Genomic DNA, 57,671 nt, shown 5'->3' on the forward strand with positions numbered 1-57,671 from the left:
AGCAAAAGCTGACGCTGCTGCCAAAGCTGATGCGCAGGCCAAAGCCAAAGCGGATGCTGCTGAAAAAGCCAAAGCCGATGCCGATGCCAGAGACCGGGCTGAGGCTGAAGCGAAAGCATCAGCTGCAAAAAAAGCAGCTGAAGAAGCGGCTGATAAAAAAGCTGAAGCTAAAAAAATTGCTTCATCTGCCAAACGTGATTTTGAAAATAAAATTAAACGTGCTTGGGATATACCTAATGGCTCTTCTGGTAACAAGGCAACAGCACGTGTAACTTTAAGTGATAGTGGAGCTGTTCTCTCAGTGGTAGTGAATTCAAGTGACCCAGATATGAAAGCCAGTGTAGAAGCTGCGGTAAGGGCAGCCGCTCCTTATCCAATGCCATCTGATGCCGATGCACGACGTGAAGCACGTACCTTTACCTCTACATTTACTGCTAAATAAAAAAACCACCCTCTTTTGAGGGTGTTTAAATAAATTGACCGAGTTTTATTTTTTATCGATAGGATTGGGTTATTTTGATTTTAATATCAATATATTAATTTTACTCTTTATAATTTTCTGAAACCTATAACTTGGGGTATCTATTTCTTTAGTTATAAGATGGTTCTGACTTCTCACGAGATAGTCATATTTACATGCTTTAAATAGATTTAAATTATGTCATCATGTTACAAATTAGCATTCCCATACCCCAGAATCATGGAATTGAGCGCCCTGCGATTATGAATATGACGCGTAAAACTCTTTTAGCCTTTGCCTTAACAGCTGTTTTTAGTCCGGCCATCACCACTACAGCTTTTGCCCAGTTACACCTTGAAATTGCAAAGGCTCCTGAAGAAGCTCCTAAAATAGCAATAGTACCCTTTGCAAATGATCAGTCTATTTATCCAATAGTTGAAAGTGACTTGAATCGTTCAGGGCGCTTTACTAGTTCATCAAAAAATCTTCCGGCTAGCGCTGCACTCAATAATATTAATGCGCAAAGCTGGCAAGCGACTAAAATCCCTTATGTAGTGACAGGTAGTATCAAGTCTGTCGCAGGTGATTCGTATGAAGTGCATTACCAGCTTTATGATGTCGAGAAGCAGACCTATCTGTTAAATGAACTTTTAACTGTACCCGCTTCACGTATACGTCAGGCTGGCCATATGATCAGTGATGCAATCTATCAGGCACTGACAGGTATTCCTGGTGATCTTAGTGGCCGTATTGCTTATGTACTGCGCAATCCGGCAACCCCAGAACAGCGTTATACCTTACAGATCGCTGACACTGATGGTGAACAGCCGCGTACTGTCCTTTCTTCACGTGACCCGATTCTGTCTCCAGCCTGGACACCAGATGCAAAAAAACTGGCTTATGTCTCGTTTGAAACCAAGCGCCCTGCGATTTATGTGCAAGATCTGGCTACTGGGCAACGTGAAGTACTGGCCAGTTTCCGTGGTCTTAATGGTGCACCAAGTTTCTCTCCAGACGGACAGTCTATGCTCTTCACAGCGTCTATGCATGGAAACCCTGAAGTTTACCAGATGGATTTGAATACCCGTCAGCTTAAACGTATGACTAATGATTCTGCCATCGATACAGAAGCCCGATATGCACCAGACGGTAAATCTTTTATTTTTACTTCAGATCGTGGCGGTTCAGCACAGATTTACCGTTATAGCTTTGCAGATGGCTCAGTCAAGCGGTTGACTTTTAAAGGTGCATTTAATGCGCGCGGTACCTTAAGTGCAGATGGTAAAAAAGTCGCACTGGTACACCGCCCAGCCGGAAGTAACTATAAAGTTGCCATTCAGGATATTGCTACTGGCATTACCAACATTCTTACCCCAACCAGTCTGGATGAATCTCCAAGTTTTTCTCCAAATGGCCAGATGGTCGTTTATGCTACCCGTGAAGGTAACCGGGGATTACTGGCAATTATGTCAACTGATGGGCGCTTCCGGATGAATCTGCCAAGTGAACAAGGCGAAGTTCGTGAGCCTGCTTGGGCACCCAAATAATTTAACTGGCTATAACAATTTTTTCATGGAGATTAAGATGAACGCAGTAAAATATTTAACTCTTCCCTTACTGGCTGCCAGCCTAGTTATTACTGGTTGTGCCAACCGTAAACCTACTTCAGATGTTACGACCACTACCACTCCAACTACAGCGGGTACGAGTGTTAACACAACCGGTCTAAGTGAAGATGCGGCATTAAATGCACAGAATATGGCTGGTGCTTCAGCTAAAGGTGTTACCGCAGCGAATCGTGCTTATTTAGCAAAACGTGTTGTATACTTTGACTATGATAGCAGTGATCTGAGCAATGAGGATTATCAGACCCTACAGGCTCATGCCCAGTTCCTGATGGCAAATGCCAATTCAAAAGTTGCTCTAACTGGCCATACCGATGAACGTGGTACACGTGAGTACAATATGGCATTGGGTGAACGTCGTGCCAAAGCAGTACAAAGCTATTTAGTGACAAATGGTGTAAACCCCAATCAGCTTGAAGCTGTGAGCTATGGTAAAGAGATGCCAATTAATCCTGGCCATGATGAAGCAGCTTGGAAAGAAAACCGTCGTGTAGAAATCAACTACGAAGCTGTACCGCCATTACTTAAATAATTAAACGCTCAAATTTCCAAGAGCAAAGCGCACAACATCTGTTGGGCGCTTTTTTAATTCTCCGACTTTTTATCTTCTTCATTTTTTTGCATGGCTTCAATCATGTCATGCTTATTAAATTCTTTGTATTCAGGTTTCGCTTCATAACTTTCCCAAACTTCTTTCACTTTTTCAGTTGAGATATTATCCAGCTTAATTGGCTCATTTGGAGTTGGAGTCGCATCAAAATGTTTGGTCGTCATAGATTTACTTCCTTTTTTATGAACATAATTCAACATAGCATGTTCGTGTAGAGTTGCAAGCGCAAAAACAACACATCTCATCACGCAATAAAATTGTTAATTACATTGGTTCTCCTCTAAAATAGCCCAGTTCTTTTTATACATCTATTTTCTCTTTGCTGGAGCTTTTTGGTATGACCAATTACACCTTGTCCCAATATTTACAACAACAAACTGGGAATTTAACGCCTGAGCTGGCTCAAGTTATCAGCACTATTGCCGATACCTGTAAAGTAATAGATCAGACTTTACAAAAGGGTGCACTTGCAGGTGTTTTGGGCAGCGCAGAGCATGAAAATGTACAAGGTGAAACCCAGAAAAAACTTGATGTTATTTCTAATGACTATTTGATTGATGCATTAAAAGTACATCCCCAAGTAGGCGGGCTGGCTTCAGAAGAGCTTGATGAATTTACGCCTGCTCAGGAAAATGGTCAATATCTGGTATTATTTGACCCGTTAGATGGTTCAAGCAATATTGATATCAATATGTGTGTAGGAACTATTTTTTCAATTTTACCTGCAAAAAACCATATAACTCAGGCTGCCGACTTCATGCAGGCAGGGACTCAGCAGGTTGCTGCCGGTTATGTTCTATATGGCCCTTCCACAATGCTGGTACTGACTGTAGGTGCAGGCGTTGTATTCTTCACCTTTAATCCAGACAGCCAGGAATTTGTTTTAACCGCAGAGAATATTCAGGTCGCAGCCGATACCCAGGAATTTGCTATCAATGCCTCAAATCAGCGCCACTGGGAAGAACCGGTTAAGCGTTATATTGATGAACTGCTGGCTGGAAAAACTTCTACACGCGCTAAAGACTTTAATATGCGCTGGGTTGCCTGTATGGTTGGCGATATTCATCGTATTCTCTGCCGTAGCGGGATTTTCCTTTATCCATATGATTTAAAAGATCCTGAAAAAGCGGGCCGTTTACGTCTGATGTATGAAGCAAATCCAATGAGTATGCTTATTGAGCAGGCTGGTGGTGCTTCAACTACAGGTCGCGTACGCATTTTAGAAATTGAGCCGACCGATCTGCATCAGCGCGTGCCAGTGATTATTGGTTCCAAAAATGAAGTTGAGCTGGTTACAGGCTATCACCAATAATTTATTTATACAGAGATGGGTTTAACTACTCATCTCTGTGGACTCTTTACTTATGTCAATTATTTTTCTTGAATCTAAAGACAACCCTAAAATCAAACATTTACGGGGACTCATTGAACAGAACAGTTACCGTAAAAAACAGCGGCAAACTATTCTTGAAGGAACCCATCTCTGTCTGAGCTGGCTCCAGGAAAATAAAAAAATCCATTCACTGTTCAGTACTGAACAGGCATTAAATCATCCAGACTTTAAACAGATCCTTGAGTATTATCAGGGTCATGTATTTGTCTTAAGTGAAGCACTTTATCGTGATTTAAGTACCTTGGGTACAAGTTTGGCTTGTCTCGCAATTATTGATCTGCCGACAAATACCCAACCCCTGCAATATCATCTTGATACACTTATTTTAGAGAATGTACAGGACCCAGGAAATGTAGGCACATTATTGCGTTCTGCTGCCGCCGCTAATATTCAGCAGGTTGTATGTACCCAAGGCTCAGCTTCACTCTGGTCACCACGAGTACTGCGTGCTGGTATGGGAGCTCATTTTTCTTTAAATATTTATGAAAATGTCCAGCTTGAAGACATACTGGAGAAGTTTGAAATTCCTGTATTCGTAACCAGTTCACATCAGTCTGAAAGTATCTATCAGCAGGACCTCACACAACCTTGTGCATGGATTTTAGGAAATGAGGGACAGGGTGCGTCAGCATATGCGTTACAGCATGCAAAAGCTGTCGTGATTCCCCAACCAGGTGGTCAAGAATCATTGAACGTTGCAGTTGCAGGCTCTATCTGTTTTTTTGAAATGGTTCGCCAGCGGCTCTAAAAGGTTAAATTATTTTAATAAAGGGCTAATTGTGGTTAAAAATCCTTTAAACTCTTAAAAAATAATTATCTACTATGTCAACCCAAACATTATTTTTGACGTTATTTAAGTGATGACCAACAAAATAATAAGTGGGTGTCCAATGACGGGATTTTCCATCTCTATGGATTTAGTACCGAAACAGCCTGATGCAGAACATCTCAGCAGTACGCATGCCAGTACGGCTGAGCAGCGTCTGAAGTTTTTTATGCAGGATGTGACGGGTCGTGCTCTGGTCATGATGGAAAGTGCAACACAGGGGCAACAAGGCATAGCTATGGATCTGGTACAGGAAGCATTTATTTCCCTACATAAATCCTATCGTGATAAAAGTACTGAAGAATGGTACCCCCTGTTCTATACAATTTTAAATAACAAATTACAGGACTGGCGTCGTAAGGAAGCACGCCGTGCCCAACCTTTTTCATTTTTTAGAAAAGTCAGTCTGGATTCAGATGAAGAAGAAATGATGGATATCGTGGATGAATCGAGTCCAAACCCTTCTGATTTTCTGGATCAAGCGGTTACTGCAGAAGAAATACAGGCCGCTGTTTCAAAACTTCCAGTTCGACAGCAACAGGCTTTTATGTTGCGGGCATGGGAGGGTTTTGATACCCAAACTACTGCGGAAATTATGGATTGTACCGAGGGCAGTGTAAAAACTCATTACCATCGGGCAATTCAGGGATTAAGAACAGCTTTAGCGCATTTAAATCCACATATGGGAGGATCATCAGATGAATAAAGATGATTTCACAAAAAAAGTGACTTCCAAGCTTGATACACTGGCTACTCATCATAAGGCTAAACCTGTAGTGATGAATCATGTACTCGAAACCATACAGGATCGTCCATCACCACATTACAGCATGTGGCGGATGACAGGTTTTGCTCTTGCTGCAGCCATTACTGGTTTTGTCATATTACCCAACTCTATGGAAATGACAGAGCAGCCACAAAATCAGGTTGCTGTTACTCCAAAACTTTCACCCCAAATGGTGGAAGATTTGGAAATGTTACTGGTTTTAGGTGAGGATAGGGTCGGTCATGGCAGCTAAGAAACTGGCTTTAGCTTTATGTACCTTAAGCTTTTTACAAACCAGCTTTGCAGGGTTCGAACGTTTCTGGATTTTTTCTAAAGATGCCGGGGCCCAGATTAATGAAACTTGGGACACCTTGTCCGATGAAGAACAGCGCGCCCTGATTAAACGTTATCAGACTTTAAAAGAATTACCTGAAGAACAAAGTGCCGCTCTACAGCAACGCATGGACTGGTTTACCCAGCTGCCAGAGCAGGAAAAACAGAAAATGCGTGAAACTTGGCAACAGATGAGCAGTCACGAACGGCATGATCTGAGACAAAGAATGCAAAAAGCAGCTACCTCAGAGCAACGTGCATCAATCCGCCAAGAATATATGAATAAATACATGCCTGCTGCACTTAAGGCAAACTAGATAAAAATCAATCAATTCAATAAAAAAGCCTCTTACGAGGCTTTTTTTAAACGTTACGGCGAAACCGATACATGCTTAAAGCTAATAGGCTTAATATTCCCCATATTCCAAAGCTTCCTCCTCCACCGGCAGTATTAGTATTCTTAGCTGTATTTTCTAGCAAGATAGTTGCCGTACTAGATTCCTCACCTTCAGCATCAAAAATATTATATTCAAACCGATAGTTAAACTGGCTGAAATTATTTTTGGCCTGGATATGGATCTGTCCACCATAGCAGGTCTCTCGAATATAATTACCCGGACATGGACCGGTACGGTCTGCACTGACCGTTACACCTGGAGGAATAACGCTAAAACGTATAGGTAATTCCTGTCCGTCTGCATCGTGAAAGAAGGCTGATTTATTTGTATTGAGCTTTAATTGTGATGTAGGACCATCACCATCATCACTGTCATTTTCTAGCGGATTAATACTGACTTTTAAGTCTGAGCCATACTGTAATGTATATTTATCATCTTTTGCAATTGGAGCAATATTAATAAAATCTGCTTTAACAAGTCCTGTTGAAGACTCACCCGTTTTTGCCTTGATGGTGTAAGCACAATAAGCGCTACCGGTATTAGCAGATAACTGGTCATCTGTCCGATAAATCATAATACGCTTTAACTCAGGCATCCATTCACAAAACAGATGTTCATCTTGCTGTCCATTAAACTTAAAATCTGCACCACTACCAGAAACTGAACCTACACCGTATTTATGCGTTTCGATACTATACTGATCTGTACTGAGTTCTTTTGGACGCAATTCAAGCTTGCCATTTTCGTTGAGAAATTCTTCTTCACTTGGTAAAGCCAGCGTAAAAGGATCAATGTAAATGGTACGATACTTCTGTTTCAACTTGATATTGGCAATTAGACGTTCTAATTCGCTCAACTCTTTTTGATAAATAGCCTGCTCTTCAGTATCTTCTATTTCTTTTATGCCCTCTTTCAAGTTGTCAGCTTCTTTTTGATAGGTATCTAGAACTTGTACAATAGACAGATTCTTTAAATCTGTAATATCAGCTGCTGTTAGGCGCATGCGCTCTACAGAACCGATTTCACAGGTATTTTTCATTTCAGGATTTAAAGTTAAAGTACCATTTGTAATCCGGGCCAGTCCGCGCTGATCAAGTGTACTGCAATCCTGTGTTGCGCCTGTGTTCACCAGATCTGAAGCATTCTGATTGTCCTTAGGATAATAGAGCGGTAGATAGAGATTGTATTTTGAGGGTTGCTGATAATCAGATAGAACGCTTTGACGTGAGATATTGCTCAGGTCTACCGTTGTCTGTATTTTTAATAGTTCTTCAGGCAATACACATTGACCTTCCACATTGCCAAGTTGTAGTGCATTGTATGCCAGAGTTAGCCCCAATGTCTTATTCTGGCTATTACTGTCTTTACGGACAAAGTCACAGGATTTGCCTGTATTGAAAGCTAAAACATTAAAGGCTAAAGCCTTGGTACTGTTTTCATCAAAATAAAATGTACTATTGGCCTGATTTTCTACAATGGTATTACTGATTAAAGCGAGAGATGAGGCGGAGTATAATGGACGGCCTAGCTCAGATACCGCACGAATAATATGGCCATCTACCAGATTTGCTTTATTCCGGGCAATAGTATTGGCACTTAAGGAAACACGTGTTAAGCCGCATAACTCAATCGTACTGCGGTCATTTATCGTACCATTTTGAACCAAGCTACTACGCTCTACACTGATAGCAGGCTGGGTACCCAACAGATTTGCTGAACAGTCCATGGCAAAAGCACTTCCAATTTTTGCCTGATTTCTTTGAATTAGGGTGTTTACTAAAGTCATCTGTTTTTCTAGGTTTTGTGCAATGATATAAACAGCACCACCTGCTTTATCCGACTTAGAATCTTTAATAGCCGTATTTGTCATATTTAGTGGGCCAGCTATGAGTAATGCTCCTCCTTCAGCAGAGGAATAACCATTTTTCAGTTCAATATTTTCAAGAAAGATACTGGCTTGGGTTTCTGAAGTATTGAAAATTCGGGAGGTATGATTTCCGTTGATAACTGTGCTTATAGGCCCACGTGCCGGATACTGGTGTGTTAAAGGATCTTTTGTCTTGTAATCGAACGGTGTTTCTCCATAAATCTTGACCGCACTTTCTGGCCGTAACTCTCTCTTAAGTATATATTCTCCGGCTTGCAATTGAATTCTGTCTAGCTGACCAGTTCCAGTATTTCCTGCTGTACACCCACCATATGCAATATTTTTACGGGCTGCAACCAGAGCTTCACGTAGCGAACACTTATTCAGGTTTTCGCCATCTTCATCTTCAAACGTATTGACATAAATAGTCTTGTCTTCTGCAGCCATCAAAGTCATGGCCGTCAGTATCATCAGGCTCAATAGCCCCTTTTTATAAATTTTCATTATTTGGCCCTAATTATTTTGTATACCGACGTAGCCCGACTAATGCTAAAAGCGTAAATAAACTGAACATTCCGAGTGCCCCACCGGAAGTTTTAATTTTGTCACTTTCCATGTGGTTTTCAGGTTCTTGTCTGACCTGTACATTAATTTCCATATAAGGAATATTCTGGTTAAAGCGCGTAGAAGTAGTTACCAGACGGATCTTAAAAATATCAGTTCCATGCCAGCCACCATTCGGGGTATAGACCAGATTACCTTCCTCATCAATCTTTAATGTCCCCTTAGATTGAGTCACTGTTTGTACAACTTGTATACAGCCAGCCTGCCATGCTTCTCCGGATGGATGAGGGCCTAAGATTGCGTTACATTGTTCTTTAGGAATCAGGTCGCTATCTCCAAGTAAATCGGCAACCGACATTTTGGCCTGACTACCAGTCCGTATATCTTCACCCACCAGACTTACTGTCGTTGGGACAATAATTTCAATTGCTCCACGATCGCAAAATATATTATTTGAATCTCGCGCCTGTTTGCGCTGGTCAGCAGCTTCACAGCCCACTATTTTGATATCAGGATTAAATGAATTTTTACCTTTATTGACTATAGGTGAATCCGCCAGACTGTTATAACTTAGCAGGATACGGGGACGAAAATATCCCAAAAATGTATCTTTAGGCTGACTATAGGGACATAACAGGCTATTAGGGTCCTGCGACATACTCTTGCATGCGCCCTGTAAGGTCTCTCCCGCAATCAGCTGTGTACCGGACCAGTATTCATTAGGATAATGGGTAGCACCTAATCCACATTCCTGACTGACCAGATTATTCTGTAGAATGCTTTGGTCATTTTCGGCAAAAGCACAGTTAGTCTGCTGACCACCAGGATAAGGATTTCCTAAAATGATACTGTTGCCCAAGTATCCTTTACCTAAAGGTGCATCGAATAAAATACCAGCCTGATTACCGACAATGGTCAGATTGTTTAACCCGATCCCGTCACGCAAGTTAATAATATGGCCCTGATTTTTTAAAAAAGTACTACTATTTACCCAAGCCCTAGCTTGAGGAAAATCAGTAATCTTATTTTCTTCTAGACGGCTGGCCGAATAAATATTGCTGGAACCTGTTTGAGTTGTATTATTTTCACGAAATACTGAATTTGAAATCCGGAACTCAGGAGCATGGGTATATAAAATAGCACCTGCCAGAGCTTTATTATTTTCAATAAGGCTTGATTTTATTTCAACTATACTGGCAGCAGTTTCAGCCTCTGGCTGGCCCATATTATATATTGCTCCGCCTTGGGCTGCTGATCCATTATATAAACGGGTGTATTCCAAAGTCAGATATTCATTATTATAAATTAGCCCTCCCTGTTCGGCACATTGACTGGCCCCACATCCCTGCAAAGTAATTTCTCTTAGACTGACTGTCGCTAAAGTTTTTTTACTGTCATCAATGCGGAAAATATTATCAGTACCCAGCATCTGAATTGTGGCGTTATTTAAACCGGGTACATCCTTATCATTAACATCGGTGGTATAACTGGTTCTGATCGACAGGTCAGCCTTGATGTTAATATGATTGCTGAGTTTATAGACTGCTTTTTTTTCAAGCAAAATCGTAGAAGTAGATGATTTCCCACCACATCCATTATAGCCAGCTTCAGGTAAACCCAGATTGATATATTCAATTGCTTCCCGAAGCGAGCATTGTTTATCATTTGCAGAGGATATATCTTCAGTTGTTGTTACCACAATGTCAGCACTATAGGCTTGCCCCGCAATGCATAACATAGCTATGCCTATGCTCTGTTTGAGCATATCCATCTCCTTATACTTTATTTCTATTTTTTATTCTTAAGCTGCAGTTCCGTGCAACATCGAATTATTTTTCTGTACTGTGTCACAGCTTGAGTAATTACTCAAGATTTTTCCGTTTACCGGCCATACTCATCAATTAAGGCAAATATCTGGCGCAAAGTCATATTTGAAAGCCGTGTTCGCTCTCCCTTGAGCAAGGTTTCCAATTGTTCTAAAGTTTGTAAAAGACGTGCTGCCTGATGTGGCCCATGTAATAAAAGATAATCAATAATCTGTTGGTCTAGCTGTACGCCCCTGCGTGCTAGTACTGAATGAACTAGTGCTTGACGATCTGCATAGAGACTACCGTTGGGCACTTTTACACTGACCGCCTGAGTCAGCCGTGACTGTAAATCAGGTAGTTCAAGTTTCAATTCCATTGGTGCAAACCGTGAGGAAAAAATCAGCTGCCCTCCCTCTTCATTATTATAATTAATAAGATGAAAAACGGCACGCTGCCAATGTGGAACACCACTTATAGCTTCGATATCATCCAGTGCAACCAGATCATATTTTTCCAGTGATGTAATTGCTTCAATAGGCGCATCCAAGAGTTCAAGGAGTGAAACTTTAATGGCAGATTTACCTACCTCCATATAGGAATCGCAAATCGCAGATAGAAGATGGCTTTTACCTGAGCCTGCTGCACCATAAATATAAAACCGGTTCATAAGACCAGCATGCAACTGCCGGACTGCATCTACTACAGGCCCCCAGCTTGGCCCGGAAAAATCACTGATTCGAGCATCAAGTTGAAGTTCTATATCCAGTTGCAGCTGACGCATATATTTGGCCATATCCTATCGTTATTTAGTATCAATATGAACTGTCTTTTCAGTATCTTGCGACTTTTCAAGCTCAATATCAAGATTTACCTGTTCGGCATCTATAATGAGACTGTCCGTACCTTTATCTCCCATCAGATTAGGTGGACCATAGAATGTACTGTGTTCATAGCATTCACGTAAATGTCTAAGCAGTACTACAATCACTGCAGCCATTGGCAAAGCAATGAGCATACCGAAGAAACCAGCTAGCTGTGCACCGGCCAACACAGCAAATACAACAGCAACAGGTGATAAACCTATCTTATCACCGAGCAGAAAAGGCTGCAGGATATAGCCTTCTACCGCCTGACCCACCATAAAGACGACACCAACCAGAATTAGCTGGGTCCAGTCCAAACCGAACTGGAACAATGTCGCAATGACTGCGGCAATAATCCCTACAGCAAAACCCAGATAAGGAATAATACTGGCAAGCCCGGCAACCATCCCAATGATCAGCCCGACTTCAAGACCAATCAGCTGTAAACCTACTGCATAAACAATTCCCAGCAGGATCATGACCAAGAATTGCCCTTTAACGAAGGCACCTAATACATTATGGCATTCATGAACTACCTGAATAGTATTTTTTTCATAAGGCCGTGGAATCAGGCGACGCATACTGTTCAGCATCCGGTCCCAGTCCAGCAGAAAGTAAAAAGCAATGATTGGTATCAGAACAATTGTACCGCCAATCTGGATGAAATTTAATCCGGATTGCGCCAGACGTAGCAACATGGTCTGAATGCTATCTGCACTATAATTGGTCTGAATATAATCCATGACTACAGTAGAAATCTGTTCAGTATCAATTTCCATCTGCTCGACATTAAATGTGTTAGAAACCCAAGGCAAAAAGGTCGCGTTTAACCAATGTATACCTGCTGGAATACTGTCACGCGCATAAACCAGTTGCTGCCAGACCAAAGGCACCACATACCAGATTGCCAGTACCAGGAGAATACCAATTCCAATAAAGACAATACTGATCGAGAGCCAGCGCGGTAAATGATATTTGTGGAGCCATGCCACTAGCGGACTAAATAGATAAGCAATCAGAAAGGCCATTAAAAATGGTATGACTACCGGTTTTAGCAGGTAAAGCACCCAAAGTAATAATGCAATCGCCGCAAGAATAAAAATACGACGTAAGGTACGGTCGACCATGGAAACACGCCTTTTATAAGTATCTAATCATTATGAAGAAAGAAATATTTTAGTAAAATAGCATTTTAGAGCATAAATAACATAAGAGTTTCGTATATTCAGGTTATAATCCCCCGCGCGAACGCGGAGACTTCATTATGAGCAACTCAACTTCTACCCCAAATACTGGTTTAAGCTACAAAGATGCAGGTGTCGACATTGAAGCGGGAGACGCATTAGTCGATCGAATCAAATCTGTCGCCAAGCGCACCTCACGTCCTGAAGTGATGGGCGGACTTGGTGGTTTTGGTGCACTTTGTAAAATTCCTAAAGGTTATGAAGAACCTGTTCTCGTATCTGGCACGGATGGTGTGGGTACCAAATTACGTTTAGCACTGAATTTAAACCGTCATGACACGATTGGTCAGGACCTGGTGGCAATGTGCGTAAATGACCTTCTTGTATGTGGTGCAGAGCCATTGTTCTTCCTTGACTATTATGCAACAGGCCACTTAAACGTAGAGGTTGCTGCAAATGTTGTTACAGGAATTGGTGCAGGTTGCGAACTTGCTGGCTGTGCGTTAGTAGGTGGTGAAACTGCTGAAATGCCAGGCATGTATGAAGGTGAAGATTATGATTTGGCAGGTTTCTGCGTAGGTGTAGTTGAGCAAAGCAAAATTATTGATGGTTCTAAAGTTAAAGCCGATGATGTACTGATTGGAATTGCATCTTCAGGTGCGCACTCTAATGGCTACTCTCTGCTTCGTAAAATTTTAGATGTAAAAAATGTTGACTTAACTCAAATCGTTGATGGTCGCCCACTTGCAGATACTGCAATGGAACCTACCCGCATTTACGTCAAGCCAATCCTTGAATTACTCAAACAGGTTGATGTGCACGCAATGGCACACATCACAGGTGGCGGTTTACCGGGTAACTTACCACGCGTACTTCCAAATGGTGCTCAAGCAGTCATTAATGAATCTTCTTGGGAATGGCCAGAATTGTTTAAGCTTCTTCAAAAGGAAGGTGGTGTTGAACAATTTGAAATGTACCGCACATTTAACTGTGGCGTAGGTATGGTATTGGCTGTTGATGCGGCAGATGCTGAGAGAACGGTTAACACGCTAAATAACCTCGGCGAAAAAGCATGGATAATGGGTCACATTGTTGACAATGCTGAATCTGTTGAAGGTGCAGATGAAAAAATTCGTGTGATCTTCGCGTAATTTCATATGATTAAAATTGCTGTACTCGTTTCGGGCAGTGGATCTAACTTGCAGGCCCTGATCGATGCCAAACTATCAGGCCAAATTGTTGGTGTACTGTCCAACCGGCCTGATGCTTATGCTCTAGAACGTGCTAAACAGGCAGGAATTAAGACTGCTCTTGTTGAACATAAACAGTATCCAAGCCGGGAAGCATTTGATGATGTTATGCATCAGCAGCTGCTTGACTGGGGAGTTAATCTGGTCGTGCTAGCAGGCTTCATGCGGATTTTAAGTGAAAAATTTGTCAAAGCCTGGGAAGGGAAAATGCTGAATATTCACCCTTCCCTGTTGCCTTATTATAAAGGTATGCATACTCATCAGCGTGTAATTAATACAGGTGATGTATATCATGGCTGTACAGTTCATTATGTGACAGCTGAATTAGATGCTGGTCAGGCACTAGCGCAGGGAATACTTTCGGTTAAAAGAACTGATACAGTTGAGACTTTGGCAAACCGTGTACATGAGTTAGAACACCTGGTTTACCCTCAGGTGGTTGAATGGATCTGTATTGGCGCCGTTCAGCATCTAGAAGATGGCTCTGTACTTTATAGAAATTCTCTGTTGACTAAACCCATGCAGTTTTGCAAGTTATAATACAATTTATGCCAATAAAAAAGCGCCCACATATAGGCGCTTTTTTATTGGCTCATCATTTATGCATGGATCAGCTGTTTTACCAGTCGGCCCACCTCAACAGGATGTTCTAACGGGAACATATGGCCGCCCTCGGCTATGCTAAAAGAAACACCGATTTTTTTCTTGGCTACGTGTGGAAAACGCCGCTTAAGAAAAACACTTTTATCTCCGACCACAAGATGTACTGGTATTTTCGGTTTTGCCATCGGTAACCACCAGAGCGAAGGATTCTTCCTAAAGATTTCTACTTCATCATTTTTAGGGATAGTCAGAGTTACGCCACCCCTTACCGGATCTTCAGTTAATGCATATTTCAGATAGGCCTGAAAACAGTCTGCATCAAAATCTTTATAGAAACCTTTAGTGCGAAGTAACTCGCCTGCCTGCTCGCGCGACTCCCAATGATCACGTCGCCGCACCGATAACCCTGCTGGAGTCATCTGATCTACCAGTTGGGGTTTAAAGCATTTAGCCATATGGAAAACAAAAGATGCTTTTCCCATAATCAACGGCGGATCTAGCATAATGACCTGTGAAAATAACTCGGGACGTTGATAAGAAGCCATCATCGTGAGAACTGAACCTAGCGAATGTCCAAGCCCGATAACTTTGCGACCATGAGCCTGCCGAACGATGCTGTCGATGATCTGCTCTACCAGATGAGGCCAGTGATTGGTAATTGGATAACGTTTATCTGGGCCAATCAAAGGCACATAAATAATGTCGTATTCATCACGCAACTGTTCAAACAACTTTTCATAAACTTTTGAAGGCACACCATTGGCATGTGCAAAGTGTATTAATGGCTTCGTCATATATCCCTTTATGTTCATTATTGCAGCTTGGTATCCTGCTGAATTTTAAGTTGCTGGGTAACTGATTCACTAAAGCCCTGGCCTATTTCAGAACCTACCCGGCCAAGTACCGATTCAAATGGGCTACGCTGAACTGTATAATCCAGAACATTATCCAGTTTAAGCTCACGTTTAAGACTGTTTATGCTTCCGGTACGATCTGCAACGCCCAGTTTAACCGCCTGCTCACCGCTCCAGAATAATCCTGAAAAAATTGCAGGGTCATTACTCTTCAGGCGCTTGCCACGGCCTTCTTTTACAGCAGCAATAAAGTGACTATGCACATTGTCTAAGACCGTCTGTACATGCTCCCTCTGTGCAGGATTGACTGGTTTAGTCATGCTCAGAATATCTTTATTGTCGCCTGAAGTTAATGTCCGGTCTTCAACACCCAGTTTCTGCGCAAGGCCCATCACCCCATAGTTTGGCATAATCACACCAATTGAGCCGACCAAACTGGATGGATTAACCCAGATTTCATCAGCAGCCGAAGCAATATAATAAGCGCCTGAGGCTCCCATATCACCAATTAGTGCATATACTTTCTTCTCAGGATACTGCTGTTTGTAATAGCGAATTTCCTGCCAGATCTCATCTGACTGGACAGGTGACCCCCCAGGTGAATTGATATTGAGCACAATTGCGTGACTGTTTTTTGCTTCAAATGCACGTTTCAAAGCTTTATTGGTATCTTCACTATTTACGGAACGGTCACTAGAGTCAATCGTACCAATAATATCGATCACAGCCAGATGAGCATTTGAACTTGAGCCTGCCCCACTGGTAGTTGCCGTAGTACAGCCCCTACCCATCATGAGCAAAAGCAATAGAATATAGGCAAAAGTCAAACACTTAAAAAATATTCCCCAGCGACGGCTACGGCGCTGTTCTTCAACAGAAGCCAGTACAGCTTTTTCTAGTATCTGCCACTCTTTACCGCTTCTGCTGTCTGAACTTGGAACTTCATTATTAGGTTTTGGCGGCCAATCCGACATATATATTTATCCGAAAAGTAAAATATCTTCATTATATACACTGGAAAATGAAAAACTGTCTAAATAAAGCTTTTTAACTTATAATATTTTTTCTTTTACGTTTGTTAAGCAGAATCCTACATTTAAATAATGACTAGCTCAAATTCCCAGCCTTTATCTTATCGTCTTTTGAAAATCATTAGTCGCCAGCCTATACGAGTATCACGCTTTATTGCTCGTATACTTGCAGGTCTGGTGAATACTTTAAAACTGTCGAATACCTCAAAAACAATAAATCTGAATCTGGAGATTGCTTTTCCATATCTGCTGACCGAAAAGCGTAATCAGATTATTCGTCAGGCTATACGCAATGAAATACAGTCATACTTTGAATTTTTTAGTATTTGGGGCTCAAGTACAGAGAAGAATATTTCAAGAATTCATAAAATTGTAGGCGAGCATTATTTTCATCAGGCGGTGGCAGCCAAAAAAGGATTAGTCCTGATCGTTCCGCACTTTGGCACATGGGAGATTATGAACTCTTGGTGTTCGCAATATACATCAATGACCATTCTCTATAAACCGGTCAAAGACCCGTATGCAGATCAGTTCGTCCGCGAAGCGCGCAGCCGTGAGCAGGCCAATCTGGTTCCTACAGATGAAACTGGTGTTCGCCAGATTTTTAAGGCGCTTAAACAGGGAGGCACAACTGTTATCTTGCCTGACCATACACCAAATGTGGGTGGTGATCTGGTGGAATACTTTGGTGTACCCTTAGCCTCAAGCAGCCTGAGCGCCAAGCTGATTCAAAAAACTAAGTCCAGTACTTTGCTTCTTTACGCCATCCGTAATGAACAGGATGGCTTTAATATGTTTATTGAACCAATTGATGAGAAAATTTATGAAGGCAGCGCTGTAGAAGGTACCCAAGTTATTCATCATGTGATCGAAGATTTGATTACACGCTATCCCGAACATTACCACTGGAGCTATAAACGTTTTAAGGCTCACCCAGAATTACGCTCCATTTATACGCTTGATAAAGCTGAAGCACTACAAAAAGTGGATCAGCTGCGGCAGCACAACAAAAATCTTACTTAATCTTTAACCATTTCCACTGCTCTCTATAGAGCGTGTAATTTATTTGTTCATCAGCTTCTTGATAAAATTCAATATTACCGGTTTGGGCAGTTAAAAGAAGTGGAATATCAAGTGCCTTTAGACGTACCTTAACTTCTTTGGTCGGGTGACCATAACGGTTATTCTGTCCTGCTGAGGCAATTGCCAGCTTAGGATGCAAATATTTTAGAAAACTGTAAGCAGAACTGTGCTTACTGCCATGGTGACCCAATACTAGTACGTCGACTTGAAGTTCGGGATACTTTTTCATGAGTTCATATTCAGTTGGCCAGCCAGCATCTCCCATAATCAAGAAATTCCGGTAAGGCTGGGCCTGGTTTAATTGCACATATAACACACATGAATATTCATTCGGATTGGCTTCTACCATTGATGGGTAAGTATTTAAGCCAGGTGATAGTACCTGGACCTTAAAATTCTGATAAGACCAGCTTTGTCCTTCCCGGCATGGTGATGACTGTTTTATATTCCATGTTTCAGGTAACTGGGTATTGGCTATTACTTCATCGATTTTAATTTTTTGGCTTAATGGTAAGAGTGCCCCGCTATGATCCTGATCCAGATGAGTTAATAGCACCCGATCTAAGCGAGCTATCCCTTGGGAAAATAAAAATGGTGCAAGAATTTGCTGGCCTATACTGAATTTGGTTTCATCATAGTAACCGCCTGTATCTAACATTATTTTTTGCTGACTACTCTGAAGTAGAATGGCTTGGCCCTGCCCTACATCTAAAACGGTTAACTTAAAATCCGAGTCTGGTGCCCTACTCGTAAAAACTGGTACAAAACATAACAGCGCCCAAGCTTTAGGAATAACAGATCGAGGCAGATATAAAATAATCAGGCCGATACTGAGGCTCACAATAAGCAACGGTGTAAATGCAATTCCCTGTAATTGGGGATTAAACAGATGGTCCAGTATTTCTAATATCCACAAGCCTAAATTCAAGCCTAAATCGCTACAATGAAATAAAAGCAGGCCCAAAGGAGAAATGATATAGGAAAGACATGCAGCCAGTATATCTAGCGGCACTACGACAGCACCTAATAATGGAATGACAAGAATATTGGTCAATGGCGCAATCCAGCTTACCTGTTTGAAAAAAATCAGTACTAACGGAAAGAGAGCAATAAAAATTTTCCCTTGTGATTCAATCAGTAACTTTCCAGCAGTTAAAACTCTTTGCTTCCAGTTAAAAGCCGGTTGGGCAGGCTGCCGATCTATACTTTCATAAATGCGCAACAGAATAAAACAGGCCCCGAAAGAAAGCCAGAAAGCTGCCGAGAGAACACTAAAAGGATCTATCCATAATAGTAAACTGGCACTTGCCAGCAATAAGCTTAATGCCTGGATTTTTTGTCTTAATAAAAGCAGGCTACTCCCTAGCAGAGTAATGAGCAGTGTTCGTAGTGCCGGAATCTCGAAACCGACAAAAGCGCTGTAAAGTAATACACAAAAACAGAAAGGAAAAACCAGCAGATAAGGGCGAGGCAAGCTTAAATAGAGTTTTGGACCATACAGCCGTATCAGGGTTTGCAATACCCAGCTGACCAGAGCTGCGAAAATTAATACGTGTGGGCCAGAAATTGCCAGCAGGTGACTGATTCCCAGCCGCTGAAATTGTTCTTCTGTTTCAGAGGAAAGTAAGCTTTTATCACCTGTAAGAAGTGCTAAAATCAGGCCTTTATTTTTCAGTGTGCTATTTTGAATAAAAGTACGAAAATGATAGCGCTGCCGCTCCATCAGTAATAGAAGACCATTGATCCAACCCTGTTGATTATTCAGATATTGATTAAAACCAAGCCGGTAAACTGCCTCATGGTCCAATTTCTCTATTTTCCAGATTTTTACACTGGCCATGATATTCTGCTGAATAAACCATTTTTCCTGATCAAATACTCCCGGCATGGCATAGCCATGAGCAGGTATGACTTCCCCATAAATCCGGTAATATTCTCCTAACTCAAATTTTATAGGTTGCTCAGGTATATTTTTAAATGTGAGCCACCATTGAACAGGCTGTTTTTTCTGGTCAAGTACTTCCACTTTTTGCCTGATCTGCTTCTCAGAACGCTCATCAATATGTCGGATATAAACAATTGCCTCAATATTTCTTGTTTCTGTTTCCCTGTTATCTAGACGTTGTTCTAGCGCATGGTCAGCGTAGCGATAACCCAATGTGCCTGTCAGGATGCCTAAGGCTAGAATAAAAACTGCTCTAGATAACCATGGAATCGGATGGTGCGACTCCAGCTTACTATATTGATACCAATATAATAGCCCTGAACCTACGCTGAAGATCATCAGTCCAGGTAACAGAAAAACAGGTAAGTTAAAAGTTTTCCCCATGACCGAGATTCCAGCAATCCAGGCCAATAAAATAGTTTTCCACATGATTTTTATATTTATAACTTATTAAAATAATTAAAGCCCATACTGATGGGCTTTAACAAGGTTAATGATCAGATTATCTCCGACTTACGCGTTCACCCATAAGCCATCCTGCATATGCAGAATTGAATCGGCAGCTTGGGCCAGCTGCTCATCATGAGTTACAATCAGCATTGCCATGTTCAATTCCTGACGCAGTTCACTTAATAACTCAAAGATACCTACAGCAGTTTTACGGTCCAGGTTACCTGTCGGCTCATCAGCCAGCATTAAAGCAGGTTTGGTTACCAATGCCCGCGCCAAAGCTACACGCTGACGCTCACCACCAGATAATTCGCCTGGTTTATGCGTTATCCGGTGTGACAGGCCGACCCGTTCCAGCAAGTATTCTGCTTGCTGTTTGGCTTCTTTAAACTGTGTATTTTTGCGCAGCATCAGGGGCATTGCTACATTTTCAAAAGCAGTAAACTCTGGCAGTAAATGATGAAATTGGTAGACAAACCCAAGATACTGGTTACGCATAAAACCACGTTCAGCTTCACCTAAATTGTCAAAGCGCTGTCCATTTAGAAACACCTCACCCTCAGTTGGCCGGTCTAGCCCCCCTAAAACATGTAGTAAGGTACTTTTACCAGAGCCACTGGCTCCAACAATCGATGTAAACTCACCCGCCTTGATCTCTAAAGATAAGCCTTTAATCACCTCTACGGTTGATTTCCCATCCGTGAAATGCTTATAGATATTACGGGCTTCAAGTACTGTATTATTCATAACGTAAAGCCTCGGCAGGTTGAATTTTAGCTGCACGCAGTGCCGGATAAATAGTTGCCAGAAAGCTTAAAATCAGAGACAGACTGACGATGACTACAACATCCTGCCATCTGAGATAAGAAGGCAAATAATTAATAAAGTAGGCATCAAACAGGTGCAGGCCAAAAGCATTATTTAGCCATGAAATAAAGCTGCTGATACTTGAGGCAAAAATAATTCCTAAAATTGCGCCTGATACTGTCCCGATGACTCCAATTACTGTTCCCTGTACCATGAATATACGGGTAATTGTAGCGGGTGATGCACCTAGTGTTCTTAAAATAGCGATATCAGATTTTTTATCGGTCACTACCATGACCAGAGAAGAAACAATATTAAATGCAGCAACCAGAACGATTAGAAACAGGAGCAGGCTTACCATCGCTTTTTCCATCTGGATGGCACTAAACAGGTTCCCATGAGTATAGGTCCAGTCCGAAGCATAGAAATTCCCTGGTAATTCACGGGCAATCGAGCTAGCTACCTGAGGTGCACTGAAGATATCATCCAGCTTCAGACGTACACCCTGAGCACCATCCGGCAAACGTAACAAAGTCGAAGCATCATTTAAGGCAATATAGCCCATCATGGAATCTACTTCAGCTCCAATACTGAAAATGCCCACAATTTTGAAACGTTTAAAGCGAGGCACAACCCCTGCCGGTGAAGGTGTGGCTTCAGGCAATACTAAAGTGACACTGTCATTCAGCCCGAGGCCGAGTGCATCTGTCATCTGTTTCCCCAGCACAATACCAAATTCACCTTTTTTCAGGCTATCAATGCTTCCCTCAACCATATGATCCTGAATAATAGAAACCTTTTTTTCATATTGAGGTTCTATTCCAGTTACCATCAGACCTGCAACTTGGCCTTGTGCAGTTAGCATCCCCTGTAACTGGGTAAATGGTGCTGCGCCAGTAACATGTTCGTGGCTCTCGACTTTTTTTGCAAGTTCGGGCCAATCTGTTAAAATCTGGGTTGAAGAAACTGTGGCCTGAGGTATCATGCCCAAAACACGGTTTTTTAACTCTCGGTCAAAACCATTCATGACAGACAGAACTGTAATAAGAACTGCTACACCCAAGGTCAGGCCGATCATGGAAACTAAAGCAATAAAAGAAATAAAGTGATTACTACGCCGTGCGCGAGTGTATCTCAACCCTATATACAGCGAGATTGGTTTAAACATACCATCTAGTCCGAGGTAATTCATTATGGAAACATTACAGCATCAGGGTGCTTCGAACGAACGTCGCGTGATGTCCCGCATTGATGCTGCTTTAAGGATTAATTATCAGATTATCTCTGATGATGTTGCTCTTAACGATCCTTACGACCCTAATTTTGTATTGCCGCGTTATTTTCTACTACTTGCAGAATTAGATCAATTTGATCATGCTATTAACTACGAATTAGAACAATTAAATCAAAAAGATCAACAAATTGCTCGAATACTATCCTTATTTAACCAGAAAATGAATCTGATTACAGGGTCTCTTTATGACGCTATCGTCCAGACCATGCTACCTGTGCCTGAACAGGTTAATATTTCAGAAAGTGGTATCAGCTTTTATACAAATCAACAGCTTAAAGATGGAAGCTATATTCATTTAACATTAAGTCATCCTGATAATTTCTTTCATGTAGCAACAATTGCCCAAGTGGTTTATAGCAAGCCTAAGGATGAAACAGGCTTCCGGACAGGAGCTTATTTTGTGACACTGCATCCTCAAGATCGTGCCAAGCTTGCTGAATGTATTAATTCTACTCAAGGTGTAGCAAGCTAGATTAAAGTTCTAATTACTTTTAATTTTCTGGGCAAGTTCACGACTTGCCTTAATATCACGATAAAAGTAAAGAAAAAGTCCTGATAACAGTACAGTAGCGCCCACAAAAATCATGACTGTCAGTTTTTCATGATTTAATACTGAACCAATGAGAATAGCCAGCATCGGTGTCATGACGTTGGTTAAAGACAGAGTAGTTGCCTGAATGTTCTGGACCAGTTTGAAATAACAGAACATTGCAACCAGAGATGCCATAATCACCGTATAGAATAAAGCCATCAACGATTTGGTATCTGGAATATGGCTCGGTGCATACTGCCAGATGAAAGGAAGCAGCAGCATACAACCGAGCACGGACACGATAATCGAACCAGTCGCCTGTGCCATTGGTTCAACCTGCGCATTTACTTTCTTTACCCAGAAAATAGATAAAGCATAATTAAAAACACTCAGCAACATCAGGAGAATGCCTACAGGATGAACCTGCTGGCCTGTATTTCCTCCCAGACAAATAATCGAGAGCCCTGCTACTGCGATCCCCATTCCCAGCCATTGCATACTATATAAATGCTGCTTAAATAAAAAACGGCCAATTAAACCTGCCATAATTGGTGCCAGCCCAAACATCAATGCAATAATGCCTGAACTGAGATAACCTGTCGCTGCATAGGTAAAAATTTGCGAACCAATCAAGCTAAAGGAACCCGCGATATAACTGTGCAGCGCTACTTTATGAATGGGAAGCTTTACTCTGAGCAAGAGCAGCAAAAGAGCTGCTAGTGGTAAAGCTATAAAAAAACGAATCACCATTGCCCACATGACATGCAGATCATGGACGCTCCAGACGATTGCCAGTGGAGTAGTAGCCCAGATGAATACCAGAATAGTGTAGGTAAACACAATATTGCCGCGAGAGACCGGCACCTTCTGATTCATGAGGCTGTCTTACGCTTCTGCTTTAATATGGTCTGATCCAGGCTACTGGCAAACTCACGTTTATCTCGGTCTGAAATAGGTGGTGGGCCACCTGTCTGAACCCCAGCTCCGCGCAAGGTATCCATAAAGTCCCGTAAATGCAACCGCGCTTTAATATTAGCTGTAGTGAAAATCTCTCCACGAGGGTGAATAGCGATACCCCCCTTTTCGATGACCTGTGCGGCCAATGGAATATCTTGTGTTACCACAATGTCATTATTTTGCATCCGGTTGACAATTTCCTGATCGGCTTGGTCAGCCCCACCCATGACCTGAATCGAATTAATACGTACTGATGGAGTAATCCCGACATTCTGGTTTGCCACAAAAGTTACTTCAAGCTGGTAACGATCTGAAGCCCGCATAATCACATCACGTAAAATACGCGGTAGAGCATCCGCATCAATCCATAATTTAAAGGGCAGCACCTGAAAACTCCGTAAGTATAAGATTCTCAGTTTAACAAAGTTCAGTTATTTTTTAGGAACAATCTTTATAAATTATCCTTTATTGCCATATTCTTCACCCTACTGATTGCAAGTCTTTAACAGGCATTAAAACGTACCAGATCTCTGGTCTTTATTTACAGTTTAGTTTCAGATAAATTAGTTTTGCTCCAAATGCTGAATTTAGAAGTAAAAGAGCGTAATGATGGGCTTGAAAAATACAAGTTACCCTCGATTTAATAGATATACTCACGCGATCCCTAATAGTGCATATGAATAATCAGAACAGCCCGGAAATTATCCTGATCGATGATCAGAATTTTGGTAGTCACGTTGAACACTGGAATTTATTAACTGACCAGCCTGAAACTGAAGTCCCTAAATGGTTAGGTATGTCACTTGACTCACCGATGATGCCTATGGGTTTATGTCAGAATGAGCAGGAAATGGATGCCTCTGTCTGGCTGATTCAAGGTCCGGATAAATCACCTGTTCGTCTAGCACAAATTATTGCAGTAGAAAATAATAAGCCAAAAGCACTCAAGACTGCATTTCCTGTATTTGATAGTCCTTATCGCTATAATGCAAAAATAGAGCGTATTATTAGTTGTAAATCAGGTACTCAGGCAGTTCTGCGTCTGCAACTTGGTAATAATCCGAATACTGTAGTGTATGCATTTGACAGTTTATACAGTGTTAATCATCAGTGTTATGAAAAAGGTCAAAGCTATCAGGTTCAGCTTAATGCTTGGGCATATGAACTTGAAGCTGTTTCTGCTCATGAAGAACTGGTAGTCGATGACCCGGCATCGATTCGTCAGCACCGGGCATTAAATGATATTTTACAGCAACATAATGGTGTTGCCCCAGCCAATCTTCAGGAATTGATTGATGCATGGGAACCAAAGTCTGAAGAAGATACTGCGCCTGTAACAGTTGATTTTTCTAAAATGGTGGCTTATCTGTATGGAGAGACAATCGGTCAAGAAGATGAAGCCTGGTTTCAAGGGAATATTGTAGGCAAGACCAGTATGCAGTTTATGGACCAGGATTATACTGTTTATGATGTAACGCTTATTTTAGAAGAAAACACACCAGCTACTCTTATCCGGATCGCGACTCGCAATAAAAAGTACGAAAACTTTAAAATTGGCCAATATATTCGAGGCAATATCTGGATTCAGGCGAATATTTATGCTAAAACTAGCAGCAATTGATAGGATTTAAAAAATAATAGCATTATTTAGGTTCCTTGATGAAAATTATTCCAGAACAGACGACTACACGAATTGTTGAACATAGCTGTCTACGTATTAAAGTTGATATGGGAGCCTTATGTTTCTTTCTTCTCGGTATGTTTATTTCTGCCATTATTATTCATCAACTGGGCATAATCCAATTCTAAAATTTTTATTCATTAATAAAAAACCCTCTAATTTATAGAGGGTTCTTTATTAATTATATGTATCAGTTTAAGCATTGCGTTTGGCAAAGTCATCCATAAAATCAACTAATGCCTGAACACCTTCTAATGGTACAGCATTATAAATGCTTGCACGCATACCACCTACTGAACGGTGACCGGCCAGATTTAATAGATGGTTTTCTTCAGCTTCTTTCAAGAAAAGTTTTTCCAGTTCCGGATTTGCCAGAGTAAACGGAACATTCATGAGTGAACGATTTGCTTCTGCAATTGGATTCGCATAAAAATCACTGGCATCAATATAACCATACAGCAGTTTAGCTTTTTCCAGATTAATTTTATGAATTGCTTCTACACCGCCCTGCTCCAGCAGCCACTCAAATACCAATCCAGATAAATACCAGGCATAGGTTGAAGGTGTATTTACCATAGAGCCGTCTTTAGCTTGCGCTGAATACTTCAAAAGACTTGGAATTTCAGGTTTAGCCTGATCGAGCAGGTCATCACGTATAATAACCAGAGTCAGACCAGCAGGACCAATATTCTTCTGTGCACCCGCATAGATCAGTCCAAATTTGGAAACGTCCAGCGGCGCAGATAAAATACTTGAAGAAAAATCAGAAACCAGTGGCGCATCTACCTCAGGAACACTTGCAAACTGTAATCCACCAATAGTTTCATTATCTGCATAATGCACATAAGCTGCATCTTTAGATAGGTTCCAGTGAGCCTGTTCACTAATCGCCAGTTTGCCATTCACCGTTGTGCCAGCTTGTATTACATTAATATCGCCATAACGCTGTGCTTCTTTATAGGCTTTTTCAGACCAGATACCTGTAGAAATATAGTCGGCCTTATTATTTTTACCCAGTAGATTTAGCGGAATAGCAGAAAACTGTAGGGAGGCACCACCTTGTAAAAATAAAACTTTATAGTTTTGAGGAATGTTCATGAGTTTACGCAGGTCTGCTTCTGCCTTTTCGGCAACAGCGACATAATCTTTACTTCGATGGCTCATCTCCATGATGGAAACGCCTTTACCCTGCCAATTCAACAGTTCCTGTTGAGCTTTTTCTAAAACAGCAGTAGGTAATGCAGCAGGACCAGCACAGAAATTATACGCGCGCATGATTTTTCCCTTCAAGAAATTAAAAAAATAAAATCAAGGCATTTAATCACATATTGGCAAATGATGCAGTAAATTCTCGAACCGATATTTCAATACTTACTTAAAGATAGAACAGTTTATTCAATAAAAATAGGATGTTAGTTTAATTAGGAACTTATATAATAATTCAACCTTTCTAAAGTTTATTTAAAAAATCATAGAGAACTATTTATCAATACATTTGTAGATTAAATACTAAAAAGATTATTTGCTTTTAGCCCAATTCTCTGCAATTTTATATAATATTAAAATAAGATTTACCTGTTAAATTTTATTTTAAACTATAATATAAAGGATAAAGACAAACTTTAGTCTTAAAAGACAACTTCAACAGAAACAATGTAGTAATAGAAATATTGATATAAAAGATTAAACTACCTAGAAATTTTGAAAAGCTGTTTAATATATGCAGATTTTAAGAAAATTAATATTCAGATCTTCTGATTTAAAACTAGTTCCTCACTATTTTTATAAAATAGGTTTTATTACAACTTTCCTATTATATACAGGAACTGGCTTTGCACAGACGTTTAGTTATGAACAAGCTGAACAATATATCCTTCAAAACTCTTATAGTTCACAGGCAAGCATGGCTTTGCAGCAGGCTTCACAGTTAGAAGCTGAAGCCACTAAAGGTTTAGGCTTACCCCGCATTGATTTAAATGTACGGGCCTATACCTTTCATAATGAAATTGATCTTCCCCTCAAATCTGTAAAAAATAACCTTGAACAAACTCTTTCACAGGGTGTGAATGAGCGTATCGACCAATGGCAAGGAGAAAATGGTTTACCTACAGATATTACTGACCCATTGCGTAACGGTATAGGACAAGTTATTCATGGGGGCATTGGCCTTATACCGGATACCGCAAATGTTGTGCTTGAAGATGAAGTGGTACGCCCAACTATATCATTGATGATGCCTTTATATACGGGCGGTCTTACCCAAAGCGCCAAACAAATTGCTAATATTCAGGCACAGCGTAGTCAGCTTGATAGCCGGCAACAACAAGATATACAACGCTTTGAAATCATTCAGGCATATTTTAATACTCAGTTACAGCAAGAATTGAATAGCATTAGCCGTACTAATCGTGATGCAATGCAAAATCATTATAATAATGCCCTCAAGCTGGAACGTGCCGGGTTTATCAGTAAAGGGCAGCGCATGCAATTTGAAGTTGCCCGCAATAATGCCGAACGTGCCCTGCAAAATAGTCAAGCCAATCTTGAGGCCAGCCGTTTTCAATTACAGAATTTACTTAAGCAGCAAACTGTAGACAGTCTTAATACGCCTTTGTTTATAAATTCACAGCAGTCACCGGTTCTGGCTCAACTTATGGCGACTTATCCTGAACAATCCACTCTCATTCGCAAAATGCAGACTGATACACTATTAGCTGAAGAAAATGTGCGTGCTCAAAATGCTGCAAAAAAACCCAGTATCTTTGCTTTTGGTGAATACAGTTTAGACGAACAGCAAAATTGGATCATAGGTATGGCTGCCCGTTATAATCTGTTTTCGGGTATAGATAAACAGAAAAAAGTGCAAGCAGCGGAACTACAACGTTACGCCGCTGGTCTTGCTACCGAACGCACCAAACAGGAAATCGAGAATATTCTGTTCAAATCTTATAGTGAATTAACCTCTGCGCAAAACAGTCATCGACTGTTACAGCAAAACATGCGTGCTGCTCAAGAAAATCTTCGTATACAGGAATTATCATTTAAAGAAGATATGGGAACAGCCACCCAAGTCATTGATGCCCAAAACAGTTTAAATATTTTAAAAGGTGAAATGGCTTTAAATGCTTATAAATATATTATTTCACTGGCAAGTCTGTTACAGGGTCATGGCTCAATTGAACAGTTTAAAAGCTATATTCATCAACCTGATACAGTCTATATTCGCTAAGGTCGACAGGATATGAGTATGAATGAAGAAAAAAAACTACCTGCACAAAATACTGCATCTTCTCAAGATAATATTCATGAGCCAGCCGAGCCGAGTCAAACTGAGCCAGATTCTGCTGATACCGAACAGAAGCTTGCAACAAGACAACGGCAGCCTCAGCATAAAAGAGCCTGGCTTAAACTTGCAATTATTATATTGGTTATTATTTTACTGGCTACCATTGCATTTGGATTATGGAAAAGTTATCAGCCACAGGATATTGAAATTCAAGGCCGGGTTGAAGCAGAAACAATTTATGTCAGCACCAAGGTCCCTAGCCGTATTGAAGAAATTTATGTACGGGAGGGCCAGAAAGTAAATAAAAACCAGCCACTGGTTCGTCTGTTTAGTCCCGAAGTAGACGCAAAAAAGCAGCAGGCCTTAGCAGCACTGCAGTCTGCTCTTGCTTTACAGTCAACTGCTGAACGTGGCTCTCAAGAAGAAAATATCGCAACCTTATATGCTAACTGGCAAAGTGTTAAAGCTCAGGAGCAGCTGGCTCGAACGACTTATAAGCGTGGTGAAAACCTGTATAAGGAAGGAGTAATTTCAAGGCAGCGTCGTGACGAGTTGTATGCTGCTCAAGTTTCTGCACAGGAGCTGACTGAAGCAGCCTATCAGCAATATGCGCGTGCCAAACGCGGCAGTACTGAACAGCAGCGCTCTTCAGCAGATGCACAGGTCGATATAGCCAAAGCAGCGGTAAGTGAAGCAGAAGCTTTAGAGGCAGAGACCAAATTATACGCACCTGTTAGTGGTACAGTGTCTAAAACTTATGGTAAGCCAAGTGAACTCGTTGCGATTGGCGTGCCTGTAGTCAGCCTGATTCAGGATGACAGTTTATGGGTAAGCCTGAACATCCGTGAAGATCAGTATACACAGATTTATAAAGCCCAAAAACTGGAAGGTTTTATTCCGGCACTTAACCGGCGGGCAACTTTCAATATTGAGAATATTGATGCAGAAGGTGAGTTTGCCACTATTAAAACTACCCGGCAAACTGGTGGTTATGATATTCGCAGTTTTAAAGTACACCTGACACCTGCCCAGCAGATTCCTGATTTAAAAGTTGGCATGAGTGTTCTTTTTAAGATTAAAGAGGACCACTAGTGTTGTATGGAATCTGTCGTGAACTGAAATATCTACTCACTCACCGCTGGGATTTATGTCTGGTCACAGTGGCGCCACTATTTATTATCATTTTATTCAGCAGCATGTTCTATCAGGGTAAGCCTGAGCATTTGCCTATTGCAATTATTGATCAGGATCAGAGCCAGCTCAGCCAAAATATTGATAAATATCTGTCTCATAATAGTGTGCTAGAAATTGCAATTATTTCACCTAATCAAGATGAAGTTGAACGCCTGCTGAACCAGACAAAAATTTGGGGATATGTGATTATTCCGGAAGGCGCAGAGCAGCGCCTGGTTCAGGCACAGGATAGCGGGATTGCAATAGCATTCAACCAGAGTTATTTCAGTATTGGAAATACTATTTCTTCTGCCATGCTGATTGGTACATTAGAAGCAATCGCAGATTTTATGGGCAGAAGCTATCTGGCCAATCAACTGCCCTATCTTGAGGCTCCTACTCCCCATGTAAAGATTTCACCTTTATATAATCCGGGACTGAGCTACGAATTTTATCTGGAACCTTTTATGGTGCCGGCCATTTTACACTTGTTGCTGTGTTGCTGTGTTGCATTTGCAGTCGGCCAAGAACTCAAAAACCGGAGTGTTAAAAGCTGGGTACATCATCAAACGATTTTTAGTGCACTTATTTCTAAAAACATAACCTATGTAATTATTTTTACAGCTTGGACTTGGTTGTGGATGTTTTGGCTTGCTGGTATCCGTGGCTGGTTTATAGCTGGACATTTATGGTTAATTTTACTTGGCCAAATCCTGTTATATAGTGCTTACGCTTTGATTAGCAGTACTGTGGTACTTGCTACGCAAAATCTAGCAAAGTCATTTGGTTTTATTGCAGTTTATGGCGGGTCTTCCTTAAGCTTTGCTGGCGTTACCTTGCCTTTAAATAATGCCCCACTTTTTACAAAATTCTGGGCAAATATTATTCCTTATACCCCTTATGCCAAACTACAGACAGAACAATGGGTAGTCGGTAGCCCGCTTACTGTGTCATGGCTTCCTGCACTGATACTTGCGGTCTATTGTGCCTTCTATGCAGTAATCAGCTATCTGCTTTTGAAAAAATATTTAAAAGGAGCGGCCCTATGAAGCAGTTCCTGTATTTTTATTTAAAAACATTTAAGGATATTGCCAGTAATAGCTCAATTTTAACTACCCTCATTCTTTCTGTGTTTTTCTATAGTTTTTTCTATCCGACTGCTTATAAAGCTCAGACAGCAGAAGCTTTACCCATTGTTATCGTAGATGAAGAACAAAGTCTGGTTACTTCCAGTATTATTACTGAAGTTGCAAAAAGTCCAAACGTCAAAATCCAGGCAATAACCGGAAATTTCGCTGAAGCGAAATTAATGATCCAGAAACAGCAGGCAGATGGAATATTATTGCTGCCGGATCAGCTCTCCAATAGTATACGCCGCGGCGAGGTAGGAGGTATCGGACTATATTTAAGTGCAGCTTATTTTCTAAAAACCAAGCAGATTGGTTTAGGCCTTGCAACTTCTGTCGAAAATGCTATTGCTCAACAGGCTGAAAAATTTGGTGAAATTGCACATTTTTCTCCTGCTGTACCTATACATCAGATTCCTTTATTTAACACTCTCTCTGGCTATGGAAGCTATATTTTTCCAGCGATTGCGCCATTAATTATCCATCAAACTATTGTTCTGGGTTTAAGCATGTTAATTGCAGGCTATCGAGAAAAACTGTGGCGCCCAGTAAAATCCGAAGTATCTGGTCTATTTTTTGCCATTTTAACGATTGGTTGTCTAGGCTGTTTATATCTGTTCGGTTTTACATTCTGGTTTTATGACTATCCGCGTGGTGGTAATTTTTGGGGAATGCTGCTCGGCGTTCCTATTTTTATTAGTAGTGTTATTGGCCTAGCTATATTGGTGGCTTCTTATTTAGACATGCCAGAACGTGCTGGCCATATTATTGTTTTCACTTCAATCCCATTATTTTTACTCTCTGGTACCGCATGGCCGCACGCGGCTATGCCGGAATGGATGCAATGGCTAGGAGTCGCTTTACCCTCTACACAAGGCATTCAGATGTTTATTCAGCTTAACCAGATGGGTGTGCCGACCAGCTTGGTGCTTCCCAAAATGATTTATCTGGCTGCCTTTGCAGCCGTCTGTCTGGTTTGGGGAAATTATCGTTTAAGTTATAAATAATCACCTAATAAAAAGGACGCCGAAGCGTCCTTTTTAACTATCAGGCTTTAATCTTCTTGAGGTTCCTGATGTTCTGTTTCAGTTTTCTCAACTTCCAGTTGCTCAGTACTTTCAACTGTTTCGAAAGCTTCTACTTCATCTTCTTCAACGGCTTCAATAGAAACCACACCAACCAGTGTTTCTCCTTCGCCTAGACGAATCAGACGCACGCCCTGAGCATTACGCCCAGTTTGGGCTACTTCTGCTGCACGCGTACGGACCAGCGTCCCCCCATCAGAAATCAGCATCAGCTCTTTGGTTTCGTCAATTGCAACCGCACCCACCAGTTCACCATTACGTTCAGAGGTCTTAATTGCAATAACCCCTTTACCGCCACGTTTTTTGGTTGGGAAATCATCTACAGGGGTACGTTTGCCATAACCATTTGCAGATGCGCACAGTACTTCTCCAGTTTCTGGTACAACCACCAGTGAAACTATACGGCTGACTACATTTGAATCTGAAGAGTCTTCATCTTCCGAGTCAGTATCAGTATCTTCCGTATCCTCTGCCTGGGCAGCCAGTGCGACACGCATGCCACGCACACCTTTAGCTGAACGGCCCATGGCACGTACATCAGTTTCTGCAAAACGGATAGCCTTACCTTCGTTAGAGAACAGCATAATTTGCTGTTCACCATCAGTAATAGTCACACCAATCAGGGTATCTTCTTCATTGAGTTCAATTGCTCGTAAACCATTCGAGCGCACATTACTGAACTGCTCAAGCTCAACACGTTTTACTGTACCGGAAGCTGTGGCCATAAATACATAATAGTTTTTACGGACACTTTCGGCCTGCTGGGCAAACTCGATAATGATCTCATCATCCAAATCTGTTACAGCCAGCTCTACACATAACTGTTTTAGCTGGGTACGCAGTTCAGCTGAGAGCTCGTCAGCATTATCATCAAGCGTTGCCAATGCTGTCTCAAGTTCTGGCAAATGCACGGAAATGACCGGATTATCCTGAAGTTTTACAGTATTCGTTTTTACAAAGTTTTTAAAGGCTGCCAAGCGTTCAGTAAATTTCTTCGGCGCATCAATGACAGGTAAAATGGCAGTAATGGTCTCATTTGCATCGAGCGGCAACAAGTTAATCATTGGACGACCACGCGAACCACGTGATGCCTGCGGTACTTCAAAAACTCTCAGACGATAAACCTTACCAACATTGGTAAAGCACAGTACGGTGGCATGATTTGAAGTCACAATCAGATGCTGAATGAAATCATCTTCTTTCATTGAGGTAGCTGACTTACCCCGTCCACCACGACGCTGAGCTGCATAATCAGACAATGGCTGAGTCTTGGCATAGCCAGACTGGGAGACCGTCAATACAACCTGTTCCTCAGGTATCAGGTCTTCACGTGAAAAATCGACCCGTGATTCTACAATTTCTGTGCGCCGTGCGTCACCATACTGTTGCAATACTAAAGCCAGCTCTTCTTTAATTACAGCCATTAACAGGTTGAAATCATTTAGAATCGCGGTCAGTTCAGTAATCTGCCCCAGAATTTCTGAATATTCAGCATGTAATTTATCTTGTTCCAAACCGGTTAAACGGTTCAGGCGAAGTTCAAGAATAGCTGCAACCTGTGTTGGAGACAGGCGATAAATGTCGCGATCCAGTCCGAATGGACGACTCGGATCTTCACCTTCAATTTCATCTGGACGAATTGAAACCGAACCTGCTCTTTCAAGCATTGCTCCAACCCCACCTGCGGCCCAATCTGCGGCAAGCAAACGCTCACGTGCTTCTGCCGGATTCGCAGAAGTTTTAATCGCATCGATAATATCGTCGATATTCGCCAATGCGACAGTCAGGCCTTCCAAGATGTGACCACGTTCACGTGCCTTACGTAGCTCATACATGGTACGACGCGTGACCACTTCCTGACGGTGGCGAATAAACGCTGCAATAATATCTTTCAGGTTCATCAGTTTTGGCTGGCCATTGTCCAGACAAACCATGTTAATGCTAAAAGAATTTTCGAGCTGAGTATTTAAAAACAGGTTATTTACGACAACTTCAGCATTTTCGCCACGTTTTAAATCAATCGCGATACGCATACCGTCTTTATCGGATTCATCACGCAGCTCAGAAATACCTTCCAGCTTTTTCTCTTTAACCAGCTCAGCAATACGTTCGATTACTCTTGCCTTGTTAACCTGATAAGGAATCTCGGTAAATACAATGGTGGTACGGCCAGTTTTTTCATCTTCTTCAAAATGATATTTACCACGTATATGCAAGCGCCCCTTACCTGTACGGTAAGCGTCTACAATACCTGACTTACCATAGATAATGCCACCTGTAGGGAAGTCTGGACCAGAGATATACTCCATTAACCCTTCAACACTGATATTGGTATTGTCTGCATAGGCCAGACAGGCATTTACCACCTCAGTCATGTTGTGTGGCGCCATATTGGTCGCCATACCGACTGCAATACCGGCTGCACCATTAATCAACAGGTTAGGAATACGGGTTGGCATGACCTGAGGAATACGCTCAGAACCATCGTAGTTGTCTTCCCAGTCAACGGTATCTTTTTCAAGATCAGCCAGAATCTCATGGGTGAGTTTGCGCATACGTACTTCGGTATAACGCATTGCGGCGGCACTATCGCCATCGACAGAACCGAAGTTACCCTGGCCATCAACCAGTTGATAGCGCAGACTGAAATCCTGCGCCATACGTACGATAGTTTCATAAACGGCAGAATCACCATGCGGGTGATATTTACCGATAACATCACCGACCACACGGGCAGACTTTTTATAAGCTTTATTGTAGTCGTTACCCAGCTCGTGCATAGCATATAGCACACGACGATGAACAGGTTTCAGACCATCTCTCACATCTGGCAAGGCACGCGATACAATCACGCTCATTGCATAATCTAGATACGAGTGCTTGAGTTCATCCTCAATGGCAATCGGGCGGATTTCCGATACGCTCATGCATACTCCTCTTCATACCGGCGGCCTAAAAACCACAGATATTTATATATTAATCTTGCGAAAAATTAGCCTAAAAAAACTTCAGGCCAAAATTAAAAATTAGCGAATGAGTATAGCATAAAACTGCTTGGTTTTGTTTGTTTGAACATCGAGTTCTATTGAGTTATTTCAGCTATTTACTGTTCAAATAAGGAGCGTTTTGCAAGATGGCTTGACGCTATTTTATTTTTTATAGTTGGCTCAAAATTTCCAAGTTAAATTTACTTTATTTTTCATTTTTTTATTAGGCTTAGCAATTCTTGTATTTAATTTAGAGTGCCCTGACTTAAAAATAAAAAACGCCCGAAAACGGACGTTTTTTGATATATAAATGCTTAAAGCTTAGAAACCAACTCAGGAATGACCTGGTTCAAGTCACCTACCAGCCAGTAGTCAGCAATAGCATTGATTGGAGCTTCTTCATCTTTATTGATCGCTACGATCACTTTAGAATCTTTCATACCAGCCAAATGCTGAATCGCTCCAGAGATACCTACAGCGATATAAAGCTCAGGTGCAACGATCTTGCCAGTTTGACCCACCTGCATATCATTTGGTACAAAGCCAGCATCAACTGCGGCACGTGAAGCACCTTGTGCAGCACCAAGCTTGTCAGCGAGCGGATCAAGGATTTTATGATAGTTCTCGCCTGAACCTACACCACGACCACCGGATACCACAATACGTGCACCAGCCAGTTCAGGACGTTCAGATTTGACGATCTCTTCATTTACGAATGACGAAACACCAGCATCTTTCACTTCACCAATCGTTTCAACTGTTGCAGAACCGCCTTCAGCAGCTACTGCATCAAATGCTGTACCACGAACTGTACCTACAATAACATCTTCTGAAGATTCAACAGTCGCGATCGCGTTTCCTGCATAAATCGGGCGACGGAAGGTTTTAGGACCTACCACAGCCACGATATCAGTTACCATGCTGACATCAAGCAGAGCTGCCGCACGTGGTAAAATATTTTTACCGGAAGTTGTAGCAGCAGCAAGAATATGCGAATAGTTCTTGCCAATTTCTGCAATTAAAGCAGCAACATTTTCAGCCAGCTGGTTGGCATAAGCTACATTATCAGCAAGTAAGACTTTACTTACACCAGCAACTTTAGCAGCAGCATCAGCAACTGCCTGAGCACCAGAACCTGCAACCAATACAGTGATATCACCACCGATTTCTTGAGCCGCAGCAACAACATTTAGAGTCGCAGCATTCAGGGTGTTATTGTCGTGCTCAGCGATAACTAAAATACTCATGATTTTTATCCTTCTGTATTAGATCACTTTCGCTTCATTTTTAAGTTTGTTGATCAGTTCATCAACAGACTTCACTTGCACCCCTGCCTGACGTTCAGCCGGAGATTCAACCTTAACAGTTTTCAGCTTAGAAGCTGCTGTTACGCCATAATCTGCTGGAGACTTGGTTTCAAGCGGTTTTTTACGTGCTTTCATAATGTTTGGCAGAGCCGCATAACGGGGTTCATTCAAACGCAAGTCAGTGGTAATAATTGCAGGAAGTGATAGCTCAACAGTTTGCAGACCGCCATCAATTTCACGGGTTACCTGAACCTTGCCACCTTCAACTTTAACTTCTGAAGCAAAGGTACCTTGGCCGGCACCAAGCAATGCGCCCAGCATCTGACCGACCTGATTACTGTCGTCATCAATAGCCTGTTTACCCAAAAGGATAATTTCTGGTTGTTCCTGCTCCACGATCCCTTTTAAAATTTTGGCAACTTCGAGTGCCCCAATTTCATCAGTCGCAGTTTCTACTAAAATTCCGCGATCAGCGCCTAGAGCCATAGCAGAACGAATTTGTTCCTGTGCTTCTTTAGGACCAATAGAAACCACTACGATTTCTGATACTGTTCCTTTTTCTTTTAAGCGAACCGCTTCTTCCACTGCGATTTCACAAAATGGGTTAATTGACATTTTAACGTTAGTAAGGTCTACCCCACTATGGTCCGGCTTAACGCGAACTTTAACGTTGGCATCAACCACACGTTTTACAGCAACAAGAGCCTTCATGTAATCCTCGGCTGTTTTAGCAAAAGTAAATGTTGAGAAAAGCTATGATAACTCTTCAATTAAAATTTTTTAGGTGCCTTATCTTGCAATGGGTATGGCATTTGGGTCAAGTCACAATTACCTTTGGAGACGTAAAAAAGCGTAAAAACCGTGAAATGCAGAGTTCATAAAAAAATGTAAAAGGGATCTTAGGGTAATTACTCTACTAGTTAACTGATATTTATATATTTATTTTTATTAAAATTTTATGATTCAAATTCGGGTATTAAAGTCAGAAAACCTGAACCGGTACTGAAGTGATTTAAAGGCTGGTAGCTTAAGTTTTAAAGTATGACTGTACAGATCAAAAATGTCATTTAAGACACAACCAGAACAGCTTATTCAGCTTTTAGCTTACAAGAAACCAGCATTCTGGCCTTAAAACGCTTTAACACAATCAAATTTTCTAATGTACTTTAAATCTAAAAAGCATGCCTAGATAGCATGCTTTTTATATTCATCAGTTCACTAGAAGCCAAGTGGCCGCCATTGCAAGCAATCCACCCGAGGTTCCATCAATCCATTTCTGTTTTTTTGCATCAATGGAAGTTTTTTGTGTAATTTTGGCAAAGACCATACTTAAACTGCAATATACAATAAAAATGAGCCCAATAAAGATAAAGGATAAAATTAAGCCCTGACTTACTGTATTTTGTGTTTTATCAATGAACTGGGGAAGAATAGCAAAATAGATCAGCATTCCTTTTGGGTTCAGTAAAGCCGTAAAGAACCCCTTCCTGACCGAATTTGTATGAGGTATCTCTTCAACTGTCACTTTTTTCTGATTAAACACAGACTTCAGCAAATTAAAAGCCAGATACAACAGATAGGCAATTCCTATATAGCGGATCGTATCAAACAGCAAGGGTGAAGATACAATAATTGCTGCGATTCCTAAAGCAACCAGAACTGAATGAATCAGATAGCCAAAACATATACCAAAAGTTGCCATCATGCCTGCTTTTGCATCTTTACCCATGACTTGTGACAAGATAAACAGCATATCTGGTCCAGGTGTGAAAATCAGGGGAAGCACAGTCAATGCAAAGAGTACAAATACAGACATTTTCTTTTTCCTGTTGAATGTCCTGAATCAGGAAAATAAGTATCTACAAAAAGCTGTAAAATAGGATTTCAAATATTTTATAATAAGAATTAATTTTCGAATAAAATTCTAATTTATGAAACAAGATTCTAAATTAATTCGAATAAAGCTAGATCGCATCGACAGAAATATCATTCAGGCATTACAAAAGAATGCCCGTATCCAAAATAATGATCTGGCCACAGTCATTGGACTATCCCCCTCTTCGTGTTTACGACGAGTCAAACTGCTTGAAGAAGCTGGCATTATTCAGCATTACACTACTGTCGTAGATATGCAGAAAATCGGTTTTCAACTGATTTTATTTTCACGAATCTGGCTGGTTGGGCAGGATGCTGAAACTATCGATACTTTTATTTGTGCAATGAAAGAACTGCCCCAAGTAATGGAGTGCTATATTATTTTGGGTGAATGTGATGCAATGCTTAAAGTTGTAGTACCTGATCTGGAGAGTTACCGAAAATTTCAATCTACACATCTGACTAAAAAGAATGGTATTACAAGCGTAAAAACAGATTTACCTAGTCAAATTATTAAACAAAGTTTTCAGTTGCCTCTTGATGACCTTTGATTTTAGCTCGACTTAGATTCCTGAATGATGGCATATGGCAGTATTTATTTTGCTTCATCTAATGACTGTTCCTTGAAGCAATATTTTCCTCTTACATTATTGAAGGAATTCTGTTTTGTGAGTATATAAATCAGCCACTCTTTCTCTTAAGAGACAATCAGAAACTGCTCTTTTAAATAATTATTTTAGTCAAAATATGGGGCATGTTTTGTATAGGGGTATCCTTAAGTAGCATCCTTGCCCGATGCTCAGTTGGAAGTTTCATTAATAAGCTTAACTACTTTTTTCCTTATAGCTTACTGTTCAAATCCAATGTCTATAATTTCAAGTAATATAATTTTCTAAAAAATCGCGATGTACATGACTCAAAGCAATCAATTCATATTGAGACAGCCCAAATATTCTCCATACTTCTATAAAGTCTTCTTTTAAGTCTATAGGCATTAGAGCATGAGCAGTTTCTTGCCACTTTTGATCTGAAATCCAGAGATAAGTTTGCAAGGTATCAGAATGCATAGCCTGAATTTTACCCTCGACATTGATTCCCTGAACCAGGGTATGAGCAGGCAGCGCCGCTTCAATAGTAGGTAAACTGATTTCTACAAAATGTTTGACCTGACGTAAGCCATACCCAGCAAATATATCTTTCTGTGCCGAACTTAGCTCATCATATTTCTGTTGAATATTGACTATCATTTTAGGTCCCCATTTCTATTAAAATATTCCAGTGATGAGAAGAGAAACCGGTTCATTTTCCTATCTCGATCACTATAAAATTAAGCTGTTTTTATACTTGAAAAATTAAGTTTTGATTATTCTACAATAGTTCTAGTTTTAGGTCAGATGGATTTTAGTTATTCTTTTTAGAAACTATTTATTTAATTTTAACAGCTCTGGGATGGGCCTGATCATAAATTTTAGCCAGATGGTCAAAGTCAATATGGGTATAAATCTGGGTGGTACTCAAATTACTATGGCCCAACATTTCCTGAACTGCTCGAAGGTCACCACTATTAGAGAGCATATGACTTGCAAAACAATGCCGGAGTAAATGTGGATGCAGATCAATATTTACTCCAGCCCGCAGTGCTTGTAACTTGACCCGGTTCTCAATTTGCCGGGGTCCCAGCTGGCCGCCTTTTTGACTGATAAAAACTGCCGAATCTGCATTAAATTGGCCTTGCCAGAGCCGATAGACTTCGAGCCACTTCAGCAGACTCTCATAAGCTTGAGTACCAAATGGTACAATTCGGGTCTTGTTACCTTTACCTGTAATACGCAATAGTCGTCGATTAAAATCGATATCTTTCATACACAGACTTTGTAATTCTGTTAGGCGTAATCCGCTAGAGTAAAGTAGCTCCAGCATGGCTTTGTCACGCAGCCATAAATGCCGGTCCTGAAGTTTTTCAGGCGCCGGCTGGTCCAGAATCTGCTGCACCGTTTCAATATCTACCATGCCGGGCAATGGCCGTGGCTGCCGTTTAAGCTGAAAGTCATCTGCAGGATTAAAACCAAGATATTGACCCTGCTCAGCCCATTTCATGAACTGCCGTATGGCAGATAAATGGCGTTGCAGGCTGCTGGAGCTTAACTGCTCTCGTTCTACCTTTAAAGCCAAGTATTCACGCAAATCTGAAGCTTCAATACTGTTCAGCGGTAACTTCTTAACAGCACAGAAATCCAGAAAATCTTTTACATCACGTGCATAGGCACTTAAAGTATGGGCAGATTGATTCTGGATCTCCCGCTCTTTGAGCCACATAGAAAGCAAGTGTAATGCCTCAGGCTGCATCCTGCCCTCTCTGGGATTGAATAGAACTTTTAATACTATTTAATTCGGTTTTAATTACTTTGAAAATAACGCAAATCCAAACGGCCTTCATAAACATTTGCTGTAGGACCTGTCATCCATACCACATCACCCTCACGCCAGCCAATCTGTAACTTACCGCCTGCCAGCTCGACTTCCACTTCTGGGGCAAGCAGACCACGGCGCATGCCACTTACCGCAGCAGCACAAGCACCTGTACCACAGGCCAGTGTTTCTCCAGAGCCACGTTCAAAAACACGTAAGCGCACCTGTTTTTCATTCAGGATCTGCATGAAGCCGACATTCACACGTTCAGGGAAGCGTACATGTGATTCTACTTGTGGACCAATAGCTGCGACCTCAGCAGTCAGTACATCTGGCACAATAGTTACTGCATGGGGATTCCCCATATTCACCACATCAATTTTAAGCAGTTGGTTGTTGTTCAGCTCTAGTGCATATAAAGGATCAGTTTCTTCTGTTACAAACGGAATGAGCTCTGGAGCAAATTTCGGATAGCCCATATTAACCCGAACCCAGCCGTTTGGCCCCAGTTCCGGCTCGACAATACCGGATTTGGTCTGTACTTTAATTTTGGTTTTCGTGGTTAACTGGCGCTCATGCACAAAACGTGCAAAGCAGCGCACTCCATTACCACACTGCTCTACTTCTGACCCATCTGCATTAAAAATACGGTATTTAAAATCAGCAGTAGGTATGTCTGGTGGCTCAACAATCAGGAGCTGGTCAAAACCGATACCAAAGTGACGATCTGCCAGGCGCTGAATAGTAAGCGTATCGAAATAGGCACGCTGGGTAATCAGGTCCACGACCATAAAATCATTACCCAGCCCATGCATTTTAGTAAATTCCAGCATGTTTTTTACTCACACTTCTGGTAACAGATGTTCACGTTCCCACAGCGACTCAATAGTCTCACGTTCACGCACCAGATATGCCTGATGATTATTTACCATAACTTCTGCTGCCCGTGCTCGTGTATTGTAATTAGAACTCATCACAAAGCCGTAAGCGCCAGCACCCAGAACGGCCAGAAGGTCATTCTCTGCCAGCGCCAGTTTACGCTCTTTCCCTAGAAAATCGCCTGTTTCACAAATAGCACCCACGATATCCCATTCTTTTTCCTGAATATCCTGATGTGGTTCTACTGGTTGTATATCCATCCATGCTTCATAGAGTGCAGGTCGAATCAAATCATTCATTGCAGCATCAATGATAGCAAAATTACGGTAATTGGTTGGCTTGAGTAGATCTACTCTGGTAAGCAGTATACCTGCATTGGCTGAAATACTGCGGCCCGGCTCCATATAAACTTTCAGCCCTAGCTTTTGCAAAGCCGGTTTCAGGGCATTTGCATATTCCTGTACAGTCGGTGGCACTTCATCTTTATAAGTTACGCCCAATCCACCTCCAATATCGATGTGCTTGAGCTGTATCCCCAACCCATTAAGCTGTTCAATCATCAACATGACGCGCTCCAAGGCGTCTACAAACGGTTTGGTTTCAGTCAGCTGTGAGCCAATATGACAGTCAATCCCCACGATATTCAAATTAGGCAGTGAAGCTGCATACTGATAGGTTTCAAATACGCTATCTGAAGGTATACCAAACTTATTTTCTTTTAAGCCCGTTGAGATATAAGGATGAGTTTTTGCATCGACATCCGGATTTACCCGTAGGGAAACAGGCGCCTTCTGACCCAATTTTTCAGCAACTTTCTGAATACGGTCAAGCTCGGCATGAGATTCAACATTAAAACAGGCAATTCCAACATTTAAGGCTTTTTCAATATCTGCTTCAGTTTTTCCAAGACCTGAAAATACTACTTTAGCCGGATCACCGCCAACAGCCAGAACACGAGCCAGCTCACCACCAGTGACAATGTCAAAACCGGCGCCCAGTTTGGCCAACACACCCAGAACCGCAAGATTGGAGTTAGATTTTACGGCAAAACAGATCTGATGATCAATGAAGTCAAATGCACGGTCCATATCTGTATAGTGTTTTTCAAAAGCCTGTTTTGAATAAACATACAAAGGTGTACCAAACTGCTGTGCAAGCTGCTTCAGTGAACATTGCTCTGCATGCAACACCCCATTGATGCGGGTAAAACTCATGAATGTATCCTTATCTGTTCTGCTTATGGTGTAGGTTGAGTAGCTGGTTCAGCATCAGGTGCTGCAAAAGTCTCGCTTACTGGCTCGTCAGATTGCTGGGCTTGATGGGTATCGCTGGGCTTGCTTTGCTCGGGCGCGGTATTTGGATAAAGCAGATATCTTGCACGTTTATCATAATTGGGATCATTGGGTAGCTGTAAAGCCCCTGACTGACCGCAACCGGCAAGTAGAGTCGCCGTAACCAATACACTGATGTAGCAAACGACAAGACGCATCTGGCCACCTATTCGATAATTTCCATAAAGTATACTGTGATCAATATTTTGACCATAGTGTTTCAGGCTATAGAGATTAAAGCGAGATGAAAAAAAACGCCAGTTCTAAACTGACGTTTTTTAACAGTTACTGCAAATTATGATTTCTTGCTTTTAGTAAAGAAGTAGCCAATGGCCAGAATAATCAGCCACAACGGGCTAACCTTGAGCGCCTGGAATGTATCTGCTTCCAAGGACAATACATAAACCATCCCAATAAAGAAAATAATGACCACCCAGCAGGTAAATACTCCACCTGGCAATTTGAAAATTGACTTGGCATGCAATTCCGGACGCTGTTTGCGGTAGTTAATATAACTCCACATAATGATGATCCAGACACAGATGAACAGAATAGTTGACAAGGTTGTTGCCAGCGTAAATGCCTGAACTGCGTTTGGAACAAAATACTGTAGAGCAGCTCCCAACAACAGACAGACAGCTGAGAAATACAAGGCATTTGCCGGAATAGCGCGTGATGTCAGTTTACCAAACCAGCGTGGTGCCTGAGCTTCACGGGACAGGCCAAATAGCATCCGGCTGGTTGAAAACACACCACTGTTCATTGATGACATGACCGAAGACAGCACTACGAGGTTCATAATAATTGCAGCTGCTGCTACGCCTGCTTGACTGAACAGGTTTACAAACGGGCTGATATTAGGATCAATCTTATTCCAAGGAGTAACTGACATGACAATCAATAGCGCCAGCACATAGAAAATAATAATCCGTATTGGAATTGAATTAACCGCTTTAGGTAAATTACGCTCCGGGTCTTTAGTTTCAGCAGCTGTTGTACCGACCAGCTCCACGCCAACAAAGGCAAAAATTGCAATCTGGAAGCCTGCCAGGAAACCGCTCATCCCTGTGGGGAATAGACCATCATGTGACCACAAGTTAGTAAAGGAAGCTACTTCACCTGCTGTTGAAGTAAAGCCAGTAAAGATCATCCACAGACCTACGGCAATCAGTACTACAATGGCAATAATCTTGATCAGGGCAAACCAGAATTCCATCTCGCCAAACAGTTTTACGGTAACCAGATTCAGCCCCATAATAAAGACAATTGACGCAATACTGATCAATACACCTTCTAATGGTGTAAAAGGTAGGCCATTATTAAAGAATTGCAGGTAGTAAATAATTGCGGATAAATCAGCAATCCCTATAGTGATCCAGCATAGCCAGTAAGTCCAGCCAACAAAATAACCTGCCCAAGGACCGATCAAATCAGCAGAAAAATCAATAAATGATTTATAGTGCAGATTAGAAAGTAGCAGTTCTCCTAATGCACGCATCACTAAAAAGACCATTACCCCGATGATCATATAAATGAATAAAATGGATGGTCCTGCCAAACTGATCGTTTTCCCTGATCCCATGAATAAACCGGTACCAATAGCACCGCCAATGGCGATCAGCTGCAGGTGACGGTTCGATAAACTCCGTTTTAGCTCTCCCTCCTCTTCTGGAATAGAGCTATGCATTTGGTTAGACATTTTTAATTTCTTCTTAAAACATTTTGCAACAAACTTAGCTCAAAACTCATCTAAAACAAAAATTATTTTTCACTCGGCAACATTCTTTTGAACATTAATTAACCAGAGAATTAATTTTATTTTTTCATATAGTTTAATTTTCATATAATATTTAATAGTCTTTTTTTAAATTTAATATATTAATTAAATAGTTATATATAAATTATCCCTATATTTCCATTAAATAATAACTTTAAATCACTTCGACTAATTATTGTGTTTTTCCTAACACAATAATGGGAAAAATTTACTGCTATTTCTTATATTAAACATTCCTATTGCCAGACCTCCTATAAAACAACTTCTTTGTGCCCCACTTGGGTAGAATCCTTATAGTTCTGAAGAATATATAAATTGCTTTCTGACGACATGATCTAACGTTCTATATGTACGAAGCTTTCCGTTTCAGCAGCTTTATCTCTACAATAGAACCCTTTTCCAAAGGTTATATATTTCGATTATGGCTAAAGCAAAAACGGTTTATCGCTGCGAACAGTGTGGAGCAGACCATTCAAAATGGGCAGGTCAATGCTCAGAATGTGGCGAATGGAACAGCCTGACAGAAGTTGTGGTAGAACCTGCCGTGAATCACCGTGCCAAACCGAATTTAGGAGGCGGTTATGCCGGACAAGCTGCCAATATCACGACTTTAAACAAAGTCTCGGTCTCTCATGAAACGCGCCTGCCGACTGGTATTGGTGAGTTCGACCGAGTCCTCGGTGGGGGTCTGGTTACAGGCTCTGTTGTCCTGATCGGTGGTGATCCGGGTATTGGAAAATCCACTATTTTGCTACAGACTGCGACACATATGGCAAGTGCAAACAGCGCTGCGCTCTATGTTACAGGTGAAGAATCACTTTCGCAGGTTGCGTTACGCGCTCAGCGTCTAGACCTGCCGACTGACCGGCTAAAGGTTATGGCTGAAACATGTGTTGAAAGAATTTGTGAAGTTCTTGCCCATGAGCGCCCGGCGGTTGCCATTCTTGATTCTATCCAAACTTTATACACTGAGACCTTGCAGTCTGCCCCAGGCGGTGTCTCGCAAATCCGTGAATCAGCTGCCTTATTGACTCGTTTTGCTAAAAATAGTGGAACAGCATTATTTTTGGTTGGTCATGTGACTAAAGAAGGCGCATTGGCCGGGCCTCGTGTACTTGAACATATGGTCGACTGCGTACTGTATTTTGAAGGTCAGTCAGATTCACGTTACCGCATGATTCGTGCAGTCAAAAACCGTTTCGGTGCTGTCAATGAGCTGGGCGTATTCGGGATGACAGATAAAGGCCTGCGGGAAGTAGCCAACCCCTCTGCAATTTTCTTGAGCCGTTACGATGAAGCTATTCCTGGATCAATTGTTATGATTAGCCGTGAGGGCACCCGACCTTTATTGGTCGAGGTACAGGCTTTGGTCGATGACGCTCATGGGCAGCCACGGCGGGTTGCTCTGGGTCTCGAGCAAAACCGTTTAAATATGCTGCTGGCAGTAATGCACAGGCACGGCGGTGTACAAACCTCGGGACAGGATGTTTATGTGAATGTAGTGGGCGGTTTAAAAATTACTGAAACAGGTTCTGACCTGGCAGTACTTCTGGCATGTGCATCGAGTTTGCGTGGTAAAGCTCTCCCCCAACAACTGGCTGTATTTGGCGAAGTCGGCTTGTCTGGGGAAATCCGTCCAGTTCCCAATGGGCAGGAACGTCTTAAAGAAGCGGCCAAACATGGGTTCAAGTACGTAATTTTACCTCGAGCCAATGCACCACAGAAACCGGTACCTGGTGTTCAGGTGATTGCGGTGGCCCGGTTACATGAGGCTTTAAGCGAAGCGCTACAGCTGAGTGATGAACTGTCTTAATATATGGTAATCATTTAATTTGAAAAAATACCGATCTAGCATTGAATTTCTATATAAAAGCCGGCATAAATAACATATCGAAATCGTTTAGATATAGGAAATTTTGATGGAAGTACACCAGCGTGGCTTGATGGCCGGTATTTTAATGGCGGCCTTGGTTATGTCACCTTTGGCTGAAGCAAAACGTGCCGGCGGTGGTAAGAGTATGGGTATGTCACGTTCTGCGGCACCTACCCAGTCTTATCAACAGCCTCGTCAGGCAGCTCCGGTTCAACAGCCTGCAACTGCGCCCCAGCGTTCTGGTCCGGGTGTAGGTTCAATGGTTGCTGCAGGTGTAGCAGGTGCTGCAGTAGGTGCAGTAGCAGCGAATGCTTTAGCAGATGACAATAATACCAACCCAAATGCACAGACAGCGGCAAATGATCAGGAGCTGGCTGCACAGCAACAGGCTGAACAAGAGAAAGGCGGCATTCCTGGCTGGCTCTGGGTTTTGCTTGCAGCCGCAGTTGCATTTTTTGTATTCCGTAAATTCGGAGCAAAAAAAAAACTAGCTACTAACAATCCGTATGCACCAAACTCAGCTGGACCAAATTCATCACCATTTGGCCAGCATAATGCAGCACCGCGTACTCAAGACAATACCAATATTTTCGGTCAGTCAGTTGGCGGCAGTTCAACTGCAGCGAACACGGCAAATAATGCGCCATTTGGTACGGCCTACACGAATAGTGGCCAACAGTTACCAGATGGCACTGAACCGGCAGCATTCTTGCGTATTGCGCGTCAACGTTTCAACCATATTCAGTCAATGAATACGGCGAGTAATATTGAAGAGATCCGTCGTTATTTAACTCCGGAACTTTATAATGCAATGCGTAGTGACATTATGGCCAATCAGGACCAAGATGTTGCCGAATTCAGTAACCTAAATGCTATGGTAGTTGACAGTGCAACTGAGAATGGTCAGTATGTGGTCAGTGTACGGTTTACAGGTACAGTGAGTGAAGACTTAAACAGTCTGCCACAACCTTTCTCTGAAACCTGGCATTTTGTTAAACCTGCTGGTTCTCAGCAAGACTGGGTAGTTGCAGGCATTCAGCAAGACTAATTGTCTTTGCTCATAAAAAAACCGCTCTTTCGAGCGGTTTTTTTATTTTAAACTCAAGCAATCTGTGCAGGAAATGTAATGACATTTTCCAGCCGCATCTGTCGGGTTGCTATCATTAATAAACGATCAATTCCCAAGGCAATTCCTGAACATTCCGGCATATACTGTAGAGCGGTCAATAAATTTTCATCTATTGGCATGATAGGTAGGCCAAGTGTACCTCGTTCTGTATTGTCAGCTTCAAAGCGTTCCCGCAACACTTTGCTATCAATTAGCTCATCATAGGCATTAGCCAATTCCAGTCCTTCAATATAAAGCTCAAAACGGGCCGCTACCTGTTCCCCATCCTCATCAGTTTTCACTTTGGCCAGAGAAGCTAGCTCTGGTGGAAAATCGGTAAGAAATACGGGTGCATCAAAGCCTAAACTTGGCTCGACGAAATGTGAGAATAGCAGATCAATATAGGCAAGCCGGTCATCACTCAAATCCAAGTTTATGCCTAAACGGTTGGCAGTATCTTTCAGGAGTTTTACAGAAGCTTGTAATGGATTAATATCTAGACGATCTTGAAATGCATGTTTATAACTTATTACCACCGGGCGCATTTCACCAAAACGTTGCGCCAGACATATATTTAAAAGCGCTGTGGTTTCATGCATCAAATCAAGAAGACTAAAACCTGGCCGGTACCATTCCAGCATGGTAAATTCACTATTGTGTTTGCGGCCATGCTCATCATCACGAAACACCTTGCAGATCTGGTAAATCGGACCGCTTCCACTCGCCAACAGCCGCTTCATGGCAAACTCGGGCGATGTCTGCAAATAATGTATCTGCAACCTCCCTTCTACATGGCGCTGCGCTGATACAGACGCAAGATGTACATCAGTGACTCCAGCCTGTGAAAGTACAGGTGTTTCAACTTCCAGCACATTCCGTTCAGCGAAGAACTGACGAATCTGGGTGTACATGGTAGCACGTGCCTGCATTACTTCTAATGTACAGGTGGGCTGATAACTATGTTTCATGCCTGAGGCCCCCCATGCGCAGACCATTCACGGCGCAGTGGGTAAGTCTTACGCAAGTGGTCAAAAGCCTGCTGATCAATCCTGCCGTCCTTTAGACAAACACGTAAATTCTGGTCATCTCGGGCTATATCATAAATTTTGCCGAGACAAGTTTTGAGAACAGTTTTAATATCTGCCTGTTCAGTAAAATATTGTTCGCATACGGGTAACTGGCTTATAAAAGTCTTGCTGGCCATAAAACCAAATTTTTCACAGAAAGCTTCATAAATCATTTGTGTTCCTCTGGCCTTTCCTTCCAGACTATAACCAGCAATATGGGGTGTAACCAGCTTTACCCATTTTAGGAGCTCTTCAGAGATCACGGGTTCATGTTCAAATACATCCAGTACCACCAGACGATGTGTGGTTTGTATATCATGGATTAAAGACTGCTCTTCAATAACTGGTCCTCTTGCCGAGTTCACCAGAATTGCCTGAGTTTTCATAAGAGCCAAAGTTTCGGCATTAATTAAATGATGAGTAGGATAATGCCCTGTTTTAGTTAATGGTACATGGAGAGAAACTGCGTCCGCTGAAGCCAGCAACTCGTGCAATGGAACCTGTGTAACTGTCAAGTGACTAACCAGAGGATCATAACCGATTACTTGCCAGTCTAGCAGTTCTGCCATATAAGCCAGCCGTGAACCGACATTACCCAGACCAATAATCCCCAAGGTAAACTGTTTTCCAGCATCCAGTAACTCTGGTTTTAAATACAGTAATGCCGTAATTACATATTCAGCAACGGCCTGTGCATTACAGCCCGCTGCATTTGACCAGCTAATCTGCTGCTTTTCTAAAGCAGGAATATCAAGATGATCTTTTCCGATTGTAGCACTACCAACAAATTTTAATTTTGTATTTTCAATAAGCTGCTGATTGACACGTGTTACAGAACGTACCAGTAAAGCATCCGCATCCTTCACATCCTCATGCATGAGGCTACGGCCAGCACGATGGTCAATTTCAGCGAAATCTGAAAAAAAGTAGTCTGTAAAAGCAAGATTCTCATCTGCTACGATCTTCATCTTCAGTCATCCGGGCATTAAAATATTATTATCAACCGAGATGAGCTGGATCACAATCCATCCTGTTTTTTTATTAAGCAGTAGTGAGGATAGAACTTTTAGCTATCCCAATAGAGATTTTCAGATCTTAAATGTATTTTAAGGTAATTATTTTTATATTTGATTTAATTAAAACATACACTTTTTTATAGTAAAAATGATATCTACGCTTTAATTCTTTATATAAATAAATTATTTAATTACATCAATAGAATTATATAAAAAAATGAATTTATTATTTTTAAACGCTTACAATCTAAAAAATTACGAACTCTTTACGTAATAATTTTTTGTACTCATCTACTATTTTCTTATCCTTATAAAAAAGGTTTTAAGCATGAGTAGTATTAGCGTCCCAACCCAAGAAAAAGATCTAAATCCTTTTATTAAAATTAAAGAGAATTTACTCAACAAGAGACCAGAATATTTAAATATTGATCATCCAGAAGATTTATTTTCCAGCGAAGTCAATGAATATTTAAGCCAGTATCCCCTTACCCTACATATTGATATCTGTCTGCATGATCTGAACGGGCATGTCCGCGGCAAACAGATTGATGTTCAAAGTTTGAAGAAGATTTATAAAGGCTGCTATTTTCCCTTGTCTGTCTATGCTATGGATCTAGATGGCAAAGTGGTTGAGGAAACAGGTCTCGGAAAGTCAATCGGTGAGCCTGATATGCTCTGCATACCGATTTCCGGCACATTACAACCTTGCGCTATTCAGCCTGAGACGCATGCACAGCTTTATCTGACCATGCAAGATGAAAATGGTGAGGCCTGTAAATATGAACCCCGCAATCTTTTAAGCCATATTATCGCTCAGCTTCATCAGCAGGACTATTATCCGGTGATGTCGGCTGAGCTTGAGTTCTATCTCTACAAGCAAAATGCAGATGGGGAAGATGAGGTTTTATCAAGTCAGTGCTTTGACCTGAATACGCCTGATGACTATCAGTATGTACTTGAAGAAGTAGAGCAGATTGCACGTTTACAATCTATCGAAATGATCGGTATTGTTGCAGAAGCCGCCTCTGGTCAGTATGAAATCAATATTCAGCATACTTCGAATATTTTACGGTTATGCGATCAGATCATGGCGCTAAAACGTATTATCAAGCAGGTGGCCAGAAAACATCAGCTGCATGCCAGCTTTCTTGCCAAGCCCACCCTGCTAAAAGCGGGTAGCGGCATGCATTTTCATATGAGCTTGTGTAATGCTTCCATGCAAAATCTGTTTAGCTCAAATGATCTGTCTACACCATCAAAAATGTTGTTAAAAACGATTAGTGGCATGATTCAGCTAATGCCTGCATCAATGGCTATATTAGCCCCCAACATTAATTCCTACCGCAGATTTACACTTGGTCATCATGTTTCACTGGAAGCAAACTGGGGAATTAATAACCGCAATGTTGCCATCCGTATACCTTGCTCCGATCAGGAAAATCAGCGTCTAGAATACCGTGTAGCTGGCGCAGACTGTAATCCTTATCTGGCTATTGCTGTCATACTGATTGCTACCTTACATGGTTTAGAACACCAGTTAGATACTCCGCAGCCAGTCCATCTTGCGAAATCAAAACATGAGCATATTAATTTACCCAAGTATCAGCTCGAGGCATTAAATCTTCTTAAGAACAATCCGGTATTAAAAAAATATTTAGGTAAAGAATTTATAGAGGTATGGTGTACAGTAAAATCTGCTGAATATTATAATGTTTATAACCAGATTACTGAAACCGAACAAAACTGGGATATTTAATTTTAATTATAGTTAATACTCCAAATATCAAGTTTAAAAAGCTAATATACCTATTAGCTTTTTATTTATATAAATAAAATTCAGCTAATTAAAAAATAAGTGCTGAGAAATTTTATTTGCCCAGAAAGCGCAGCCCAACTCCAGGTTCAGTGATAATATATTGAGGATGAATTGCATCTTCGCCCAGTTTATTTCTAAGCTTAGCCACCAGTATTCTAAGATAATGTGTATCTTCCTGATGGGTAGGTCCCCATAGCTCCTTTAAAATTTGTGGTTGAGTCAGTAACTGCCCCCGATTTCTGGCCAGCAATGAGAGCAGATGAAATTCTTTTCGGGTAAGAGCAACCGCCTGGCTGTTGATATAGGTCTGTCTCTGTACAAAATTGATTTTTAGATAACCATCGTCATAGTCATGGGTTTCAGTCTGGTTTAGCCTGCTCCTCAAGACCACACGAATCCTGGCCATGAGCTCTTGAACGCTAAACGGTTTGGTTACATAGTCATTGGCTCCGGCATCCAGCAAGGTCACCTTTTCTTGTTCATCTGAGCGTACCGACAGCACAATAACTGGAATTTCACTCCAGGACCTGAGTTCTTTCAATACGTCCTGACCATCCAGATCAGGCAGGCCCAAATCCAGAATAACCAGTTGCGCACTTTGGGAAGAGAGATATTCCAGCCCCTGCATAGCCGTGCCAAATAGCTGAGTCTGGTAGCCTTCTGACCTTAATGCGATTCCTAAAAATTTCCGGATTTGCGGTTCATCATCAATCACTACGATTCTGGTTTCTGCTGGGTGTATATTCACAGTTATTGCCTTTTAATCTTGTGAAATATGGACAGGTAAAACAATCTGAATATTGGTCCCTTTATTTTTGAGACCAATCTGCGCCTTAATACTTCCTATATGTGCGGAGATAATGGCTTTAACAATCGCCAGTCCCAAGCCTGTCCCAGTAGGATTACGGTCGCCATGCATGGTATAGAACATATCAAAAATTTTTTCTCGGTCAGCAATATCGATACCTTTACCCTGGTCACTAATATCAAACTGGATATGTGCGGTATCAGGTTGTGAAAGAATAATATCAATTGGCTGATCTTCAGGATTAAATTTGGCAGCATTTTCCAGCACATTAAATAATGCCTGTTCAATCAGTGCAGGATGTACATAAATTTTCAGCTCTTGCGGCAGGCGTTGAATATTAAACTCAACTACAGGTTTATAACGTTTTAAGCGTCTGGTTGCTGTATCCACCAGTTCATGGACCTCAATCCAGTCACGCGTCAGTTTCAACCCCTGATAGCCCAGTCGAGTCATGTCCAGCAAATTCTGTATATAACGGTCTAGACGTTCTCCTTCCAGCCCTATGGTCTCGAGTAAAGTAAGCTGGTCTTCTTCGGTCATAGTAGACTTGTAAGTAGCAATAGTATCTGCTGCTCCTATCATAGCAGCCAAAGGTGAGCGCAGGTCGTGAGACACCGAAGAAAGTAAAGCTGAACGAAGTTTTTCAGTTTCAGAGCTGATATTGGCATATTCCAGTTCCTTGCTGAGCTGCGTCCTGGTAATAGCTTGGGTAATATATTCCACCATAGCTTCAGCCAGACGTCTTTGTTCAATATTCATTTCCCTCTGATTTTCTGAAATATTGAGCCCGATAACACCTATACATTCTTTCGAAGCCAATAAAGGCAGAAACCACCAAGCACTTTCACTCAAAGTCTGGGTAAAACGCCCGGAAGGCTGGTGATTCTTCAATGTCCAGTTTGCCGAAATTTTTTCTTTTTCAGTCAGCAGATTTTCATCTGAGCTTAGTGCTGTTTCATCACTCAGCTTAAACCAGACCTGAACATTTAAACTTTTTTCCAGACTGTTCTGTCCGATTTCAATGACCTGCTGCAGGTCAACCGCAACAGAGAGTTTCTGCCCCAAATCCTGCATAATACTGTTATAGCTGTTTGCCGATCTTAGGGCGACCACCTGTTCACGCAAGCGTGATGCCAAACGGCCCGCAATAAGTGCTGCTGCCAGAAACGCCACTACAGTGATCACACTTTTATGAGCCGAAATCTGGAAAGTTAATGTCGGTGGAATAAAGAAAAAGTTATAGGCAAAGAAAAAAAGAATAGCTGCAAGCATGGCAGCAGTCATTCGGGTATTGGCTGCAACAAAAATAACCGCAGTAATAAAAATCAGTGATAGCTCTTCAACTTTTAAGTATTGCACACTTAGTTTTGCAATCAGAATACTAGTTACCGTTGTGATCAGTACAAAAATCAGTTCTTTTAAATTTAAGACATAATTTTGCCTGTTAAAACGGTAGGCTTGCGGCTTACCTTGCTGAACCGGAACAATACTCAGTTCAAATGCGGGTTGATATTTTAACAGCTGATGGGCTAAGGGCGGCCTTAACCAGCTGTAAAATAGCGGCCGACGTTCCTGTTCTAGTACCAGTGTTGAAATTCCCCGTTCACAGGCAAAATTGTACAGTGACCCTGCGTAATTTTTTCCATATAGAATATCAGTCATTCCCCCTAGCTGCCGTGCCAGATGAAGCGCCCGCTCAATTTCCCTGCCTGTACTTTGAGTTTCAAATGAGATCGGATTATAACCGGATGCTGTAGTTAAAAATGCGACTACAGTCCATTTTGCATTACGACGTTCGGCAATACGGCTTCCTATCCGTACTAATGCTTCAGAGTTCTGGTTACCCTGAATCATGATTAGCACATGATTATTTAAGGGCGTTAGCGAAAGACCCTTTACATCAAACTGCTCCCGTGCATCTATATCAATATGATGGGCCACCGTCTGTATGGCCAGTTCACGTAATGCTGTCAAGTTGGCAATATTAAAAAAGCTTTTCAAGGCATGCGCCGCCTGATCAGGTACATAAACTTTACCCTGATTTAAACGCTCCAGCAGCTCATTTACCGGCAAGTCGATGAGGCGTATATCACGGATACGCTCAAAAATCTGATCTGGTACGGTTTCTTTTACCCGTATTCCCGTAATCTGGAATATGACATCGTTCAAGCTTTCCAGATGCTGAATATTCATGGTGGTAAAAACATCGATACCGGCATCAAGAAGCTCATTAATATCCTGCCAGCGTTTTTTATGGCGGCTCCCGGGTATATTCTGGTGCGCCAATTCATCTACCAGTACAATGTCTGGATGGATCTGTAAAATACTGTCCAGATCCATCTCTTCAAGATTATGGTTTTTGTATTCAACTATCTTTCTTGAAATCACAGGCAGGCCGGCAACCAGCTCCTCAGTTTCCGGACGCCCATGAGTTTCAATATAACCAATTGCTACATTCTGGCCCTGTCCATATAGCTCATGCGCACGTGACAGCATGGCAAAAGTTTTTCCCACTCCTGGTGCTGCACCCAGAAAAATTGTCATGTGCCCCGTCTGATGACGCTTGACCTGCTGTAACAGTATATCGGCCTTATTTGTTTGTATATTTGTCATTTTTCATTCTTAAAACAGAGGATCATCAATCTCTTAAGCAAGGTATTAATGATCCTGAACGTGCAATTTCAGTATAAATGAAATCTTGAAAACTTATTTTCGTTTTAGCTGATCAAGTGCAAGATTCAACTCCAGTACATTTACCCGGTTTGAACCTAATACTCCAAATGTTGGCTGCTGGGCGTATTTAAGGACAAGTTCCCTTACCTGCTGTTCAGGCATACTACGCTGTTCAGCAATACGCTTTACCTGTATGAGAGCTGCCCGTACGCTAATTTCAGGGTCAATCCCGCTTCCTGAAGCAGTGACCAGATCTTTAGGGATCTGATCTGGCTGAATTGCTTCAAGGCTGGCAACCTGAACAATACGTTCAGCGATCACTTTCTGAAGTTCGGGATTGGTTCTGGCCAGATTACTTCCCGCCAGCGCCATGGGGTCATAATTGGCCACTGATGGCCGTGAATGGAAATAAGAAGGAGCAGTAAAAGGCTGCGCCACCAGTTTGGAACCAACAACCTTGCCTTCATATTTAATCAGGCTGCCATGAGCCTGCTCTGGAAAAATTGCTTGTCCGATCTTTGTTGCAGTCGCACTATAACCAAATCCGCATACTATTAAGGCGATCAGACTTAAACCGATTGCGGGCCTGATTAAAGCACTCATGGCTGGCTGTGTAACAGGCTGAGTTAATATTTGCATATGATTCTCCTTAAACACCCATGATCAGGCTGACAATCAGGTCAATGCCCTTAATAGCAACAAAAGGCAATATGACTCCCCCCACGCCATAAATCAGCATATTTCGGCGTAATAGCTGAGTTGAAGTGGAAGGCGTAAATTTGACACCGCGCAATGCTAGTGGAATCAGTAATGGAATAATAATGGCATTAAAGATCAGTGCAGAAAGAATGGCACTTTCCGGACTGGCGAGTTGCATGACATTGAGTACCTGCATTTGTGGAATAGCCAATACAAATAAAGCCGGTAATATTGCAAAGTATTTAGAGATGTCATTTGCCAGCGAGAAAGTTGTCAATGTACCGCGGGTAATTAGCTGCTGTTTCCCAATCTCAACCACTGCCAGCAGTTTGGTCGGATCTGAGTCCAGATCTACCATATTACCGGCCTCTTTAGCAGCCTGAGTTCCAGAATTCATAGCCAGACCAATGTCGGCTTGTGCTAATGCCGGTGCATCATTAGTACCATCCCCTACCATTGCCACAAGATGACCATTTTGCTGCTCGCGGCGAATACAGGCCAGTTTGTCTTCTGGTTTAGCCTCGGCGATATAGTCATCTACGCCAGCTTCAGCTGCAATTGCAGCCGCAGTCAGAGGATTATCACCGGTAATCATAACGGTCTTGATTCCCATCTCTCTCAGGCGTGCAAATTTTTCTTTAATGCTGGGTTTGACCACATCAGATAGTTCAATCACTCCAAGAATATTCTGGTTTAAACTGACTACCAGTGGCGTTGCACCTTTGGAGGCTACCTGCTCTACCCGTGTTTTCAGTTCAGGATTATTTTCAAGAGACTGAGAGGTAAATTTCAAGATTGCATCTATGGCTCCTTTGCGGATTTGCTGGCCAGTTTCCAGATTAATTCCAGAAATACGGCTGGCGGCATTGAAAGCAATAAATTCGGCTTGTTCTGGCTGGTGCACATGCTCGCCCAGTTCTTTTGCCAGAGACACCACAGATTTACCTTCTGGTGTAGGATCAGCAAATGATGTTAATACTGCTGCCTGACGTAGCTCAGATGGTGTTACGCCAGTTAGTGGATAAAATGCAGTTGCCTGACGGTCTCCATAAGTAATGGTTCCGGTTTTATCCAGTAATAGCACATCGACATCTCCCGCTACTTCAACCGCCTTGCCAGATTTGGCAATCAGATTGGCTTTTAATGCGCGGTTCATGCCAGCAATACCAATGGCAGGCAATAAACCACCAATCGTTGTCGGAATCAGGCAGACCAGTAAGGCCACCAGTACAATCGGATCAAGAATAATACCTAGAGATCTGGCTATGACCGGCAGGGTTGCTACCACCAGCACAAAGGTTAGGGTCATAACCGTCAATAAAATCCCCAGAGCAATCTCATTGGGAGTTTTCTGGCGGTTTGAGCCCTCAACCAGTGCAATCATCCGGTCCAGGAAACTATGTCCAGTTTCAGCAGTGACCTGTACAATAATGCGGTCAGTCAGAACTTTGGTTCCTCCGATCACACCAGAACGGTCCGTCCCTGCTTCACGCAGTACGGGTGCAGATTCGCCAGTAACCGCAGCTTCATTAATCGTGGCAAAGCCATGCACAATTTCACCGTCTGCAGGAATCAGCTCCCCTGCCCGGATTTCTATTAAATCATTTAGAGCCAGTACTGTAGCAGCAATCTGTTCGCCCTCCTTATCCTGCAAGGTTTTTAAACGTCGGGCCGTGAGGTTCTGACGAGCCTGCCGCAGGGAAGCTGCCTGCCCGCGTCCTTTGGCCTCTGCTACAGCTTCTGCATAATTGGCAAATAAGACCGTAATAAAAAGAATAAAAGTAACAGTCATCCCAAAAAACAGCTGGGTCTGTCCGAACACTGTACTGAACAATGTAATCAAGGTTCCCAGCCATACCACTGCCATTACCGGATTTTTAATCATGTGCTGTGGGAGCAGTTTAATAAAGGCATTTTTCCAGGCAGTGCTCTGGTATAGAGCAGGAACTTTTTGTGTTTGATTCACAGATTTCATTATTTTCCCCTTAGCCCTGAACCAGTAGTAAATGGTCAGCAATGGGTCCCAAGATCAAGACGGGCATGAATTGTAAAAGAGTTAGCATGACCACAATAGCAATCAGTGTTAAGGCAAACGTTGGCGTTTCTACTTTCAGACTGCCTGCACTTTCAGGTGCCTGCCGTTTAACTGCCAGACGCGCAGCAATCAGTAAAGGAATAATCAGTGCCGGAA

52 protein-coding genes (1 of these 52 cut by a window edge) are annotated in these 57,671 nt (G+C 41.8%); 22 read left to right on the plus strand and 30 right to left on the minus strand.

Features of this window, described 5'->3' with window-relative positions; all coding sequences use genetic code 11:
* From tolA to pal, 3 genes are all read left to right on the plus strand, one after another.
* Window positions 1-442, plus strand: a 442-nt coding sequence (tolA, locus tag B3X18_RS03950) for a cell envelope integrity protein TolA (protein WP_286935143.1), incomplete at its 5' end; no start/stop codon positions are given.
* Window positions 443-723: 281 nt separating this feature from the next.
* Window positions 724-2,007, plus strand: coding sequence for a Tol-Pal system beta propeller repeat protein TolB (tolB, locus tag B3X18_RS03955; protein ID WP_286935149.1), 1,284 nt, complete (start codon window positions 724-726; stop codon window positions 2,005-2,007).
* Window positions 2,008-2,044: 37 nt separating this feature from the next.
* Window positions 2,045-2,617 (plus strand): peptidoglycan-associated lipoprotein Pal, encoded by a 573-nt coding sequence (pal, locus tag B3X18_RS03960; protein WP_005019302.1) that lies wholly within the window; start codon window positions 2,045-2,047, stop codon window positions 2,615-2,617.
* A 53-nt stretch (window positions 2,618-2,670) separates the two neighbouring features.
* Here pal and B3X18_RS03965 read toward each other — a convergent pair whose 3' ends face one another.
* Window positions 2,671-2,859, minus strand: coding sequence for an NF038105 family protein (locus B3X18_RS03965; protein WP_005027062.1), 189 nt, complete (start codon window positions 2,857-2,859; stop codon window positions 2,671-2,673).
* 173 nt (window positions 2,860-3,032) lie between these two features.
* Here B3X18_RS03965 and B3X18_RS03970 point away from each other — a divergent pair, with 173 nt between their 5' ends.
* The 5 genes from B3X18_RS03970 to B3X18_RS03990 all read left to right on the plus strand — a co-directional run bounded on the left by B3X18_RS03970 (window position 3,033) and on the right by B3X18_RS03990 (window position 6,330).
* On the plus strand, window positions 3,033-4,007 hold the full coding sequence (locus tag B3X18_RS03970) for a class 1 fructose-bisphosphatase (protein ID WP_005027064.1): 975 nt from the start codon (window positions 3,033-3,035) through the stop codon (window positions 4,005-4,007).
* A gap of 52 nt (window positions 4,008-4,059) precedes the next feature.
* Window positions 4,060-4,836 (plus strand): TrmH family RNA methyltransferase, encoded by a 777-nt coding sequence (locus tag B3X18_RS03975; protein WP_005027066.1) that lies wholly within the window; start codon window positions 4,060-4,062, stop codon window positions 4,834-4,836.
* Between the two features lie 163 nt (window positions 4,837-4,999).
* Window positions 5,000-5,620, plus strand: coding sequence for an RNA polymerase sigma factor (locus B3X18_RS03980; protein ID WP_005406789.1), 621 nt, complete (start codon window positions 5,000-5,002; stop codon window positions 5,618-5,620).
* Window positions 5,613-5,933 carry a hypothetical protein gene (locus B3X18_RS03985; RefSeq protein ID WP_005027070.1) on the plus strand — a complete coding sequence of 107 codons (321 nt, stop codon included), beginning with the start codon at window positions 5,613-5,615 and terminating at the stop codon, window positions 5,931-5,933. Before B3X18_RS03980 ends, B3X18_RS03985 begins: the two co-directional genes overlap by 8 nt.
* Window positions 5,923-6,330 carry a DUF3106 domain-containing protein gene (locus B3X18_RS03990; RefSeq protein ID WP_005027073.1) on the plus strand — a complete coding sequence of 136 codons (408 nt, stop codon included), beginning with the start codon at window positions 5,923-5,925 and terminating at the stop codon, window positions 6,328-6,330. The genes B3X18_RS03985 and B3X18_RS03990 overlap by 11 nt, the downstream gene beginning before the upstream one ends.
* Window positions 6,331-6,376: 46 nt before the next feature.
* On the opposite strand, the gene B3X18_RS03995 is transcribed toward B3X18_RS03990, so the two are convergent.
* From B3X18_RS03995 to cxpE, 4 genes are all read right to left on the minus strand, one after another.
* The gene (locus B3X18_RS03995; protein ID WP_005027075.1) at window positions 6,377-8,782 is read right to left on the minus strand and encodes a CSLREA domain-containing protein; all 2,406 of its coding nucleotides are present in this window, start codon (window positions 8,780-8,782) and stop codon (window positions 6,377-6,379) included.
* A gap of 13 nt (window positions 8,783-8,795) precedes the next feature.
* Window positions 8,796-10,607: a rhombotarget A gene (rbtA, locus tag B3X18_RS04000; protein ID WP_286935144.1), complete on the minus strand. Its 1,812-nt coding sequence runs from the start codon at window positions 10,605-10,607 to the stop codon at window positions 8,796-8,798.
* Window positions 10,608-10,723: 116 nt separating this feature from the next.
* Window positions 10,724-11,431 (minus strand): DnaA regulatory inactivator Hda, encoded by a 708-nt coding sequence (gene hda / locus B3X18_RS04005; protein ID WP_005027080.1) that lies wholly within the window; start codon window positions 11,429-11,431, stop codon window positions 10,724-10,726.
* 21 nt (window positions 11,432-11,452) lie between these two features.
* Window positions 11,453-12,640: a chloramphenicol efflux transporter CxpE gene (gene cxpE / locus B3X18_RS04010; protein ID WP_005027082.1), complete on the minus strand. Its 1,188-nt coding sequence runs from the start codon at window positions 12,638-12,640 to the stop codon at window positions 11,453-11,455.
* 137 nt (window positions 12,641-12,777) lie between these two features.
* On the opposite strand from cxpE, the gene purM reads away from it, so the two are divergent.
* Together purM and purN are read left to right on the plus strand one after the other, a co-directional pair.
* A complete protein-coding gene (gene purM / locus B3X18_RS04015; protein WP_005019280.1) occupies window positions 12,778-13,848 on the plus strand; it encodes a phosphoribosylformylglycinamidine cyclo-ligase in 1,071 nt (356 codons plus the stop codon).
* Window positions 13,849-13,854: 6 nt separating this feature from the next.
* Window positions 13,855-14,487, plus strand: coding sequence for a phosphoribosylglycinamide formyltransferase (gene purN / locus B3X18_RS04020; RefSeq protein WP_005019279.1), 633 nt, complete (start codon window positions 13,855-13,857; stop codon window positions 14,485-14,487).
* 59 nt (window positions 14,488-14,546) lie between these two features.
* Here the strand turns inward: purN and B3X18_RS04025 are convergent, their stop codons facing one another.
* Window positions 14,547-15,344, minus strand: a complete 798-nt coding sequence (locus B3X18_RS04025; protein WP_005019278.1) for an alpha/beta fold hydrolase — start codon at window positions 15,342-15,344, stop codon at window positions 14,547-14,549.
* A 17-nt stretch (window positions 15,345-15,361) separates the two neighbouring features.
* Window positions 15,362-16,378 carry a signal peptide peptidase SppA gene (sppA, locus tag B3X18_RS04030; RefSeq protein ID WP_005019276.1) on the minus strand — a complete coding sequence of 339 codons (1,017 nt, stop codon included), beginning with the start codon at window positions 16,376-16,378 and terminating at the stop codon, window positions 15,362-15,364.
* Window positions 16,379-16,507: 129 nt separating this feature from the next.
* On the opposite strand from sppA, the gene B3X18_RS04035 reads away from it, so the two are divergent.
* A complete protein-coding gene (locus B3X18_RS04035) occupies window positions 16,508-17,458 on the plus strand; it encodes a lysophospholipid acyltransferase family protein (RefSeq protein ID WP_034675450.1) in 951 nt (316 codons plus the stop codon).
* On the opposite strand, the gene B3X18_RS04040 is transcribed toward B3X18_RS04035, so the two are convergent.
* From B3X18_RS04040 to B3X18_RS04050, 3 genes are all read right to left on the minus strand, one after another.
* A complete protein-coding gene (locus tag B3X18_RS04040) occupies window positions 17,451-19,892 on the minus strand; it encodes a DNA internalization-related competence protein ComEC/Rec2 (protein ID WP_026443956.1) in 2,442 nt (813 codons plus the stop codon). The two genes, B3X18_RS04035 and B3X18_RS04040, sit on opposite strands and share 8 nt — an antisense overlap.
* An 84-nt stretch (window positions 19,893-19,976) precedes the next feature.
* The gene (lolD, locus tag B3X18_RS04045; protein ID WP_005019272.1) at window positions 19,977-20,660 is read right to left on the minus strand and encodes a lipoprotein-releasing ABC transporter ATP-binding protein LolD; all 684 of its coding nucleotides are present in this window, start codon (window positions 20,658-20,660) and stop codon (window positions 19,977-19,979) included.
* Complete coding sequence (locus B3X18_RS04050) at window positions 20,653-21,888, minus strand: lipoprotein-releasing ABC transporter permease subunit (RefSeq protein WP_005019271.1); 1,236 nt, start codon at window positions 21,886-21,888, stop codon at window positions 20,653-20,655. The genes lolD and B3X18_RS04050 overlap by 8 nt, the downstream gene beginning before the upstream one ends.
* Window positions 21,889-21,913: 25 nt before the next feature.
* Between B3X18_RS04050 and B3X18_RS04055 the strand changes: the two genes are divergently transcribed.
* Window positions 21,914-22,486 carry a PilZ domain-containing protein gene (locus B3X18_RS04055; protein ID WP_005019270.1) on the plus strand — a complete coding sequence of 191 codons (573 nt, stop codon included), beginning with the start codon at window positions 21,914-21,916 and terminating at the stop codon, window positions 22,484-22,486.
* A 9-nt stretch (window positions 22,487-22,495) separates the two neighbouring features.
* On the opposite strand, the gene B3X18_RS04060 is transcribed toward B3X18_RS04055, so the two are convergent.
* Together B3X18_RS04060 and B3X18_RS04065 are read right to left on the minus strand one after the other, a co-directional pair.
* Window positions 22,496-23,422, minus strand: coding sequence for a DMT family transporter (locus tag B3X18_RS04060; RefSeq protein ID WP_005027088.1), 927 nt, complete (start codon window positions 23,420-23,422; stop codon window positions 22,496-22,498).
* Window positions 23,419-23,889, minus strand: coding sequence for a YaiI/YqxD family protein (locus B3X18_RS04065; RefSeq protein ID WP_005019268.1), 471 nt, complete (start codon window positions 23,887-23,889; stop codon window positions 23,419-23,421). The genes B3X18_RS04060 and B3X18_RS04065 overlap by 4 nt, the downstream gene beginning before the upstream one ends.
* A gap of 290 nt (window positions 23,890-24,179) precedes the next feature.
* Between B3X18_RS04065 and B3X18_RS04070 the strand changes: the two genes are divergently transcribed.
* The gene (locus B3X18_RS04070; protein ID WP_034670391.1) at window positions 24,180-25,124 is read left to right on the plus strand and encodes a hypothetical protein; all 945 of its coding nucleotides are present in this window, start codon (window positions 24,180-24,182) and stop codon (window positions 25,122-25,124) included.
* Between the two features lie 38 nt (window positions 25,125-25,162).
* On the plus strand, window positions 25,163-25,312 hold the full coding sequence (locus B3X18_RS04075; protein ID WP_171070506.1) for a hypothetical protein: 150 nt from the start codon (window positions 25,163-25,165) through the stop codon (window positions 25,310-25,312).
* Between the two features lie 67 nt (window positions 25,313-25,379).
* On the opposite strand, the gene serC is transcribed toward B3X18_RS04075, so the two are convergent.
* Window positions 25,380-26,459, minus strand: coding sequence for a 3-phosphoserine/phosphohydroxythreonine transaminase (gene serC / locus B3X18_RS04080; RefSeq protein ID WP_005027094.1), 1,080 nt, complete (start codon window positions 26,457-26,459; stop codon window positions 25,380-25,382).
* Window positions 26,460-26,904: 445 nt separating this feature from the next.
* Here serC and B3X18_RS04085 point away from each other — a divergent pair, with 445 nt between their 5' ends.
* From B3X18_RS04085 to B3X18_RS04100, 4 genes are read left to right on the plus strand one after another with little or no spacing between them, the layout of a single operon-like run.
* The gene (locus B3X18_RS04085) at window positions 26,905-28,413 is read left to right on the plus strand and encodes a TolC family protein (protein WP_005027096.1); all 1,509 of its coding nucleotides are present in this window, start codon (window positions 26,905-26,907) and stop codon (window positions 28,411-28,413) included.
* Between the two features lie 18 nt (window positions 28,414-28,431).
* Window positions 28,432-29,562, plus strand: coding sequence for an HlyD family secretion protein (locus tag B3X18_RS04090; protein ID WP_005027098.1), 1,131 nt, complete (start codon window positions 28,432-28,434; stop codon window positions 29,560-29,562).
* Window positions 29,562-30,692, plus strand: coding sequence for an ABC transporter permease (locus B3X18_RS04095; protein WP_005027099.1), 1,131 nt, complete (start codon window positions 29,562-29,564; stop codon window positions 30,690-30,692). Before B3X18_RS04090 ends, B3X18_RS04095 begins: the two co-directional genes overlap by 1 nt.
* Complete coding sequence (locus tag B3X18_RS04100; protein ID WP_026443957.1) at window positions 30,689-31,777, plus strand: ABC transporter permease; 1,089 nt, start codon at window positions 30,689-30,691, stop codon at window positions 31,775-31,777. The genes B3X18_RS04095 and B3X18_RS04100 overlap by 4 nt, the downstream gene beginning before the upstream one ends.
* 47 nt (window positions 31,778-31,824) lie before the next feature.
* Here the strand turns inward: B3X18_RS04100 and gyrA are convergent, their stop codons facing one another.
* From gyrA to B3X18_RS04120, 4 genes are all read right to left on the minus strand, one after another.
* A complete protein-coding gene (gyrA, locus tag B3X18_RS04105) occupies window positions 31,825-34,782 on the minus strand; it encodes a DNA gyrase subunit A (protein ID WP_010699842.1) in 2,958 nt (985 codons plus the stop codon).
* Between the two features lie 374 nt (window positions 34,783-35,156).
* Complete coding sequence (locus B3X18_RS04110) at window positions 35,157-36,089, minus strand: FAD-binding protein (protein WP_005027104.1); 933 nt, start codon at window positions 36,087-36,089, stop codon at window positions 35,157-35,159.
* Window positions 36,090-36,107: 18 nt separating this feature from the next.
* A complete protein-coding gene (locus B3X18_RS04115) occupies window positions 36,108-36,860 on the minus strand; it encodes an electron transfer flavoprotein subunit beta/FixA family protein (RefSeq protein ID WP_005027106.1) in 753 nt (250 codons plus the stop codon).
* 499 nt (window positions 36,861-37,359) lie between these two features.
* Window positions 37,360-37,965: a LysE family translocator gene (locus B3X18_RS04120; RefSeq protein ID WP_005027109.1), complete on the minus strand. Its 606-nt coding sequence runs from the start codon at window positions 37,963-37,965 to the stop codon at window positions 37,360-37,362.
* A 115-nt stretch (window positions 37,966-38,080) separates the two neighbouring features.
* Between B3X18_RS04120 and B3X18_RS04125 the strand changes: the two genes are divergently transcribed.
* Window positions 38,081-38,575, plus strand: a complete 495-nt coding sequence (locus tag B3X18_RS04125) for an Lrp/AsnC family transcriptional regulator (protein ID WP_005019243.1) — start codon at window positions 38,081-38,083, stop codon at window positions 38,573-38,575.
* A 324-nt stretch (window positions 38,576-38,899) separates the two neighbouring features.
* On the opposite strand, the gene B3X18_RS04130 is transcribed toward B3X18_RS04125, so the two are convergent.
* From B3X18_RS04130 to B3X18_RS04155, 6 genes are all read right to left on the minus strand, one after another.
* The gene (locus tag B3X18_RS04130; protein ID WP_005027111.1) at window positions 38,900-39,271 is read right to left on the minus strand and encodes a hypothetical protein; all 372 of its coding nucleotides are present in this window, start codon (window positions 39,269-39,271) and stop codon (window positions 38,900-38,902) included.
* A gap of 178 nt (window positions 39,272-39,449) precedes the next feature.
* Entirely contained in the window at window positions 39,450-40,340 is an 891-nt protein-coding gene (xerA, locus tag B3X18_RS04135) for a site-specific tyrosine recombinase/integron integrase (protein WP_169332038.1), read from the minus strand.
* A gap of 80 nt (window positions 40,341-40,420) precedes the next feature.
* Window positions 40,421-41,266 (minus strand): diaminopimelate epimerase, encoded by an 846-nt coding sequence (gene dapF, locus B3X18_RS04140; RefSeq protein WP_026443958.1) that lies wholly within the window; start codon window positions 41,264-41,266, stop codon window positions 40,421-40,423.
* 9 nt (window positions 41,267-41,275) lie between these two features.
* Window positions 41,276-42,526: a diaminopimelate decarboxylase gene (gene lysA / locus B3X18_RS04145; protein WP_026443959.1), complete on the minus strand. Its 1,251-nt coding sequence runs from the start codon at window positions 42,524-42,526 to the stop codon at window positions 41,276-41,278.
* A gap of 23 nt (window positions 42,527-42,549) precedes the next feature.
* Window positions 42,550-42,801: an LPS translocon maturation chaperone LptM gene (lptM, locus tag B3X18_RS04150; protein ID WP_005027117.1), complete on the minus strand. Its 252-nt coding sequence runs from the start codon at window positions 42,799-42,801 to the stop codon at window positions 42,550-42,552.
* A 137-nt stretch (window positions 42,802-42,938) separates the two neighbouring features.
* On the minus strand, window positions 42,939-44,342 hold the full coding sequence (locus B3X18_RS04155) for an amino acid permease (RefSeq protein ID WP_005019232.1): 1,404 nt from the start codon (window positions 44,340-44,342) through the stop codon (window positions 42,939-42,941).
* Between the two features lie 499 nt (window positions 44,343-44,841).
* Here B3X18_RS04155 and radA point away from each other — a divergent pair, with 499 nt between their 5' ends.
* Together radA and B3X18_RS04165 are read left to right on the plus strand one after the other, a co-directional pair.
* Window positions 44,842-46,233: a DNA repair protein RadA gene (gene radA, locus B3X18_RS04160; RefSeq protein WP_005027120.1), complete on the plus strand. Its 1,392-nt coding sequence runs from the start codon at window positions 44,842-44,844 to the stop codon at window positions 46,231-46,233.
* A gap of 106 nt (window positions 46,234-46,339) precedes the next feature.
* Window positions 46,340-47,341: a Tim44 domain-containing protein gene (locus tag B3X18_RS04165; protein ID WP_005027122.1), complete on the plus strand. Its 1,002-nt coding sequence runs from the start codon at window positions 46,340-46,342 to the stop codon at window positions 47,339-47,341.
* A 53-nt stretch (window positions 47,342-47,394) separates the two neighbouring features.
* Here B3X18_RS04165 and epmA read toward each other — a convergent pair whose 3' ends face one another.
* A complete protein-coding gene (gene epmA / locus B3X18_RS04170; protein ID WP_005027123.1) occupies window positions 47,395-48,369 on the minus strand; it encodes an EF-P lysine aminoacylase EpmA in 975 nt (324 codons plus the stop codon).
* A complete protein-coding gene (locus B3X18_RS04175) occupies window positions 48,366-49,436 on the minus strand; it encodes a 4-phosphoerythronate dehydrogenase (protein WP_005027126.1) in 1,071 nt (356 codons plus the stop codon). The genes epmA and B3X18_RS04175 overlap by 4 nt, the downstream gene beginning before the upstream one ends.
* Before the next feature lie 376 nt (window positions 49,437-49,812).
* Here B3X18_RS04175 and B3X18_RS04180 point away from each other — a divergent pair, with 376 nt between their 5' ends.
* Complete coding sequence (locus B3X18_RS04180; protein WP_034670376.1) at window positions 49,813-51,240, plus strand: glutamine synthetase family protein; 1,428 nt, start codon at window positions 49,813-49,815, stop codon at window positions 51,238-51,240.
* Window positions 51,241-51,352: 112 nt separating this feature from the next.
* Here B3X18_RS04180 and B3X18_RS04185 read toward each other — a convergent pair whose 3' ends face one another.
* The 5 genes from B3X18_RS04185 to B3X18_RS04205 form a co-directional block, all read right to left on the minus strand.
* Window positions 51,353-52,048 carry a response regulator gene (locus B3X18_RS04185; protein WP_005027129.1) on the minus strand — a complete coding sequence of 232 codons (696 nt, stop codon included), beginning with the start codon at window positions 52,046-52,048 and terminating at the stop codon, window positions 51,353-51,355.
* 12 nt (window positions 52,049-52,060) lie between these two features.
* Window positions 52,061-54,721 (minus strand): sensor histidine kinase, encoded by a 2,661-nt coding sequence (locus tag B3X18_RS04190; protein WP_005027132.1) that lies wholly within the window; start codon window positions 54,719-54,721, stop codon window positions 52,061-52,063.
* A gap of 93 nt (window positions 54,722-54,814) precedes the next feature.
* Complete coding sequence (gene kdpC / locus B3X18_RS04195; protein WP_005027135.1) at window positions 54,815-55,420, minus strand: potassium-transporting ATPase subunit KdpC; 606 nt, start codon at window positions 55,418-55,420, stop codon at window positions 54,815-54,817.
* Window positions 55,421-55,430: 10 nt separating this feature from the next.
* Entirely contained in the window at window positions 55,431-57,455 is a 2,025-nt protein-coding gene (gene kdpB, locus B3X18_RS04200; protein WP_005027137.1) for a potassium-transporting ATPase subunit KdpB, read from the minus strand.
* A gap of 10 nt (window positions 57,456-57,465) precedes the next feature.
* Window positions 57,466-57,671: part of a potassium-transporting ATPase subunit KdpA coding region (locus tag B3X18_RS04205; RefSeq protein ID WP_286935148.1), annotated on the minus strand (this coding region is incomplete at its 5' end). Its footprint extends 671 nt past the window's final position; the window shows 206 of its 877 annotated nt.

It is taken from the genome of Acinetobacter sp. UBA6571, assembly GCF_002434085.1.
Lineage (GTDB): Bacteria > Pseudomonadota > Gammaproteobacteria > Pseudomonadales > Moraxellaceae > Acinetobacter > Acinetobacter radioresistens.

Bases quoted from the DNA above. Each gene is read 5' to 3' on its own strand.
- tolB (WP_286935149.1), top strand. From the start codon at position 724: ATGAATATGACGCGTAAAACTCTTTTAGCCTTTGCCTTAACAGCTGTT.
- pal (WP_005019302.1), top strand. From the start codon at position 2,045: ATGAACGCAGTAAAATATTTAACTCTTCCCTTACTGGCTGCCAGCCTA.
- B3X18_RS03965 (WP_005027062.1), bottom strand. From the start codon at position 2,859: ATGACGACCAAACATTTTGATGCGACTCCAACTCCAAATGAGCCAATT.
- B3X18_RS03970 (WP_005027064.1), top strand. From the start codon at position 3,033: ATGACCAATTACACCTTGTCCCAATATTTACAACAACAAACTGGGAAT.
- B3X18_RS03975 (WP_005027066.1), top strand. From the start codon at position 4,060: ATGTCAATTATTTTTCTTGAATCTAAAGACAACCCTAAAATCAAACAT.
- B3X18_RS03980 (WP_005406789.1), top strand. From the start codon at position 5,000: ATGGATTTAGTACCGAAACAGCCTGATGCAGAACATCTCAGCAGTACG.
- B3X18_RS03985 (WP_005027070.1), top strand. From the start codon at position 5,613: ATGAATAAAGATGATTTCACAAAAAAAGTGACTTCCAAGCTTGATACA.
- B3X18_RS03990 (WP_005027073.1), top strand. From the start codon at position 5,923: ATGGCAGCTAAGAAACTGGCTTTAGCTTTATGTACCTTAAGCTTTTTA.
- B3X18_RS03995 (WP_005027075.1), bottom strand. From the start codon at position 8,782: ATGAAAATTTATAAAAAGGGGCTATTGAGCCTGATGATACTGACGGCC.
- rbtA (WP_286935144.1), bottom strand. From the start codon at position 10,607: ATGCTCAAACAGAGCATAGGCATAGCTATGTTATGCATTGCGGGGCAA.
- hda (WP_005027080.1), bottom strand. From the start codon at position 11,431: ATGCGTCAGCTGCAACTGGATATAGAACTTCAACTTGATGCTCGAATC.
- cxpE (WP_005027082.1), bottom strand. From the start codon at position 12,640: ATGGTCGACCGTACCTTACGTCGTATTTTTATTCTTGCGGCGATTGCA.
- purM (WP_005019280.1), top strand. From the start codon at position 12,778: ATGAGCAACTCAACTTCTACCCCAAATACTGGTTTAAGCTACAAAGAT.
- purN (WP_005019279.1), top strand. From the start codon at position 13,855: ATGATTAAAATTGCTGTACTCGTTTCGGGCAGTGGATCTAACTTGCAG.
- B3X18_RS04025 (WP_005019278.1), bottom strand. From the start codon at position 15,344: ATGACGAAGCCATTAATACACTTTGCACATGCCAATGGTGTGCCTTCA.
- sppA (WP_005019276.1), bottom strand. From the start codon at position 16,378: ATGTCGGATTGGCCGCCAAAACCTAATAATGAAGTTCCAAGTTCAGAC.
- B3X18_RS04035 (WP_034675450.1), top strand. From the start codon at position 16,508: ATGACTAGCTCAAATTCCCAGCCTTTATCTTATCGTCTTTTGAAAATC.
- B3X18_RS04040 (WP_026443956.1), bottom strand. From the start codon at position 19,892: ATGTGGAAAACTATTTTATTGGCCTGGATTGCTGGAATCTCGGTCATG.
- lolD (WP_005019272.1), bottom strand. From the start codon at position 20,660: ATGAATAATACAGTACTTGAAGCCCGTAATATCTATAAGCATTTCACG.
- B3X18_RS04050 (WP_005019271.1), bottom strand. From the start codon at position 21,888: ATGTTTAAACCAATCTCGCTGTATATAGGGTTGAGATACACTCGCGCA.
- B3X18_RS04055 (WP_005019270.1), top strand. From the start codon at position 21,914: ATGGAAACATTACAGCATCAGGGTGCTTCGAACGAACGTCGCGTGATG.
- B3X18_RS04060 (WP_005027088.1), bottom strand. From the start codon at position 23,422: ATGAATCAGAAGGTGCCGGTCTCTCGCGGCAATATTGTGTTTACCTAC.
- B3X18_RS04070 (WP_034670391.1), top strand. From the start codon at position 24,180: ATGAATAATCAGAACAGCCCGGAAATTATCCTGATCGATGATCAGAAT.
- B3X18_RS04075 (WP_171070506.1), top strand. From the start codon at position 25,163: ATGAAAATTATTCCAGAACAGACGACTACACGAATTGTTGAACATAGC.
- serC (WP_005027094.1), bottom strand. From the start codon at position 26,459: ATGCGCGCGTATAATTTCTGTGCTGGTCCTGCTGCATTACCTACTGCT.
- B3X18_RS04085 (WP_005027096.1), top strand. From the start codon at position 26,905: ATGCAGATTTTAAGAAAATTAATATTCAGATCTTCTGATTTAAAACTA.
- B3X18_RS04090 (WP_005027098.1), top strand. From the start codon at position 28,432: ATGAATGAAGAAAAAAAACTACCTGCACAAAATACTGCATCTTCTCAA.
- B3X18_RS04100 (WP_026443957.1), top strand. From the start codon at position 30,689: ATGAAGCAGTTCCTGTATTTTTATTTAAAAACATTTAAGGATATTGCC.
- gyrA (WP_010699842.1), bottom strand. From the start codon at position 34,782: ATGAGCGTATCGGAAATCCGCCCGATTGCCATTGAGGATGAACTCAAG.
- B3X18_RS04110 (WP_005027104.1), bottom strand. From the start codon at position 36,089: ATGAGTATTTTAGTTATCGCTGAGCACGACAATAACACCCTGAATGCT.
- B3X18_RS04115 (WP_005027106.1), bottom strand. From the start codon at position 36,860: ATGAAGGCTCTTGTTGCTGTAAAACGTGTGGTTGATGCCAACGTTAAA.
- B3X18_RS04120 (WP_005027109.1), bottom strand. From the start codon at position 37,965: ATGTCTGTATTTGTACTCTTTGCATTGACTGTGCTTCCCCTGATTTTC.
- B3X18_RS04125 (WP_005019243.1), top strand. From the start codon at position 38,081: ATGAAACAAGATTCTAAATTAATTCGAATAAAGCTAGATCGCATCGAC.
- B3X18_RS04130 (WP_005027111.1), bottom strand. From the start codon at position 39,271: ATGATAGTCAATATTCAACAGAAATATGATGAGCTAAGTTCGGCACAG.
- xerA (WP_169332038.1), bottom strand. From the start codon at position 40,340: ATGTGGCTCAAAGAGCGGGAGATCCAGAATCAATCTGCCCATACTTTA.
- dapF (WP_026443958.1), bottom strand. From the start codon at position 41,266: ATGCTGGAATTTACTAAAATGCATGGGCTGGGTAATGATTTTATGGTC.
- lysA (WP_026443959.1), bottom strand. From the start codon at position 42,526: ATGAGTTTTACCCGCATCAATGGGGTGTTGCATGCAGAGCAATGTTCA.
- lptM (WP_005027117.1), bottom strand. From the start codon at position 42,801: ATGCGTCTTGTCGTTTGCTACATCAGTGTATTGGTTACGGCGACTCTA.
- B3X18_RS04155 (WP_005019232.1), bottom strand. From the start codon at position 44,342: ATGTCTAACCAAATGCATAGCTCTATTCCAGAAGAGGAGGGAGAGCTA.
- radA (WP_005027120.1), top strand. From the start codon at position 44,842: ATGGCTAAAGCAAAAACGGTTTATCGCTGCGAACAGTGTGGAGCAGAC.
- B3X18_RS04165 (WP_005027122.1), top strand. From the start codon at position 46,340: ATGGAAGTACACCAGCGTGGCTTGATGGCCGGTATTTTAATGGCGGCC.
- epmA (WP_005027123.1), bottom strand. From the start codon at position 48,369: ATGAAACATAGTTATCAGCCCACCTGTACATTAGAAGTAATGCAGGCA.
- B3X18_RS04175 (WP_005027126.1), bottom strand. From the start codon at position 49,436: ATGAAGATCGTAGCAGATGAGAATCTTGCTTTTACAGACTACTTTTTT.
- B3X18_RS04180 (WP_034670376.1), top strand. From the start codon at position 49,813: ATGAGTAGTATTAGCGTCCCAACCCAAGAAAAAGATCTAAATCCTTTT.
- B3X18_RS04190 (WP_005027132.1), bottom strand. From the start codon at position 54,721: ATGACAAATATACAAACAAATAAGGCCGATATACTGTTACAGCAGGTC.
- kdpC (WP_005027135.1), bottom strand. From the start codon at position 55,420: ATGCAAATATTAACTCAGCCTGTTACACAGCCAGCCATGAGTGCTTTA.
- kdpB (WP_005027137.1), bottom strand. From the start codon at position 57,455: ATGAAATCTGTGAATCAAACACAAAAAGTTCCTGCTCTATACCAGAGC.